Source organism: Arthrobacter sp. NPDC080031 (genome assembly GCF_040702485.1).
Taxonomy (GTDB): domain Bacteria; phylum Actinomycetota; class Actinomycetes; order Actinomycetales; family Micrococcaceae; genus Arthrobacter.
The window spans coordinates 1-56,406 of sequence record NZ_JBFBLA010000022.1 but is presented as its reverse complement, the minus strand read 5'-3'; the positions used below and the strand labels follow the sequence as shown (position 1 = coordinate 56,406).

Genomic DNA, 56,406 nt, shown 5'->3' with positions numbered 1-56,406 from the left:
AGTGGTTCAGCATCGGGGCGTGCGCCATGCGGATTTTTCCGACGATCTGGGTCCACATGTGCACGGTCTCCCGGGTCGGGGTCCAATCATCGACCCGAAGCCGTGGCCATCCAGGGTGAGCCATCTGCCAATTCTGCCACCTTAGGGCCAGAAGCGCCGGGGTCTCCGTCCCGACGTCGGAGGCGCGTAGGCTCTGCACTATGACAATCAACCCTTCATCCGACCGTGTCCGACGACTGGGCGGCTGGCTGCCCGAGCGACAAGACGACCTTGAGGAATGGATTGCCGGCCACCGGGAACGCGTGGAGGCGCGGGGCGAAGACGCTGCTCTGCATCCCGTGATCGTGGAGTTCAAGGAACTGATCGCCAGCGATCCGGTTGTCCGCCTTTACATGACGGAGATGATCGAGCAGGTTCCTAAATCGAAGCCCTACCGCAAACGGCATCTCACGAGCGTCGACCAGATGCTTCGGCTCATCAACGAGGTCCTGACGACTGCCCCCGAGTTCAGCGAAGGCGGCATGGTCACCACGCCGTTGACAGCGATCCTCGATTGGACCATGGGAACCGAGGCCGGGTTCGCGGCTCACCGCGATCCCCGAATCGTTGCCATGTTCCGCAAAATACTGAATGCTTGGTCCGAGTTCCTGAGCAGCGAGGACTCGCTTTATGTGCTTAACGACTCGCCATCCGGGTGGATGTCGGAGAAGGCGCGGCAAGTTGTCGGGATGGACGACTATGAACACGATCCCCTTGCCGAGCACTGGGGCTTCACATCGTGGAACGATTTCTTCACCCGCAGGCTCACTTCGACCTCCAGACCGGTCGCTGCACCCGATGACAACAAAATCATCGTCAGCGCCTGCGAGTCGACCCCATACAAAATAAGCTCCGATGTCCAACGCCAGAGCCGGTTCTGGGTCAAAAACCAGCCCTACTCACTCGAGGACCTGCTCGCGGGAGACGAGGCGGTGGATCACTTTGTGGGCGGAACTGTGTACCAGGCGTTCCTGAGCGCGCTCAATTATCACCGGTGGCACGCTCCCGTCGCCGGAACGATCGTGCGGGCGTACGTCAAGGACGGCACGTACTTCTCCGAGGCAGACTCCGAGGGGGCCGACGCCGTCGAAGCGACCCTCTCCCAGTCATATCTGGCCCACGTCGCTGCCCGCGCGATCATCCTGATCCAGGCCGACGACCCCGTCATCGGTCTCATGGCGGTGATCCCGGTAGGCATGGTCGAAGTCTCCTCCTGCGTCATCGATCCGGAGATCGTCCCGGGCCACCACGTGAACAAGGGAGACGAGCTGGGTTACTTCCAGTTCGGCGGCTCGACCGAGTGCCTCGTCTTCCGACCCGGTGTCATCGACCAGTTCGCTCTCACCGCTATCCCCCAACCGCAGGATCCGAACGCACCCCTCGTGCGGGTCCGGTCGAAGCTTGCTACGGCTAGAGCTGCGGAGAATGCATGATTTGGCCAGTTTATAATAAGGCTGCTTACTATTAGGCGCAGGTAAGTAATTAGTCAGGGCGATGCGGAGGAAGAAATGAGCATGCACCGCCTGGATGATTTCAAGGCAAGCAAGGCCGTGCAGTTCGGGATGGATGCACTGCCTGACGACGTCGAGCGCCTGTTGTCTCAGGCCGAAGAGCGGATAGGCGACGTCCCGGCGTTGCTGGCGCTCGCGGAGGAGACAGGCCGGACGGCGCCGGACCCCGGCGAAGGAGGGACGGTCCGGCTGTGGGAGATGCTCGCGTCGCTGGCGGCAGTCGACGTCGCTGCTGCGCGCGTGTTCGAACCGCACCTGGACGCCGGCGCAATTCTGAAGCAAGCGGGACAGCAGGCCCTTTTCGACGGCACATGGGGGGTATTCGCCGCCGAGGGGCCGGGCCACGTTCTTGAGGCCCGCGACCGCGGGCAATCCGCGCCCCCAGCGGCGGGTGTGACGCTTTCCGGCTCGAAGCCGTGGTGCTCCTTGGCGGGCCATCTCGACCATGCAATCGTCACCGCGAAGACGCAGTCGGGCAGTCGCCAGGCATTCGCCGTCGACCTGCGCTCCCCGGGAGTGCAGGTGGAAGAACCGCTCTGGATTAGCCACGGGCTACGCGAAATTCCCAGCGGGACGGTGCATTTCACTGATGTCCCTGCTGTCCCCGTCGGCGAGCCGGGCTGGTATTTTGAGCGACCTGGTTTTGCCTGGGGAGGCATCGGCGTCGCCGCTTGCTGGGTGGGCGGTGCCGTCGGCCTGGTCCGCACGTTCAAGGACGCCCTTTCGCTGCGGGAGCCGGACCAGATCGCGCTTTCCGGGCTTGGTGAAGCGGACCGTTTGCTCGCTTCCGGATTCGAGCTGCTCCGCGGCGCGGCGGCCGGGATCGACGGCGCCACACTCGGCGTTCGCGACGACTGCAACGGCTCGTGGGCGCACGCGCTGCGGGTCAGGGGAAACGTGGCTGCCATCGTGGAAAGAATTCAGGGAATTGTCGGTGAGAACCTGGGTCCGGGCCCGCTTGCCCGGGATGAGCGGCATGCCAAGCGGGTTTCCGATCTTCGCCTCTACATCCGGCAACATCACGGCCAGCGCGACGACGCCCAACTCGGTTCCCTGGTCCTGAAAGGGAAAAGCACATGGTGACCTTTGCACATGCTGACGCAGGTACGTCCGAGGACGAATGGCTCCAAGCAGGCGTGGACTTGCTGCCCGAGTTCCCCTTGGACGATGCCGAACTGGCCGGGCTGACCGTCGTCGTCCTCGCTGCCCATCCCGACGACGAGACGCTCGGCGCCGGTGGCCTCATCTCCCGGCTGGTGGACGTGGGCGCCGCTGTCCGAGTGGTGCTGTGCAGCGCAGGTGAGGCCTCGCACCCGCACTCCCCGACCACCACCCCTGGCGAGTTGGCAACGCGGAGGCTACAGGAGTTCGAGGAGGCGATGGCGGCGTTCGGCTTGGGCGCCCACTGGACGTTCCTCCGGCTCCCCGACGGTCAGCTTGGACATCACCGTCCTGCAATCAGCGACGGCCTGCGGGCTGCTGTCAGGGATGCGGCCGTCCGGGACCCTGCCGTCGGCACCCGCCCCTCGGACGTCGTGCTGGTTGCCCCACTGCGAGGGGACGGCCACAGCGATCATGATGTCGCCGGTTCGGTTGCCGCGCAGCTGGCCGAAGCAAGGGGTTACGGGCTCCTCGAATACCCCATCTGGTACTGGCTTTGGGCCAGCGTAGCCGACGGGCGATGGCGCGGTTGGGTGCGGTCGGAACTGACGGCGCGCGGCCGGGAAGCCAAGTTCGCGGCATTGCGGGCCCACCGGTCACAGACGGAACCGCTTTCAGGACAGCCTGGTGATGAGGCACTCCTGCAGGAGCGCTTCGTCGATCATTTCCGGCGGACGTGGGAAACATTTGCGTGGACTCCTCCTTCGGGCAGCAACACTGCGGCGGATGCCGAGCGGGTATTCGACGCCGTACATCTCGCATCCGGCGACCCCTGGGACTATGCAAGCAGTTGGTACGAGAAGCGGAAACGCGGGTTGACGGTGGCGGCGCTACCTAACCCGCGCTACGCCCGGGGCCTCGAACTGGGCTGTTCCACCGGAGTGCTGAGCGTCGAGCTCGCCCAGCGCTGCGAGCAACTCGTCTGCGTGGATGCCAGCAGCGAGGCCCTCGCGTCGGCAAACGCACGACTTGTAGACAGCCCCGGCGCCACGACGGCGCACATGACGGTGCCCGACCAATGGCCCGATGGCCGGTTCGACCTCATTGTCATCTCCGAGGTGGGCTATTATTTGAGCCCCGCCGAGTTGGACGCTGTGCTCGACAAATCGGAGGATTCCCTCTTGCCGGGTGGGACGTTGGTGATGTGCCATTGGCGCAGGCCGATTTCGGGCTGGTCGCTGGATGGCGACAGCGTCCATGCGGCCGCGCGGGCGCGCCTGCCGTGGCCTTCCGACGCGGTCTACCGGGAGAAGGCCTTCATTCTTGAGACGTTCGTCTCGGCCGCGCCTGGAAGCGCCGATGCCCGCGATTAGCCTTGAGGGCAGCACCCGGCACCTTGATGGAAATCTGCCCGCACACGTTGGACTACTAGTGGGCAACATCACCCATGTCGCCGTCGTGGTTCCGGCCCGTAACGAGGCCGAGCGCATCGGACCGGCGGTCCGCGCTATATGCCGCGCCGCCACCGAGTTGCGCTCGGTGCGGCCCGACGTCGACATCGGCGTAGTGGTGGTGTTGGACGCGTGCGACGACGGTACGGGAGAAGCCGCCGTCGACGCCGCCGCCCCTGCCGGGTGCCTCAGCGTCCTCGACGTTCGGCTCCACAGTGCAGGGGCCAGCAGGGCGGCCGGCATCCGCGCCGCGCTCGCCGCTACAACCGCCGCCCCTGAGCAGGTCTGGCTGGCCAATACCGACGCCGACTCCATGGTTCCACCGCATTGGCTTTGCGGCCAGGTGGAACTCGCCGAGTCCGGGGCGGACGCGGTGCTGGGCACCGTTGAACCGGACCCCGGCGAGCTGGACGGGAGCCTGCTTAGGGCGTGGGCGCGCAAGCATCGCTTCGCCGAGGACCATCCCCACGTGTTCGGGGCGAACTTCGGCGTCCGTGCTTCGCACTACCTCCGCGTCGGTGGGTTTGAGCCCGTGCGAATCCACGAAGACCGAATTCTGGCGGAGCGCCTCCGGCGTGCTGGAAGTGCCGTGGTCGCAACGGACACCCTGAGGGTCGTCACCTCCAGCCGCCTCCAAGGCCGGGCGCCCCATGGCTTTGCCGGTTACCTCCGCGGCTTGGGCGACGCTTTGGCCACGCCTCCGGACGCAGTGTTGGGGACTGGATGAGGAGTGCCCGGATTGGCTTTGGATGGACCGCCCGGGGTCGTGCGCTGGAGCAGGGCCAACGCCCGCGTTAGCGATATGTCCGCCCGGGCGACGAGTAGGGCCGTCAGCAAGGCTGCCGCCACGTGCGTGTCCAGCATCAAATCCGGTGAGTGCCCGGCAGCGACGGATGGCGTCGCGGCCAGCTGCGCAGGCTGCCATCCTGACCCTGCATGCTGATGTTGGGCTGGCGCAACAACCGAGAAGGTCCCCGAGAGCCGGTCGAAGGCCAGATGCAGGACCTGTTGGGTCACGCCACAGAGCACGAGCAATAACCAACTCGGAAGGTTTAACCGGGCGAGCAGCGAAGCGCACATACTCAGCAGAGCCGTGAGCGCGATCAGCACCGGGACCCCGGGAGACACTCCACCCGAGACGAGGTGGGCGACCAGGCCCAGTCCGACCGCCGCCGGTCCAACTTCCCACCCCGGGAATCTGGGACCTCGAAGGGACCTCTGCTCATCCACGCTGCCCTCTCCCTTCCATCGTTGGACGGGTTCTGCCCTCCTTCATGGTGCCGCCGTTTCGCATCTGAAGGAAGACTCTCCGGCCGTTCAAGGCCAGTTCAACGCCGCTCGGACCGATACCTCGGCGTACGCGTCGGCGCGCCCCTTAAAGAGCGCCCCTAAAGTAAGTAGGGTGAGCAACAGAATGAGCACGTACCAGGCATGGCAACGCCTGCTTGATGGCAACGATCGTTTTGTCACCGGTGATTCGCTGCATCCGAACCAGAACGCCTCCCGGCGCACCGAGCTGGTTCACACCCAAAACCCGTTCGCAGTCATCTTTGGGTGCGCGGATTCCCGACTCGCCGCGGAGATCATTTTCGACGTCGGCCTGGGCGACGTCTTCGTGGTGCGCACTGCGGGGCACGTGATCGACGACGCCGTCCTCGGCTCGCTCGAGTACGCGATCTCGGTGCTCCACGTCCCGCTGATCGTGGTTCTCGGGCATGACAATTGCGGCGCCGTGACCGCCGCGAAAGACGCCGTGGAAACCGGGGACGCGCCTCAGGGCCACATCCGCGACCTGGTCGAACGGATCACCCCGTCGGTCCTGAAGTCGATGCGTGAAGACAAGACGGACCTCAACGACATGGTCGTCGAACACGTCAAAGAGACCGTGCGCCGGCCAATGGACAGCTCACGGGTGATTTTCGACGCCGTGGACAACTACTCCACCGCCCTGGTGGGCCTCGCGTACCAACTCGAGGAGGGCCGGGCAGGGCTCGTCTCTACAGCCGGCGTCATCTAGATTGGGGCGGCGGAAAATGTGACACCATTTGCTCCATGGTTCGTAAAGTTGCATACCAAGGAGAGCCCGGCGCCAACTCCAACATCGCCTGCCTACAGATGTTCCCAGACATGGAGCCAGTACCGTGCCCCAGTTTCGAGGATGCGTTCGAACTGGTGAAATCCGGCGATGCGGACCTCGCCATGATTCCGATCGAAAACTCGATCGCCGGGCGGGTTGCGGACATCCATGTCCTCCTGCCTGAATCCGGATTGCAGATTGTGGGCGAACATTTTCTCAGGATCCGTTTCCACTTGCTGGGCATACCCGGAAGCACCCTCAAACAGGCGCAAGAGGTGCACAGCCATATTCATGCCCTCGGCCAGTGCAGGAAGCTGATCCGCTCACTTGGGCTGAAACCGGTAGTCGCCGGCGACACGGCCGGTTCCGCACGGGAAGTCCGCGACTGGAATGACGCTTCCAAGGTCTCGCTGGCGCCTCCGCTCGCCGCCCAGATGTACGGGCTGGATGTCTTGGCTGAAGACGTCGAGGACGACGCCACCAACACCACAAGGTTCGTCGCCCTGTCCAGGGAGCGGCCGCAGCAAACCCGCGACGAGTTGCCCGGGCCCGTGATTACCAGCTTCGTTTTCCGGGTTCGGAACGTACCCTCGGCCCTGTATAAAGCTCTGGGCGGCTTTGCAACGAACGGCGTGAACATGACGCGCCTGGAAAGCTACATGGTAGGTAACGAGTTTGCTGCGACCACGTTCATGGCGGACGTTGAAGGGCACCCATCCGACACCCCCGTGCGCCAAGCGCTCGAGGAGCTGGAATTCTTCACCGATGAGGTCAGGGTTCTCGGCGTATATGCTGCTGCTCCTTATCGAAGCCTGGGCTTCAGCGGTTCTGTCAATCCAGCCACAACGCCGGCCGGCACCCCAAAGACCACGCTAGCGCTTTAGGGGCTACCCCTGCCCGCTACACGCACTCCGGGCGATACGTCGGATCTGCTGGGCCGCTCTGGAGAAGCGCGTTGGAGACAAGGGCCCAGACATTTGGATCGTTGGGAGATTGATCGTGCTCGAACGTGTCGAGAGGGCAGTAGTCCTGGAGCACAAGGTTGGACACTTGCTTCACCGGTCCAAGAAGAGCCTGGCTCGTATAAGGGGTAACGACCTCATCGTAACGGGTCGAGATGACGGTGTAGAACGGGCCTGGTACGGCGTCGCCGATCGAGTTGAGTTCGGCCATGAACGCCGACCCGGCATGCTGGTCCGCGCAGGCCTGGCAGAGCGTGCTGGTTGCGGTCGTGTCGAGAATCATCCCCGCGGGCGACGGCGCGATGAGGCCTTGAGTGCCGTGGTTCGACGGCGCAATGCCGACGAGCTGGTGCACGTACTTGGCACCGCCGAGGAAGCCGATGTAGTACCGGGGCATCATTCCGCCTTGGCTATGCCCTACGAGATCGACCTTCTTTGCACCGGTCGCTCCGAGAACTGATTTCACGAAAGTCGCAAGCTCAGCTGCGGAGTCCCGAATTGCCCCGCTGGCGGGGACACCATTGACCACCCCGTAGTTGAGCGAAAAGACACAGTACCCCTGGTCCTTGAGCACGGGTGAAAGCAGCGCCCAGTTCTTGTACATCGTCTCGAAGGTTCCCGGGACGAGGACCACCGGGTACGGATGCACAATTGACGGCCTGCACGTCCAATCATTGGCTCCGGGCGGGTCCGGTGAGATCGAGTCGGCCTGAGCCGCGGGTGCGGCGAAGAGTCCAATCGTGAGGGCTGCGACGGCGAGCACGGCGGTGAGTCGGAATCGGCGCATGGCCTTGCCTTTCTCCTGGCCGCGAACCCCTATGTCCACGGCATCCCTAGCTACTTTGAAGTAACTTACTGGCGGGTTGCAACAGCGTGCTCAAATAATGAGAAAACGTGCAATCGCTGGCCGGACTCGGATCCCCCTTAAGGAAAGCGTCACGTTTCTACTCGCCGCGGAAAGCGGCGAGACCTACTGTGGAGCTATGGACGCCACAGCAGCCCACGCGTTTGCGAATCCGCCGGTCTCGGTCCACCGGCCCGCCACTGCCGTTGAAGACATCATCACCCTCGCGGCCGGCGTTTGGCTCCTCACCGGAACCTATGTTGACGGCTGGGCTCACAACAACCTCCGTGACCTCGAGACGTTCTTCACTCCGTGGCACGCGATCCTCTACTCGGGGTTCGCTGCCTGCGCCGTCTGGATCGCAGCCCTGACCTGGCGCCGGCACGCCCCCGGCGCGCGGTGGACGGAAGCGATCCCCGCCGGTTACGGGGCCGCGGCAGCCGGGGTCCTCCTCTTCCTCGTCTCCGGGGCGGCCGACTTCGCCTGGCATTCGGTATTCGGCATCGAGCAGGGCCTCAAGGCGCTCTTCAGCCCGTCCCACCTGGGGCTCGCGACTGGCGGCTTCCTCATCCTCAGCGCGCCCTTCTCTTCAGCATGGCACTCACCCCAGCGGTCTTGGCCGCGGCTGGTGCCCGCCGTCGTGAGCGCCATGCTCTCCGGTATGGTTGCGGCATTCATTCTGCAGGAGTTCGCGGTCTTCGCGCGCCACGGGCTCATCCAGACATACAGCGGCACCGGCGGGGCGCAGCCCGCGGTGACGATTCCGACGTCGTCGAGCATCATGGTTTCTTTGGCGTCGTTCTTCGTCTCGACGGCCGCGCTCTTCGTGCCCGTCCTCCTGCTGTCGCTGCGCTGGCGCCTGCACGCCTCGGTGCCCGCGGCCATGGCACTGCTCCCCTCCGTATCCCTGCAGATCATGGTCGCGTTGCGGGACGTCTGGCTTGTGCCGGTGGCCCTTGTCGGAGCCGTCCTCGTCGCAGTGCTGTGGGCGGTGGCGCGACCCACGCCGGACCGTCGCGCAAGGCTCATGACCGCGATAGGCCTCTCCCCCGTCGTGTTCTGGGCCCCGTACTTCGCCGGTGTGGCGCTCCACGACGGGGCACTTAGCTTCTCCCCTGAAATTTGGGGCGGGACGCTCGCATGGACCGGACTCGAAATGCTCGCCCTCGCCGCCCTCACGCTCAAGGTGCGCGCCACAGCAGGCACCAGCCCGGTTTCACCAGCCCACTGACTTGTCAGCGGCGCCGATCATATCGCAGGGCTGATGTCCCCTCACTGACGGAGTTCGAGAGCGTCGAGCAATCGTTTCACCGAGCCGCCTAGATTCCAGTCGGTAGCGAGACGCTCGAGTTCAAGGCGCGAGTCTCCGACGACGGGACGCAACAGCGCTCCCGCCTCGTCGAGAGTGGGCAGCGGGAGGTCGCGCACGACCTTCACAACAACGGGAGCAACCGCCAGGTAGTCGGCGGAGGCGGCAAGTTTCGACCTCACGGGCGCGGACAGCCCACTGTCTGGATCGATCGCGGCCGCGAGCAACGCGTCGAGGGTCCCGTACGTCGCCAGCAATGAAGCCGCGGTCTTTTCGCCGATCCCAGCGACGCCCGGCAACCCGTCGGAGGAGTCGCCGCGAAGCGTCGCGTAGTCGGCGTACTGTTCCGGCAACACGCGATACTTGCCGACGACGACCGCATCGGTCACGATCTCCAAGTTCCGCATGCCTTTCGCCGTGTAGATGACCCGGACCCCGCGGTCGTCGTCGACCACCTGGAACAGATCGCGGTCACCTGTCACGACGTCGACAGGAAGCTTCGCGCGGCTCGCGTAGGTGCCGATGACGTCGTCGGCTTCATGCAAGGCAGCCCCGACGACGGCGATACCGGCAAGGCCGAGGACCTGCCGGATCATGGGAACCTGCGCCTGCAGCGCGTCCGGCACCACTTCGACGTCGGGAGCACCCTCTACCGCCTCGGCGACCCGATGCGACTTGTACGTCGGGATGAGGTCCACCCGCCACTTCGGACGCCAGTCATCATCCCAGCACGCCACCAGATGCGTCGCCCCATAGTCGGAGGTGAGCCGCGCGATCATGTCCAGCAGGCCGCGAACGGCGTTCACCGGGGTGCCGTCGGCGCGCCGGATCGAACCGGGCAGGCCGTAGAAGGCCCGAAAGTACAGTGAGGCCGTATCCAGGAGCATCAGGCGGTGGGTCATAACCGATCCTTACATCCACGAACCCGCAAAGGGCAAGTGCTTCCCCATCTGGCGAGGACCTTCATGGCGTCCTCGGAATCCCCTCAACGGCCCACCGGGTTTCCTCTTCGATGAGATCGGCGTTGATCCGTGCGCCGGCCATGACACCCTCGGCCGCCGCGGTGATCACTTGGGCCATCAAATTCGAGACATTGCCCGCTGCATACACGCCCTGGACGGCAGTCGCACCGGTAAGGTCGGTCTCGATGAACCGCCCCACGCCCATGGGGTGCACCTGAGTACTCAGCCCGAGTGATTCCACGAGGGCGGACCTGGCCTCCATCCGTGTACTGACAGCCAAAGCCTGTATGTCGAAGGAAGAGCCCTGGCGGAGCGTGAGGCCCGTGAGGACACCGTCGACCGCGTCAACAGAGGCCACGGCGCCGTCGACGACTGTCACGGACCGGGCGCGGAGCTTGTCCCACTCTTCGTTGGTGGGGTCCACGGTGTCATTGAGGAAAAGGGTGATGTTTGGGGACCATTGCCTGAACATCAGTGCCTGATGGACCGACATCGGACCGGTGCCCAGCACGCCGATTCGCTTCCCCCGGATTTCCCAGCCATGGCAGTAGGGGCAATGCACAACACCCTTCCCCCATTGCTCCTGCAACCCGTCGATGGGAGGCAGCCCGTCAGTCAAACCCGTGGTGACGAGGAGGCGCCTGGCGGAGAAGCGGCGGGCATCTCCGAGCATCACCTCGAATCCATCGGCGGCCCGCCGTGCCGAAACGGCTTCGCCGTCAATGACCGTTCCTCCGTAGGAGAGCACTTCGCTGCGTCCGATGGACAAAAGTTCCCCGGGGCTCATACCGTCCCTCGAAAGATAACCGTGCACACCCGTTGCAGGCGCGTTGCGCGGCGCTCCGGAATCGATGACCAGCACCGGGCGCAGCGCGCGGCTCAGCGTCGTGGCCGCGCTGAGCCCCGCAGCCCCGCCCCCGATAATCACAACGTCATACCGTGTGGTCTCCATAATGGTTTGCCCTTCGTCGTGTACTGAAATTCCCCCGCCAGCATCTTTGGGCGGCTAAACCAGCTTCCATCCCATGGAAACCAACTGGCAAAACATTTTGCTGTTATGGCAAACTGCGGGGTATGGCAAATGAGCTGGACGATGTTCTCGGCGCTGTCGGACCCCGGCTCCGGGCGCTCCGCACGGCACGGGATCTCACCCTCGGAGAGGTGTCCACCGCATCGGGAGTATCGGTTAGTACCCTGTCCCGGCTGGAATCGGGCCAACGCAGGCCAAACCTCGAAATCCTGCTGCCCCTGGCAAGGTTGTACGGCGTTCCCCTCGATGATCTGGTCGGCGCTCCACCCACCGGGGATCCGAGAATTCACCTGCGGCCCATCACGCATGGCGGCATGACGGCTGTTCCCCTCACGCGCCGGCCGGGCGGTTTGCAGGCCTTCAAGATGGTGCTCACCGGTGATGCCCGCGGAGCCGAGCCCGATCCACGGGTTCACGAAGGCTACGAATGGCTTTACATCCTCAACGGACGGCTGCGCCTGGTGCTGGGCGACAAGGACTTTGAACTCCGCCCCGGCGAGGCCGCGGAATTCGACACCCACACACCGCATTGGTTCGCCAGCGCCGACGGAAGACCCGTCGAATTCATCAGCCTGTTCGGACAGCAGGGCGAGCGGATGCACGTACGCGCCCGCCCCAAGCCCTCATAACCGTCATTGCCCTCAGGCGGTGCGTGCTTGCCCGGTGGTGATGGGCGACGGACTGAAGCCCTTGACCGCCATCCACACGCCCAGCGACAACTCCCAAACGAAGATCGGCAAGGTTGCGAGTCCCGACCACAGCGAGATCCCTTGGTTGATGCCGAACATCGTTGAGATCGTCGACGAAAGCAGCAACGGTCCGCCGATGAGTCCAAGCAGGGGGATGACACGCGGCACGAGTCCCGAACGGTACATCAGGTACCCGAGCAGCAGCCCGCTAACCCCCGGAACAAGGCTCGGCCCGAGAATGAACGTCCAGCCACGCACCGCCACGAGCGCCTGGCCCACGGGAACCAAGGCCGGGTCCGCTCCGCCGTTCTGGCGTAAAGTGACCACACCCAGGAGACTGACGACGCCGATCATGATCACCGCGGCTTCAAACATCCTGGCGGTGACGAAGCCGAGCGCAATGCCCTCGTTCTGCCGTTTGACTACGGGAAACAGTGCGACGGCGGTGCCCACGGCGGAAACCGCGTTGACGAGATCGAGGAGGCATCCGAGGATGACGGTCGAGTCGGCACCGGGGCCAGTGATGTAGTGCGGATCGTTCAGGACGGGGGAAATCAGGAACAGCGCCGGGATCGAGCTGACGAAGGTGACCAGGTACAGGATCCCTGCGACCATCGCTGTCTTCCGCAGCGGGTCCATCCGGACACGCTCAGTTGCCGGGGTTTGGGTTGTGGTTTTCATGGTGTGTTCTTTCTTGGAGTTGAAGATGCGGAGGTTCGACGCCGGCTGGCTGTCCGTGGTTCCGATTTGGGTGATTGCCAAGAGCGGCAGTGCCAAGTCTTGGAGCTTTTGCAGCAGGCCGTGGAGCGCGGCTTGGTCGATGTTCCGGGTGCGGATGACGGTGGTTCCGTCGTGTTCTTTGGTGAGGCTCAGTCCTTCGAACCAAGCTGCCCAACGGGAATCAAGATGGCCTTTGACGCGGACTTCGTACTCGACCGGCGTGTCGTCCCGGCCTACCGATCTCGCGTTCATCGCCCCTCCTTCTGCCTTAGTGGATATCAGCCGCCTTCGCGGATGACTTCCTTGACGCTTTGAAGGTAGAAGGAGATGTGGTGAGCAGGGATCACCACATCTGGTGATTGATGTGGTGATCTTTTAAGAGACCCAGCTCTTCGGCCCGGCGCACGGCCGAGCGCCGGCTGTTCGCGCCAAGCTTGGCGTAGATGTTCTTTGTGTGTGTCCGGAGGGTGTTGAGGGAGATGGTCAACTCGCGCGCGATCTCCGGTCCGTCCAACTCCGAGGAAAGAAGCCGAAGCACTTGCAGCTCGCGTTCGCTCAGGGGCTCGAGTAAGCGTTGCGGCGCCGGGATACCTTGGGCCTCGGTCTCGTGCGTTTCGGTCCCGAGCGACTCCACGAGCCAGCCTACGTAGTCCGGGGCGCTTTCCTGCTTCGCGAGCGCTTCCAGCAAGCTGGCCATAGCCTGCCCCTCATCGACGAACACGGTGACGTAGCCCTCTGGTTCGGCGAGCGCTACCGCGCGTTGCAGCGCTGCCCGTGCCGCGCCGTCGTCCGCTACTTTTTGGTGGGCGAGCGCCATAAGAACCAGAAGTTCGACGACGGTTCCCGTCCTGCCACCTTCTTCCGCGGCCCGAAGGAGTCGGCCAAGCAGCGCGATCGCCCGCCCGGCAGAGTCCTCCGTCGGCTGCGCCCCGTGCCGGGCGAGGAGTGCCCTGGCCAACGTGATGTGCTCGAACTCGTTCACGTAGGAGAGTTCATCTTCGTCGGAAATGCCGCGCTCACGCGCCCAGCGGAGAGCGTCCGACGTCCTTCCCTGCGAGATCCACATCCGCGCCCGCAGGGCCGCGACCGGATGCACCTCCGGAAAGAAGTCGCCGACGTAGAGGCGCTCTGCCTCGTCGAGTTGCTCAAGCGCGCCGCCCACGTCCCCTTCCGATTGGAGGACCCGGGCCATCGCGACCCGCGAGCGATACGGGTTTTGGGGCAGCGAGGCATCCTCGCCGAGCTTCTGGCTGGCCAGCAGGTGCTGCCTTGCGGCTTCACGTTCACCACGCTCAAGGAGGAGCATGCTCATTCCTACGTGCATGTCGGCCGTTCCGCGGAGGATGGGCTCCGGGTGCCTGCCCGCGACCTCGAGACCGCGCTCGTAGATGGCCATTGCGTCGCGGAGCCGGCCCTGGGCAATCCGGATGTCGGCCAGGGCGATGGAGCAACCGAGCATGTCCGAGTGGTGCCCGGCCCGTTCAAGGTTGGAATAAGAATCGGACCACAGGCCGAACGCTACGCCCAGGTCGCCGTTCGTCCAGTGGCCGAGCGCCAACAGCCCGGATGCCGCTCCGCGCTCAAGATGATCGTCCTTCGCGAGGAGGCCGAGCGCGGTAGTCGCGTGCATCATCGCCGCGGCGGTGTCCCCGACTGCGAGCGCCTGCGCTGCACGGTAGATCGCGATCGAACCGGTGAGGTTCCGGCCGTCGCCGCCTTCCGCCGTCGTACCCACCCGCTGTTCCGCCTCCTCGAGGCGGGCGTCGACGCCGGTGAGCTCGCCGCTTGCGAGGAGCGCCCCGGCGTAGGCAACGCCCAGCCCGGGCCGTGCGTGTATCAGCTCGCCGGGGAGCGCTTGGAGCCAGCGGCTCAGCGTGGCTTCCTGGCGGTCTTTACGCATGGCAGGGATGGCGAGCTCGATCATGTCCGCTGCCCGCTCGAAGTCCCTGCCTGCCATTGTGTGGCGGATAGCTTCGGGGATGTCGCCGTTTTGTTCGTGCCAGAGGCTTGCGCGCTCGTGCAGTTCGCTAAGGCGGCCAGGCTGCTCGTCCATGAGTCGCGCCCGCAGCACGTCGGCGAAGAGGTGGTGATAGCGGTACCACCAGCGCCGGTCATCTAGCGGAACCACAAACAGGTTCCCTCGATCGATCGACTCGAGCATGGCTTTTCCGGTGTTTTGGCCGGTCACTGCGTCGCACAGTGGGCCGTTGAGCCGGTTCAGGATTGAGGTTTGCAGCAGGAAGTTCCGGACGTCGGCGGGCTGGCGCTGAAGTACCTCTTCCGCGAGGTAATCGACGATGTAGCGGTCATCACCTGCGAAGCCTGCGATGAAGCCGGAGACGTCCTCCCTTCCCTGCATCGAGAGCGCCGCCAATTGGAGCGCGGCGATCCAGCCTTCGGCCCGACCTTCGAGGGCGGCGATATCCTGCGCATTGAGACTCAATCCCATCACGCCGTTGAAGTACGTGGCAGCTTCCTCCGGGGTGAAGCGGAGATCGGCGGCACGGATCTCGAGGAGCCTGCCACGTGCTCTGAGTCGCGGGAGCGGCAAAGCCGGATCGGCACGGCTCGCGATGACCAGCTGCAGCTGCGCAGGCAGGTTCTCGACGAGAAAGGCCAGCCCCTCCTGCACATCCTCACTCTCAATGACGTGATAATCGTCGAGCACCAGGACAAACCTGTTGGGCACGGCCTGCAACTCGTTGATCAGGGTGGTCAGGAAGTCTTCCGTGCCCGATTGCTGGGATCGGAGTATTGCGAGTGCTTTGGCGCCAAGACCGTCCGATGCCTTGTCCAGCGCAGCCACAAGGTAGGTCCAGAACAGCGTGGGATCGTTGTCCCGCTGGTCGAGCGAGAGCCAGGCGAGCGAGCGGCCATTGGCGGGTCCTTCTGCCAGCCACTCGGTCAGCACCGTCGTTTTCCCGAAGCCGGCGGGGGCTGAGACGAGGATCAGCGTTTGCCCGTCGGCTTGGTTTAGACGGTCGCTGAGCCTGCGGCGCGATACGAGCGCGCGTCGTAGTCCGGGGATGTGCAGTTTGGTCTCGAGCAACGGACCCGCCATCACGGACCTCCCTCGACAGCCGGTCACCTTGCCTCGGCCCGGGTGATCCCAGTCTAGTGCCGTGGATGTTGCTGTCGATCATGGTTGCCCAAGGCATGGCCCTCAGGAACCTGTGAGCCGCTGGATGGCGGAGGCCAAGGCGCGCAGCCGGCGGTTGCGGTCGAGGTCCCCGGTGCGCGTGGCCAGGTACACGGTGTTCAGGGGAGCGACCTCCGGCGTGTGCAAAAGACGGCAGCTTCGCTTTCGCGGGCTGCCAGCTCACCGTGTTCACGGACGAGGAAGAGCTGATCGGAGGAACCGGAAAGAATACTCCATGGCTTGTTGCCACGACGCTCGCCGAGTAAGCGGCCGGGTGCGCGACTACATGGCCCTCACCGGCCGGCCAACGGGTTCCCACGGTTCTCTGGACGACCCCGTCAAACCGGTAGCCTGTCAAACTGTAAGTCCAAGCCTCGATCAAACAAGGTGGACCAAGTGCCGGGCGAATCCCAACAGACGAGCGGGCCGCTTATAACGCCCCGGACGGGTCTTGCGCGCCAGGTCTCGGTACTCCTGGGACTCCTCGCTCTCTCCTACACGGTGTCTTTGCTGGGGTCCATGGCCATCCTTGGCAATGCCTCCGGCTGGTACGCGACGGCCAACAAAGCTCCCTGGACGCCGCCGGGCTGGGTTTTCGGTTCGGTCTGGACGGTGCTGTACACGGCGATGGCCGTTGCTTCGTGGCTCGTCTGGCGCCAAAGGTCGGCCAAAACCCGCGGAGCCATGACGGTGTACGGCATCCAAATGCTGCTCAACCTAGCGTGGGCGCCCACCTTTTTCGGCATGTACCCGGTATGGGGCGACGCCGCACTATGGCTTGCCTTTCTTCTCATCGCCGCGTTGGCTCTGGCCGTAACAGTCACAGTCATCCTGTTCGGCCTCATCAACACGACAGCAGGACTGCTTTTGCTGCCCTACATTTCGTGGATCGTGTTCTCGGCCAGCCTGAACCTCTATGCCGCAGCCAACAACTAACAAACAGGAGTAACAGTGAAAGCCGTCATGTACGAAAGGACAGGTCCGTCGTCGGTGCTGGTTCTGCAGGACAGGCCACTCATATCGCCGGGACAGGGCCAGGTCAGAGTCCGGGTGGTGGTGTCGGGAGTCAATCCCACCGATTGGAAGTCCCGGGCCGGGAGCGGGACCGGAAGCAAACTGGAGGCACCGAAGGTGCCCAACCAAGACGGCGCCGGCGTTATCGACGAGCTCGGGCCCGGCGTGACGGGGCTGTCCGTCGGAGATCGCGTTTGGCTCTGGGACGTTGCCTGGGGCAGTACCGAGGGCACAGCCCAGGAGTATGTGGTGGTGCCGGCCGCGCAGGCCGTTGCACTTCCGGACACGGAATCCTTCGACACGGGCGCTTCCCTGGGGATTCCGGCGTTGACCGCGCATCGTGCGCTGACCTCCAAGCAAAATGGTCCGGCCAGGCTCTCCCCCGGATCTTTGGAAAGGCAGGTCGTGCTTGTCACCGGAGGCGCGGGGGCGGTCGGGCACGCTGCCATTCAGCTCGCCCGCTGGGCTGGGGCAACCGTCATCACGACCGTGAGCGGGGAAAGGAAGGGTGAACTTGCCCGGCAGGCCGGCGCGCACTACGTGATCAACTACCGCACCGACAATGTTCCGCAGGCAGTATCACGAGTGGCCCCCACTGGCGTTGATACGATCGTCGATGTCAACGCTCCGGCGAACATCGGCACTGACCTCGCTGTGCTGAAGGCCGGCGGAACCATTTCCATTTATGCTGCTGCACCCGGTGAATCCCTGGCCATTCCCATTCGGGAGAGTATGGCAAAAAACGTTCAATACCAGTTTGTCCTCACGTACACCGTTACGGATCAGCAAAAGAGCGCGGCCGTCGCCGCCGTCACCGAAGCACTCAAAGCAGGGGCATTGCGTGTCGGCAATGAACACGGGCTGCCTCTAACCCGTTTTCGACTCGAGGAAACCGCCGCAGCGCATGACGCCGTGGAGCAAGGCTTCGTCGGAAAGATCCTGATCGACGTGTCCGCGCCCTGAGCTCGCGATCGAACTCGAGAGCGGCGAAAATCCCTGCATCACTTGAAGTTCGCCGCGTCGAGAGCGGCCTGCAACGAGTTGAGGTAGCCCTGGCTCGTGTAGGTTGCACCTCCCACCGTGTCCACGTTCGCTGATTGGCTCGATAGCACCTCGGATTTGAGCATCGGCACGGCCTGCTGGTCGATTTCGCCGGACAAGGACCCGACGTCGGTCAGCTGCAGCGGCACGACGTCGGTGATCTTGCCGCCGGATATCACGGCTTGGACCTGCACTGTGCCGTACCGGGTCTGGATCTGGCTGCCGTCGAAGGTTCCGTCTTTGGCGCCCGCACCGGCCGGGCCCGCTGGACCGGGGCTGGTGCCGGCCGCCGTCGGGCTGCCCGGTCCGGAAGTCGTTCCGGTGCCCGACGGCGGATTGGCCGCCTTCCCCGTGGCTGCGCCCGGGGTGGAGTCTGCCTGGTTTCCAGCCTGCCATCCAATCAGGAGGACGGCGGCGGAAGCGAGGCCGGCAAGTACAGCGCTACGGGCTCTCACCAGCTGAACCTTTCGTAGTGGATCCGGAAACGGGGTACGCCCGCCCGCTTTGCGTCCTCGACCACCAGGTCGGTCCAGTCGCGCGGCCCGCACACGAACACGTCGGCGTCCCGGACATGGGGAACGATCGTGGACAGGCTCATGCAGTGACTGGCCTCACGGGCCGGCAGCCAGCTATCGGGGCCCCTCTTCGGCCGGCGCCCCAGCAAGACGTAGAGGGTTGCAGATTTCCTGGTGCACAGGTTCTGGAGCTCGCGGTAAAGGTAGAGCCCCTTCTCGTCCGGCGCCCTGACGATCACGGTCATCTCGCCGGGAGCGAAGTCACCCTGTTCGAGCAGGGAGATGATCGGGGTAATTCCGATCCCGGCTGCGACGGCGACCGCCCGGCGGGTGGTGCGGGCCCGGTCCGTAAAGAGCCCGTAGGGACCCTCGATGCTTACCCTTGTACCGATCCTGAGGGAACTCAGCTCGGCGGTCCCGCCTCCCAGCTCACGCACAGTCACTTTCAGGCGAAGGATCCCGGGAGCCGCCGAGAGCGAAAAGGGGTGGGCGTGCCACCATAGCCCCCGCGACCAGAAGCGCCAGATGAAGAATTGGCCGCCGCGGACCTTCAGATCCGCCAGGGAACGTCCGGTCATCTCGATGGAGTACACACCGGGCGCCTCAGGAACGACATTGCTGACCCGAAGGTCGTGGCGCAGCGTCCGCAACACGGGAATGATGAACCGATAGATGAGCAGTGCGGCGGCGACCCCGAAATAGAGCGCCAACCAGTAGTAGCGCGCCCACGTTCCGTCAGCCAACAATTGCCCGGTGCTGAACTGGTGCGGCAGGGCGGCGAGCACCGCGGCGTAGGCGAGGAGGTGGACCACATGCCAGGCTTCGTAGGAGAGTTTCCGCCGGACAAGAACCAGTGAGGTGATCACGACGACCGCCAGTAGCGCGTACCCCAGATAGGCAACTTTCATGTCCGGTACCGAGTTGAACATGTCCCATGCTTCTGCAATGACATTCAATCGCGCCGTCGCAGCGTAGCCGATCCACAGCAGCAGCACATGTGAGGAAATGAGGTAGAAAACGGGCTTGCCCAGCCGCTGGTGAACGAGCAAGGCGCGGTCGTGGCCGAAGGCCCGGTCAATGAGCGGGAGCCGCGCAGCCAGGAGGAGCTGGATCAGCATCAGGTCGGCCCCCACGAGTCCGGCGATGATGCCGACGGCGGTAAGAGCGCCCGGGACGGTCTTGAATTCCACCAGTCCGCTGTCCGCCAGGAACAGCGCCAGTACAAGGGCTACCGACAACCAGACAATCGTCTCCAGCAAGTCGGCCAAACGAGCCCGGCGCAGATAGCGCGCCCGTTGTGGCACCCGCCGCTGACCGGCCGCCCGGCCCGTTGTCCCGGCCCGGGCCGTCATTTGCTCTGTCCCGCGGTGGCCCAAGGTCTGTTCATGTTCGCAATGCTAGGTTCGCGTTCTTAGAACTTTCTTCGAAGCCTGGAAACCAGGTCGCGAAACAAGGAAGCGGCCACAGGAGGGTTCCCGCGCTTTCCTCGGATCATCGGCAGGCGCACAATGATGACTGCTCCCGCGGCTTGAGTCCCGATTTCCGCCCGGCCGCCGTGCTGGGCGGCCACTTCAGCCACAAGCGCGAGCCCGAGCCCATAGTGGCGCGGCCCGGTACCGTCCTCCGGTGCAACGCCGGCAGGCGCTGCAGTTGCGAACCTTTCGAAGGCCCGAGGCTTGACGTCGTCGGAAAATCCGGGGCCGTCGTCGCTGACCGTGATGAAAAGGGTCCTCGAGTCTTTGGAAACGCCCACCTCCACGCGAGACCGGGCGAAACGGACCGCGTTGTCCAGCAACGCCACAAAAAGCCGGCGCAGCGCCGTCGGCGCGCCGGTGATCCGCATTGGGCCGTCGATTCCGCTTCGTTCAACCGGGATCCCGCGGCGCGCGGCAGAAACCGAAAACGATTCGACGACGTCGTCCGCCAATGCCACGACGTCGACGTCCGTGAGCTCGACCTGCCGCGAATCCGCCGAAATGAGCAGGTCTTCGAGCAATCGAGTCAGCGAGCGCGAATCTTCGATCATGGCGTCCACTTCCGCGTCAATGTTTCCCGGCGGCTCGTGCACTGGAGAAGATGCCACGCGGCGCCGCAGCATTTGCGCTCGCATACTCAGCAGAGTCAGCGGCGTGCGCAGTTCGTGGCTTGCGTCCGCGACAAATCGCCGCTGCCGGTCGAGGGCCTCGGCCATGGGCCGCATGGTGCGCCGCGCCAACCACACCGCCAGTAGGCTCGCCACCACCACTGCTCCCCCGCAGGTCAGCAGCAGGGCAACGCCCAGCCTGTTCAGTTCCTCCAGATTCTCGTGACGATCGAATACCGCCTGGACGACACGGCCACCCGAATCAGCGGTACGAACGGTGTATGAGCGGCCCCCCATCGAAACGTCCTCCTGGGCGGCGACTCCGCTGGCGGCGACAGCCTCGATAGCCTTCAAATCCGGCAGCCCTGACGGCATCCCCGGGGAGACCGTCAAAGTGCCTTGGTTGGAGATCGCCAGCCAGGTTCCAGCTGGCGCGTCCACGATCGAATCTACGTGCTCGGTGGCGGTTGTCAGCAAGCGCTGGGCTGCGGTGGCCTGGCTCGTATTGACAATCAACAGCACCGATCCCGCGATCGCCACCAAAAGCAGCACCAGCAAAGCGCCGGTCTGCAGGGCCAGTCGCCAAGAGGACCGCTGCAGCTCGTCCTCGGCTTGACCCTTCATGCGAGCGTGCCGATCCTGTAGCCGACGCCATGAATCGTCCGCACGCTGCCCCGTCCCAGCTTCCGCCGGAGGTAATGGACATAGGTATCGACCACCCCGGCTTCTTCCGCGTTCGGAAACACATACTCGAGAATCTCGTCACGGCCGAACACCCGGTTCGGCCAACGTGCCAGTTCCTCCAGTAGGGCGCTCTCCCTTTCGGACAGCACCACGACGGAACCGTCAGGTCGGATTACGCTGCGTGATTCCAGGTCAAAGCGGCCACCAGTGATCCGCAGGGTCGTGGCGGCGGCGATATGCCGGCGTCGTAAGGCACGCAAACGCGCCAGAAGTTCATCAACGTCGAAGGGTTTAGCGAGATAGTCCTCTGCACCGGCGTCGAGTCCCTCCACCCTGTCTGCGGGATTGCCCAATGCGGAGAGAATGAGCGCTGCGGTCTCGACGCCTTCCCTGCGCAATCTCGCCAACAGGTTCAATCCGTCCATTACCGGAAGGCCCCGGTCCAGAACCAGCACGTCGAATTCCCCGGTCAGGGCAAGGTGGAGGCCCTTTTGCCCGTCCGAAGCGCTGGAAACCTCGTAACCTTCGCCAACAAACAACTCTTCCAGCATCGCGCGAAGCTGCGCGTCGTCCTCGACCAAAAGAACGCGCGGCTTCATCTCATTCATAGTCGGAGTATAGGCGTCGGAGCTGCGCCCATCCGGGCGGTCCCGTCCGGATGGGCGCAGCTACCCGGGCCGACTGGCCCGCCAGTAGTCGTCACGATCTCCTCGACCGCCGGCATCACCGGCGCGGAATTCCTGAGCTAGACACTTCGTCCACGGTTGACGAAGAACATGATCACCGCGACCACGAGCACGATCGGAGCGATCCACAACAGGAAGCCGACAGCCTTCACCGTGCCGCCTATGATGAACAAAACGATCGCTATCACAGCCAGGATCCACAGCAACGCGCTCATTACCATTACCTCCCAAATTGCGGTTCTCGAACAGCCCCGGGGTCGGCGGCTGGCCTCAATCTACTCCGCGCGAAACACGGTTTCCAGTGATACGCTGCGGTCCCGGATCCGTTGGCGTCGAATGATTCGCAGAAGGCTTAAATAGCGACCTGCCGCGCAGGTCAGACGCCTTCTTTCCGGTCGCTGTTTTCCTTGCGCAGTTCCTCGGCAAGGGATTCATCAGCGCCGTTCTTGTCTGTTTCCGAGTATCGGTGCAGCCTGGGATGTCCGGCGCTGGGATGTCCGGCGCCCTGATCAGCATCCGGGTGCGCGTTCGGTCTCCCGGGATCTCCGTCGCTGTCCCCGTCAGCGGCCTCAGTGTAGGTGCGGATCCTTTCTGGACGGTAGTGCTCATAAAGACGTGCCTCCTCGTCCGGACCGGGATGTCCGCCCGGGTCTATGAGCGGGGCGTCCTTGACCTCGTCTTTGCCATGCTGGACGACGAGGTCATCGCCCTGGACCCAGGCCCCTTCCAACGGGACGAACGATTCCCGCAGGCCGAACAAGCCTGTCTTCACGGTAATCCAGCTGGGTTCACCGGTATCGCCGTCGAGGAAGAACTGGCCAATACCCCCGATCTTCTCCCCGTCCCGGCTCAGCACGTTGCCGTTGCCCCGAAGCAGGGCGTCGATGTGTTCCTTTGCGATCATGATTGCTCCTCTGGAAGTCCCGCTTTAGTCACTCGGAGATACCTCAGTCGTGAGGCCGCGGTCATCGGCAGAAGCCCGGTTCTGCTCTTCTGCGGGGCCGGGCGGATCTTCGGAGCCGGTCTCCGATGGCTCACCGGCATCTTCCTCGGCGAGCGGCACATGACCGCCGGATGGACCCTTCTCGGCGGCCGTCGAACCAATTGGATCCCTGGAAACCGGATCTGTATCGTTTTGGACGCCATCCTGGACCGGAGGGTCGGGTTCGTTTGTTTCAGTGCTCATCTTGATCACTTCCGTGAGGGGCCATGTTCCAGCCAAGGAAATCAGCTCCCGGGTTTCTCCGGGTTCGCATCGCGCGTGTGCCGCTCTTGTGCGCGCTCTTCGCTCATGTGCCCAAAGTAGCGCCGCACGCACATGCTGTCGAGATTGCCTCGGCGGCTCCGAACGCCCGCGCGGCGTCTTCAGCCGCCAGCTCATCCTCGGCGACGCGCTGGACACCAGCGGTGTCAAGGCAAGCTACGACGCCGGGGTCCTGACCCTGCGCATCCCGGTGGCGGAGAAAACGAAGCCGCGCCGCATCGAAATCGAAACCGGCGGAAAACAGCGCCAGGAGATCAGCGCCTGAGCAGAGGCAACCGCCGAAGAGCGGTCGCCGGACCTGAAGTTCTCGCCTATGCCAACCCGGCAGCGCGCGGGCAGTTGTTCCATCAGATACCGGATGAGCATTTCGGCCCTGGGCGAGGGGACGCGCCAATGCCCGGTGTCACCCTGTGCCGGGCATTGGCGCAGCTACCGCCGAGAGCGTCTTCCAGGGAAATCGCCCTCATCCCGATCGTAGGCTGCCGAAAGGGCCGGCGCTTGAGTACCGGCTACCTGTTTTCTCCCCGCGGACGCGCACGACTCGTGTTACTGATGCCGTCGGATGTAAGATTCCGGATCCAGATCGTTGCCAGTGATCCCTCCCGCGTGGCCCGCTTCAAAGGCACAGAAGGCCAATCCGATCGCGTGCCGGAGGTCCAAACTGGCATGGCGACGAAAATCGCTCAGTCCTTCGCGCTCTTCCTCCGCCATGTGGTCACCGTTTACTTCATTCACTTTCGCGATTGCGAGCCACCACTCTGCGGAGCCGGTTTCGTAGGCGCCTACATTTGTGATCGCGTCCCGGATCCCGTTGTGGTCATGAATTGCGTCGCTTGTCTCGCCCTCCGGAGAGTCCTTGCCGCCGGCTCCCTTGCCTAGCGAAAGCAGCTCCGGGTAGAACAACAGCTCTTCAGCCTTCGCATGGACCTCGAGGAGAATACGTAACCGTGACCAGACAGCATCGAGGTCCGAAGCCGACGCATCGCGCATCTCGTCCAGGAGCGCAAACATGCGACGCTGGTCGTGATGATCGTTGAGAATCACATCGGTAATGTCCATGGCGTGCCCCTTTCACAAGGTTCATCCGCGAATCCCTGGATGCATCCTATGAATGCGCAGGAGTCCTTGGGATTGACCCATTGGAATGACGTCGAGCATTCATTTCAGTAAGTATACTTACCATATTCTGCTGTACCCCAGGGACGTTCATGGACCATCCTCGCATGGATGGGGAATCGCGTAGCGGCCGAGGTTGGAGCAGCCAAAAGGAAGGTTGCCACTCATGAAGGACCAAACGAAAAGCGCTAAAGACGTCGGAGTCCTGTTCGATGTGGATGGAACCCTGGTCGACTCCACCTATTTCCACACCACGGCGTGGTGGCAGGCCTTCCGACAACAAGGACTGGACGTGCCTATGGCCTCCATCCACCGCCACATCGGCATGGGTGGAGACAAACTGCTTGAGAGCCTGCTCCCCGCGAATTCCGATCGGGATATCCGCGATACCGTCGAGCGCGCTCACGGCGCAATTTTCTCGACCTTTTGGCCGGCTATCCGGCCCTTCGAATCGGCAAGGACCCTCCTGCAGGCGTGTGCGGAATCCGGATTGGCCGTGGCATTGGCCTCCTCGGCACACGAGCGGGATCTTCGGGTGCTCCGAAACATCCTTGATGCCGAACCCTGGATCGACTGCGCGACGAGTTCAGCCGAGGCGGCCGAGAGCAAGCCCTCCCCCGACATTCTCCTAGCCGCACTTGAAAAGCTGCACCTAAACGCGGCAGATGTCGCATTTGTCGGCGACTCCGTCTGGGATGTCAAGGCTGCGGCCCGGATCGGCATTGAAACGATCGGCCTCACGTGCGGGGGGATCAGCGCAGCCGAGCTTTTCGACGCAGGTGCCATCGAAGTCTATTCAGGACCAAAAGCACTCCTCGAGCGACTGGACGCCAGCGCCCTTGGAAAACTTGCACGTCGGAACGATGACGCGGAACCGGGTGGAACCGCCCCCGGAGCCCCCACGGACAACGCATCGCGATAGTCCCCGCAGGAAAGAAACGCCCCCTGCGGGGCGACCCGGACCTTTGCCAGGCTCAGTTCGCGCACTTCTCCGACCACATTCATCAAAGGGGTTACGCTCACATGGTAAGCATGCTTACTATCTTAACTACCAGTATTTCTGGTTCTTGATCCGCAGCCGACCTTCTTGGAAAGAGAGCGAAGATGACAGAGAACCAATGGGACGGGACCTACACGCCCCGGCCAGCCACCGAGCAACTAGAGGATTCGCAGGTTCCGCCGCCGCCCACCCGTAACAGCGGCGCGCCGACGACGGAAGCCATCAAGGACGAAGCAGGCAACGTGGCCGCACAGGCAGGAGACTCTGCGAAGAACGTCGTCGAAACCGCGAGAGCCGAAGTCGCGAACGTTGCCTCTGAAGTGAACTCGAGCGCAAGGGATCTGCTGGAGCAGGCAAGGCTGGACCTCACAGACCAGGCCGACAAGCAACAGCAAAAGGTCGCCGCAGGCCTTCGATCCATCTCGGCGGAACTGCAGTCCATGGCCGCCGCTTCCGAGCAACCCGGCGTCGCAACGGATTTGGTGCGGCAAGCCGCCGAACGGTCTTCATCGGTGGCGGCTTGGCTGGAGGACCGGGATCCGGGCTCCCTCCTGGACGAAGTGAAGACCTTCGCGCGACAGCGTCCTGGCGCGTTTCTCCTTCTGGCCGCAGGAGCAGGCGTTCTGGCCGGCCGCCTGAGCCGCGGGCTGAGCGCCGGCGATGACGGCTCCCGACGAGGAACAACTACCGGGCGTGCCCCCATCCAACCCGCCCGCGACGAAGCCCGGCCTTTTGTCCCCGGGCCAGGGATGACAGTACCCCCTCCCCCGGTCCAGCTACCCGGTCCAACCACCACGACTGCTGGATACTCGAACCCCGGCACCCTCTCGGGCGACGGGGCCGTTGCGCCCACCGGCGCACCGGGGACCATGCCTCAACCCGCACCGGTCACCGAGCCGGAAGCTGACCCATGGCCTAGCGGCGGGATAGCCAAGGATCCATTCACCCGTGAGCGTTCGCATCGTCTCGATTCTCCTGCTCCCCTGACAGGAAATGATGCAGCCGACGCCGGGCGCAGGCCAGACGTGGACCCCGCCAGCGGTGAGTCGCGATGACCGAGAGCCAAATCCCGCCGACGCCCGCCCACGCCAAGGCGGACTCGACATCCTTGGGAGACCTTCTGGGCGAGGTCACCCGGGACATTTCCACGCTGATGCGCCAGGAAGTGGAACTGGCCAAAGCTGAACTGAAGCAGTCCGCGGCGCAGGCAGGCAGGGGCGCCGGAATGCTGGCAGGGGCCGGTGTTGCCGGGCATTTCGTCCTCCTTTTCCTTTCCCTCGCCCTTTGGTACGCACTGGGCGAGCTGATCGGCTTAGGCTGGTCCGCCGTCGTCGTAGCTGTTCTCTGGGCGATCGTGGCGGCCGTCCTGGCATCGGTTGGCCGCAAGGAACTCAACGCCGTCAAAGGCATGCCCCAGACGGCCGAAACAATTCAGGAAATCCCAGAAACCCTCAAACCACGCGAGGAGCAACGATGAGTGAAAATCCGGACGATATCCGTTCCGAGATCGAGGAAACCCGACGGCGCCTCGGCACCAACGTTGACGCAGTGGCGGATAAGGTGACGCCATCGCACGTTGTCCGACGCCAAACAGAGAAGGTCAAGGATGCCGTCTTCGGCGTGAAGGAGAACATCATGGGCGCGGCTGACGACCTGGTGGACGGCGGACGGTCAGCGATCGACGATGCCGGTGCGGCGATCGGCGAGGTGCCCCATCGTCTGTCCAGCAAGACGCAAGGCAACCCGTTGGCTGCGGGGTTGATAGCCTTCGGGGCCGGACTGCTGGTGGCTTCCCTGATCCCGGCAAGTGAGAAGGAAAAGGAGGCAGCCGCGGCCCTGAAGGAAGCGGCTGAACCCCTGACCACCGAACTCGCCGCGGCGGCTCACGACGTGGCCCAGGATCTCCAGGAGCCGGCCCAGGAAGCTCTCGAGAACGTCAAAGTGGCAGCCTCGGATGCAGTCGAAAACGTCAAGGAAGAATCCCAGGCCGCCGTCTCCGACGTAACGGACAGCACCACGGCGGCCAGGGAAAGGATCCAGCCCACCTGATCCAGACGGAGGCGTGCTGTCTGCCCAATACCGCTGGACGGACGGCCCGCCTCCATCACGCCTTGGAATGAGGGACATCCATGACAGTCAAAAATCCCGCCGAAAGCAGCAGGGCCAAGGCAACAACAGCCCCGGATGCGGATGACGCGCGAAAACCGGCCAGACCCACCGACATCGCAAAGCCAACCTGGACCTACATAGTCAAGAGGACCTTCCGGGAGTTCGGCAAGGATCAGTGCCCCGACGCCGCCGCGGGGCTGACCTACTACGCGGTGCTTTCCCTTTTCCCCGCCTTGCTCGCGCTCGTCTCCCTGCTTGGTATTTTCGGGCAGGCGGGAAAGAGCACGTCCGCCCTCCTGGATCTCCTCCAAGGAATCGCCCCGGGATCCACCATCGACACCATCCGCCAGCCGATTGAAGAACTCACCACCTCGACATCGGCCGGTTTCGCGCTGATACTCGGTCTCGTCGCTGCTCTGTGGTCCGCGTCCGGATACGTGGGAGCCTTCAGCAGGGCAATGAACCGCGTATACGAAGTGGACGAAGGGCGCGGATTCATCAAACTCCGCGCAACCATGCTCGGCGTCACGGTGTTCGCGGTGGTGCTCGTGGCCCTGATCGCCGGCATGCTCGTGCTCAGCGGACCTGTGGCGGACGCCGTGGGGAGGGCAGTCAACCTTGGCGGAGACCTCCTGGCGGTGTGGAGTATCGCAAAATGGCCCGTCGTCATCCTGCTGGTGGTCTTGATCATCGCGGTTTTGTACTACGTCACACCTAACGTGAAGCAGCCGCGGTTCCGTTGGATGAGCATCGGCTCCTTCATCGCTTTGATGGCATTCGTCCTTGCATCGCTGGGCTTTGGCTTCTACGTGGCCAACTTCAGCAACTACAACAAGACCTACGGGGCAATTGGCGGCGTCATCGTGATGCTCCTGTGGTTATGGATATTGAACATGTCCCTCCTGTTCGGCGCAGAGTTCGACGCCGAAATGGAACGCGGTCGGGAACTACAGGCAGGGATCGACGCCGAAGAAGCCATCCAGCTCCCACCCCGCGGAACCAAGCGCAGCGGAAAAGTCGAGAAACGGGAAGAAGAAGTCGTCGACGGCGAAAGGCTTAGCGCGCGGCACACCCGGAACGCGGATTGACCCGGACCAGGCAGGGCGCCCCATGGGTCGACCCGGCGGGTCCTTTGCCCTTCGGAATTCAATCAGTGAGGGATCACCATGGAGATGAATATCAGGGACTGCTGGGACAGCCTCAGCCCCGAAACCCGACAATGGCTCATTGAGAATCCCGGGTGCGTGGTCCTGCCGCGCACGATCACGGAGACGATCCATCAGGAAACCGGAATCGCCCCGGACTCGGACCGGCACGCCCAGGCCAGTCTCTCCCCCGAAGACCTCGACTTCATCCGGGCCCAGGCCGAAGGAACGCCTCCTCGGCCGGGGCACCGGTTCTTCGACGCAATCCAGCCCGGAGAAGGCTGACGTTGAGCGTCAACCGAGAAAGGAATACCCAGTGAATGGAGAACCACAGCCGGCACCGGAGCCTTCCCGCGCACCCGGGCCGGCCCAGTCGGCGGGGCGCCGGCCGATGGTCACCCGTGCCGGGATGGCCTGGACGGCCACGATTGCCGCCCTCGTGCTCCTGATACTGCTCATCGCATTCATCGTGCAGAACCAGGACTCCGCCAGGGTCAGGTTCTTCGGTCTGGACGGGACCATCTCCCTTGGCATTGCCTTGCTCATCGCCGCGGTCGGCGGCGGTGTCCTGGTTGCAGTAGCCGGTGCAGTGCGCATCATCCAGCTCCGTGCCCGCACCCGCCGCGCACCAGCCACACCACGGCCCTGACACCAGCTCTCAAACCACAGATCCGGTGCGCAACCACAGATCCGGTGCACAAAAACAGAGGGAAAGCAGCTTTTCAATCGAAGTCGAAGACGTGCAATCGAAAAAAGCAGATTTTGTTCTGATAAATCTTGTAGTCTCTTCAGATTTCACGTAACGTGGATCACATGGAACAGGCCACCAAAACACGAGGACGTTACGCCAAGACCGCAGAGAGGCGCGCGACTGTCGCTCGGGCTGCCCTGGACATCATCCGGGAGAAGGGGCACAGGGCCCTGACCACCGCAGAGGTGGCATCCACGGCGGGCATGAGCGAGACCGCGCTCATGTACCACTTCCCGACCCGCGATCACGTCCTCGTTGCAGCCATGGAGCTCGCCGACGAGGAAATCGGCTCACGCATGACAGCCGAGTCCGTGGCGGCCGAGCTCGTCTCCGGCGACTGGGATCCGGCAGGAACGGCTCGCCTGGTGCTCAAGGAAGAGAGCACTGTCCGCCTCCTCCTCGCCCTCGAGGCCGAAGCCCCGAACCCCGAGCATCCCGCACACCAGTACATGAAGAAGCACAACCAGAACGCCATCCTGGCCTTCGCTGCAGCCGTCAAGCGACGCCAGAGCGAAGGTCGCGCCCTCGCCAGCCTCGACCCGATGGGAACGGGGCGGCAGATGATGGCGCTGTGGAGCGGCCTGCGGGCACAGTGGCTCGTGGACCCGTCGTTCGACTTCGCCAGCGAAGTGGCGCAGGCCTTCCGCGCCATCACCGGTGAAGCCGCCGTGGGCGTGAAGAAGAAGATCGAAGATCTCATCGCGACGATCTGAGAAAGTCACCACCCGCACCCGTTCCCCGTTGCCGCGGGGAAGGGCGAACCAGCAACCAACTGCAACGACGCGAAGGAATCACTATGTCCACTGAAGGCCGGTTCGCCGGAAAGACCATCATCGTCACAGGTGCCGGCTCGGGCATCGGACGAGCAACCGCCGTCCGGCTCGCTGAAGAGGGCGCCCGCCTTGTCGTCTCTGATGTGGTCGCCGGGCGGCTTGACGAGCTCAAGGCGGCACTCCCCGGAGCGGACGTCAGGACCGTCGCCGGGGACGTGTCCAACCCGCGAACGGTCGAAGGAATCGCCGATGCCTGCGGGGGTGAGCTCCACGGGCTGGCGAACATCGCCGGAATCATGGATGGCTTCCTCCCGGTTGGTGAGCTCGACGACGAAACTTGGGAACGGGTGATGGGGGTCAACGTCACCGCCCCGATGCGCCTGACGCGCGCCGCCCTGCCTTTTCTCATCGAGGCAGGCGGCGGCTCGATTGTGAATGTCGCCTCCGAAGCCGCCCTCCGCGGCTCCTCAGCGGGCGCCGCCTACACGGCGTCGAAGCACGCGGTCATCGGACTGACCAAGAACACGGCGTTCATGTACGGTCCCCAAGGTGTGCGGGTCAACGCCGTGGCCCCGGGCGCCGTTGCGACAAACATCGAAGCGGGCATCCGCAGCGAATTCGCCGCGGGCCGGATCTTCCCTTTGATGAAGGCAATAGGCTCCCCCGTCGCGGATCCGCAAAGGCTCGCAGCCGCGATTACGTGGCTGTTGAGCGATGACTCGCTCAACGTCAATGGGGCCATCCTCCCGAGCGACGGCGGCTGGTCAGCCGCCTAAGCAGGCAATCAGCTTGGGCAAACTTTGAAAGGATTCAATCCTCTTCGCCTGGAGGCACTCCTCCATGCGCCGCTCCAACCCGCCCGAAATCGCCGGCGGACCAAAGGTCCCGCCAGCCGTTTCTGATCCACATCTTCCCGAACGACGAATCCGGAACCACGAATCCGCGGCCTCGCCGCAGAGAGAGACACGACCATGGACAACTTCCCACCCGGCTTCCTCTGGGGCGCCTCCACGGCGCCGCACCAGATCGAGGGCAACAACATCAACAGCGACTGGTGGCTCCAGGAACAGACCGTCCCCGGGATGGAACCCAGCGGCGACGCCATTGACAGCTACCACCGGTACGCCGAGGACATGACGTTGCTCGCCGACGCAGGCCTCAACGCCTACCGCTTCGGCATCGAATGGGCCCGGATCGAGCCTCTGCCTGGCCGGTTCTCCCGTGCTGAGCTCGCCCACTACCGCCGGATGATCGACTCCGCCCTCGGACTCGGGCTCACACCGGTCGTGACCTTGAATCACTTCACAACACCGCAGTGGTTTGCCGACGAGGGAGGGTGGCTCGGTGAGAGGGCGGTCGAACGGTTCACCTCCTACGTCACCGAGGCAGCCACGATCCTGGACGGAGTGCCCTGGGTGGTCACGATAAACGAGCCCAACATGCTCGCCATGATGGCGACCATGCGCCGGATGATGACGTCCGCACCTGATACGGAGCAGGACTGGCAGAGCCCCACCGTCGAGCAAGACCCGCGGCCCCAGCTGCCGCCGCCGGACCAGCAGATTGGAACCCGCCTGGTCGAGGCGCACCGGGCCGCCCGCGACATTGTCCGCGACCGGACGGACGCCAAGGTTGGCTGGACGATCGCGAACCGGGCATTCGTCGCACGCCCCGGAGCCGAGGAGAAGAAACGGGAACTCGAATACATCTGGGAGGATCTCTACCTCCACGGATCAGCGGGCGATGACTTCGTGGGCGTCCAGTCCTACTCAAGCCAGTGGGTCAACGAAAAGGGTATCGAACCACACCCTGCCAGCCCGGAGAACACGCTTGTCGGTACCGCGTACCGTCCGGACGCGATCGGCATCGCGATCCGGCACACTGCCGAAGTCACCGGAGGCCTCCCCATACTCATCACCGAGAACGGCATCGCCACTGCCGAAGACGAACGCCGCATCGCATACACCGCCGAGGCCCTTCACCATGTTTCCGGGGCCATCGCGGACGGCATCGACGTGCGGGGCTATCTGCACTGGACCCTTCTGGACAACTACGAATGGGGCCACTGGGAGCCCACCTTCGGACTCGTGAGTGTCGACCGGCAGACGTTCGTCCGCACCCCCAAGCCGAGCCTCGCCTGGCTCGGCTCCGTCGCCCGCGCCGGCGCGCACACCGCCGTCGCCCACTGATCCCCAAGGAGCTCTTCGATGTTGAAGCCCCTCGCAACTGCCACCCGCGAACTCGTCAACCTGGACGGCCTGTGGCTGTTCGCGCTCGACGGCACGGTCTGCCCGGAGCCGTGGAAGGCACGGCTTGAAACCCGTTTGGAAGCGGCCGTCCCGGCCAGCTACAACGATCTGTTCGCCGAGCAGAGGATCCGTGACCATGTCGGCCTGGTCTGGTACCAACGCACCGTCCGTGTACCGCGCGGCTGGGAGGATCAGCGCGTTGCGCTCCGTTTCGACGCCGCAACCCATGCGGCCGCGGTCTACGTCGACGAGACCCTGGTTGCCGAGCACGTCGGCGGATACACGCCCTTCGAGGCGGACCTCACCGATATGGTTGCCTCCGGGACGGAATTCCGTCTCACGGTAGCCGTCGACAACCGGCTCACCAACGTCACCATCCCACCGGGAAAGCTGACCGTCGGCGCCGACGGTCAGGAACGGCAGACGTATTTCCACGACTTCTACAATTACGCCGGCCTTGCCCGCTCCGTCTGGCTCTACAGCACGCACCGATCCCACCTCACCGATGTAACCGTGACCACGGACGTCGCCGACGGCGGCACCGGGCTGGTGAGCTACCGCCTCGCTACCAGCGCCCCGGCTCCCGCAAGTGTGCGGCTCATCGACGAGACAGGAGTCACGGTCGCCACCGGCGAAGGACACTCCGGCACGCTTCGGGTCAATGACGCCGTGCTGTGGAGGCCAGGCGCAGCCTACCTCTACCGGCTGGAGGTCGAGATCCATGACGGGTGGCACGTAGTCGACGCCTACGAACTCCCGGTCGGGATCCGCACCGTTGCAGTCCAGGGCGAGCAGTTCCTCATCAACGGCGATCCGTTCTACTTCACCGGCTTCGGCAAGCACGAGGACTCCGCGATCCGGGGCAAGGGACACGACAACGCCTACCTCGTCCACGACTTCCGCCTCCTTGACTGGACGGGAGCGAATTCCTTCCGAACCTCCCACTACCCCTACGCCGAAGAAGTCATCGAGTTCGCAGACCGGCACGGGATCGTCGTCATCGACGAGACCGCCGCCGTCGGACTCAACCTCGCCGTGGAGGCAGGCCTCACCGGGGCGCCTCCGCGCCCCACCTTCTCCCCGGAGACGATCAACGACCAGACACAGGCTGCACACGCCCAGCACCTGCGGGAGCTGATCGACCGGGACAAGAACCATCCGAGCGTCGTCATGTGGTGCGTCGCCAACGAGCCCGCCTCCAACGAGGACGGGGCACGGGAGTACTTCGAGCCGCTTATCGAGCTCACCCGCGAGCTCGACCCCACCCGTCCCGTGACGACGACGGCGGTCATCTTCGCGACGTGCGAGAACGACCGCCTCGCGGACCTCGTCGATGTCATTTCACTCAACCGCTACTACGGCTGGTACGTCGCGACCGGTGACCTTGAGACCGCAGAACAGCTCCTCGAGGCCGATCTGCGCGGCTGGGCCGCCAAGTACGGCAAGCCCATCATGATGAGCGAGTACGGTGCCGACACCATAGTCGGCCTCCACTCCGTCCTCGACACCCCGTGGACGGAGGAATTCCAAGCAGGCTTCCTCGCCATGAACCACCGCGTCTTCGACCGGATCCCGTCATTTGTGGGAGAACACGTCTGGAACTTCGCCGACTTCGGCACCGGCCCCGCGATCCACCGAGTGGACGGCAACAAGAAGGGCGTCTTCACCCGCGACCGCAGGCCGAAGACCGCCGCGTTCGCACTCCGCCAGCGATGGCAGGGACTCCACGGCCGCAAGCCAGGGTCAACCACGGCACTGGACGGGCAGCCCGAGACCGCAGCACCCGGTTTCACCCAGCAACCGGCACTGTCCACGCCCGCAGGCGCCCAGCGCCCCTAGCAGCCGCAACGCACCGTTGGGGGCGGTGGGTTGCCCTGCCGCCCCACCCCGCCAAGTCACCAATCCCCGCCGCACCAAAAAGTCGAGCACATCGTACCCGGACAAAGGAGTCATCATGGTCAAGCCCACCTACGGAGACCTACCACCGAAAGAGGCAGAATCCGCGGTCCTCACGGCCGCAGGTTCCCTGGAAGGGCCCCCGGCCCGAGTCGTCCCCGACCTAGAAGCGCCACCGCTGAAGAGGGCAAGCGTCAGCTACCTCGCACTCATGTCGCTGGCCAATTTCGGGGTCTCGATGGCGTTCATCGTCCCGATGTCCTATTCACTCGCGCTCCGCATCTCCCAGCTCGCCCCGGGCCACGAAGAGGTTCTCGGCTACGTCGCCGGCACCGCACAGTTCATCTCCATCGCCGCCAGCCCCCTGGTCGGGGTCTGGAGCGACCGTTTTCGTTCGCGGTTCGGCCGCCGTTCCCCGTTCATGTTCGGAGGCGCGCTCCTTGGAATCCTCGGACTCATCGGGGTCGCCCTGGCCCCCACGGTCCTTCTCGTGGGCGCCGGGTGGGTCTTCGCCCTCTTTGGCTGGGCAGCGGCAGGACAGGCCATCGTGAACCTGCAGGCGGACCGCATTCCGGAGGAGCAGCGAGGCAAGATTTCCGCACTCAGCGGCCTCTCCGCCCAGATCGCGCCCGTGCTGGGCATCGGCATCGCCTACTCGGTCTCATCCAGCACGTTCCTCGTCTTCCTGGTTCCCGGCCTGGTGGGCCTCGCGCTGGTCCTGCTCTTTCCCCTCGTCAAGCGCGAAGGCAGCTCCGTGGGTCTCGTCCACAACAGCACCGTCACCGTCAAGGCCCTCCTGGCCAGCTACACGTTCAGCCCCCGCAAGTACCCGGACTTCGGCTGGAACTGGCTGGGCCGCTTCATCTTCTTCATGGGCCTGTATTTCAACACCACGTTCGGCAGCTTCTTCTATGCCCAGCGCCTGGGGCTTCCCATCAAGGAAGTAGCAGGAACCGTCGCCCTCATCGGCATGCTCGGCATCGTGGCAGCCAGCGCAGGCGCCCTCACCGGCGGCTTCCTCTCGGACCGACTCCGGCGGCGCAAGCTTTTCACCTTCCTCGGCGGCCTGCTCTTCCTCGCCGGCGGCATCACCGAGGCCTACGCCCACTCCTTTATCAGCCTGCTCATCGGGGCACTCATCATGCAGTGCGCGATCGCCCTCTTCAGCGCGGTGGACGGAGCCATCATCTTCGCCGTCCTGCCCGACCGGGCACAGGCCGGACGCTACATGGCCGTGGTCGGATTCGCCCAAAGGATCCCCAGCGCAATCGCACCCCTCCTGGCACCCTTCATCATCGTCCTGGGGGCGGCCGGGGCCGATAAGAACTACACCGCCCTCTACCTCACCGGTGCCGCCCTGGCCATCCTCGGCAGCCTCATCATCCTCCTGAAGGTCAAGTCCGTGCGCTGACCGGCACCCAACCAGCCAACCAACCAACCAACCAACCAGAGAGTTCACACATTCATGGGCAACATGCTCAAATCCCTGCCCGACCGGGCCCCGACCCCGGCTGTCACAGAAGCCGTCAAATGGACGGCCACCTGGATTTCACCGACAGAGTCCGAGGAAGCATCCGCCCAGGACGAGCGCGGGGCCTACGTCCTCCGCAGGTCATTTAACCTCCCCTCCCGTCCCGTCGCAGCGACGCTCTACGCCACCGCACTTGGCGTCTACGAAGTCTTCCTCAACGGAATCCGGGTGGGGGACATCGAGCTGGCGCCCGGTTCGAGCAGCTACGACGAAACCCTGTACGCCCAGCAGTATGACGTCGCGGACCTTCTCACGCCCGGTAGCAACCGGATCGATATCGTCCTCTCCGACGGGTGGTTCCGCGGCAGGAACAGCGGGACCCAGCGCCGGAACGTCTGGGGCAACACCACCGCCGCCCTCGCCCAGCTCGAAATCGACCTCGGCTCCGGCGCGTCAATGACCCTGACGACGGACGGCGACTGGACCACCCTGCCCAGCCCGATCGTCCGGGCAGACCTCATGAGCGGACAGACGACGGACTTCCGCGTCGACCCGGACCGCGCAGAACCCGCCCCGGTCCGGGTCGGCGTCGTTACGCCACCTATCCCTTCCCGGTCGCCGGCCCCGCCCGTGGGACGCATCGAGGAACGCACGCCGGCGGCCCTGACCCGGCTCCGGGACGGGGTCTCGATCCTCGACACCGGCCAAAACCTCTCCGGCTGGGTCAGGCTCACCAACTTAGGTCCTGCGGGGACGGAGACGGTGCTCGAGTTCGGCGAGCACCTCGACGCCGGCGGTGACGTCACGACCGCCCACCTGGACATGAAAACACCGCAAGGCGGCATTCTCGGATTCCACCAGACCGACCGCGTCATCGCCGGGAACAGCCACGGCACCTTCGAACCAAGGCACACTGTGCACGGCTTCCGATACGTTCGGATCTCGCACCCCGGCCGCGAGCTTTCCATCGATGACTTCACGGTCGTCGTCGTCCATTCGGACCTCGACCGCCGCGGGTGGTTCACCTGCAGCGACCCGGACCTTGAGCGTTTGCACGAAGCCTCGCTCTGGAGTTTCCGCGGCAACATCGTGGACGTCCCGACCGACTGCCCCACCCGCGAACGCTCAGGATGGACCGGCGACTACCAGGTCTTCGCCCCTACCGCCGCCATGCTCTACGACGTCCACGGCTTCTCCCGCAAATGGCTCCAGTCCGTGCGCGACGACCAGTGCGAGGACGGTCTCCCCGCAGCCTTCTCCCCCGATTCCGCTCGGATCAGGCACCATCCCGAGAACCCCTCGCGGGTCATGGGCGGGTCCGCCGGCTGGGGCGATGCCACCGTCCTCGTCCCCTGGGCCATCTACGAAGCGTACGGAGACGCCGAGCTTCTGGCGGAAAGCTGGGACTCCATGACCCGATGGGTCGACTACGCGCTCCACCTCGCCATGACGACCCGCCACCCGTCCCGTATCGTCCGCTCGGAAACACCGCTCCCCCACGAGGAGTACATCTGGGATGCCCCCTTCCACTACGGCGAATGGCTCGAACCCAAACGCCGCCGGGCAGACGGGTCCCTCATCGATCCCATGGCCGAAAACCCCTACGCCTACATGAGCACCGACAGGGGCGAAGTCGGAACCGCGTTCCTGCACCGCACCACCGATACCCTCGGCCGCATCGCCCGAATCCTCGACCGTCCAGAGGCGGCCGAGCGGTACGGAAGGATCGCAGAACGCGTCAGGTCGGCATGGCAGACCGAGTTCCTCACCGACGCGGGGCACACCCGCGAGGATACGCAGGGCGCGTACGTCCGGGCCCTCGCCTTCGGCCTCGTCCCCGGATCCCTCAGGCAAGCGGCCACCGAACGCCTGGTCCAGCTCATCCGCAACGCCGACGACAGGCTCGGCACCGGATTCCTCTCCAGCGGACTGCTTCTCCCCGTCCTCGCAGAAAACGGGCACACCGACCTCGCCTACCGCCTCCTGCTCCGCCGCGGGACACCCTCCTGGCTCGGCATGCTCGAACGCGGCGCCACCACAGTCTGGGAAGACTGGGAAGGCGTCGACGAGAATGGTGTCGCGCACGAATCGCTCAACCACTACAGCAAGGGAGCCGTCATCCGCTTCCTTCACGAATACCTCGTGGGCCTCCGGCAAGCCCCCGGCTCAGCCGGATGGGAACGCTTCGACATCGAACCCCGACCCGGAGGAGGCATCACCTCAGCCGGCTTCCACTTCCTCTCCCCCAAGGGCCGCATCGAAGTCGCCTGGGAGATCGCGAACGGGCAGTTCCGCATCGGCTTCACCGTGCCCGAAGGAGCCTCTGCCCGCCTCACCCTTCCGGACGGCACAAGCACCGCTTACCAGTCCGGAACCCACATCGCATCCTGCCCCGCCCCGTTTGTCGCTAACGACCGACACGCGGCGCACACGATGTGAACCGCAGCTCTCGCCAGAGCTAGGCGGGGCCTTCGCTAAGCCGCCGTGGAGGTGGAGGCAAGAAGGTCCCGGACTGCAGCCGCGCCTGCGTCGGAGGAGAAGTCTGAGCTTAAGCCCACGACGCTGAGGCCGGCGGAGAGGTAGTCGCGGGCCGTAACGGCTTTCATCCCGCCGGTGCCTACAAACTGAACCTCCGGGAAGGGCCCTTTCATGGCCCTGATCCATTCAGGTCCGAGCAGGGAGGCGGGGAAGGCCTTGAGCCAGGTCAGTCCAAGGGCCTTGGCCCGGAGTATTTCGCTCGGGGTGGCCACGCCGGGGAGGTGCGGGAGACCACGCCGGATACTTTCCAGGATGACGGCTTCATCCAGGCCCGGGGACACTGTGAACGATGCGTTGGCCGCTGCTGCTGCGTCCAGTTGTTCGATGCGGAGGATGGTTCCGGCGCCGACGGCGACTCCCCTTTCGGCTGCTGCGCTGGCGACGGCGGCAAGGGTCGGCAAGGCTTCGGGCGTTTCGATGGTGACTTCGACGTGCTCGACGCCGGCGTCCCAGGCCCGTGTGGCGGACCTGACGGCTTCGGCGGGGGTCATTCCGCGGAGCACCGCGATGACCGGAACCCTGAAGAAGTCATCGGCGAACCAATTGTCGGGGTGAGTGTGCATCAAGGTGTTCTCTCTCGGAAGTTGTGCGGGCGGTTGCTCGTGACCCGGCGGGACGTTATGAAGTAGCTGCGTGAACCGCGTCAGGCGCGTACATGCGGGGTTTGGTTCCATGGCCGGCCCTGAAGTCCGCGCGGGTACCCAGGGTCCATGCGGCAAGGGAATGGCCGAGGGCGAGCCTGTCCACCGGCGCGTCGCCACGCAGCAGCCCTGCGAGGAAGCCGGCGGCGAACGCGTCACCGGCACCGACCGGTTCGACGACGTCGACCCGGTATGCGGGGACCCGGAAGACCTGTTCTTCCTGGCCTGCTTCGCGCATGAATTCCACGGCTTCCGTGGCCGAGTCCTTGATGACCAGGTGCCGCGGCCCGGGAAGGAGCGCCGAGACGTCGTCCGCGGTGCCGCAACCCCACAGGGTTTCGGCTTCGTCGAGACCGACGAACACGACGGCAGCCAGGGAGGCCAATTCCAGCAGTCGCGGACCTGCCACGTCAACGCTCCACAGCGCCGGCCGGTAGTTGACGTCAAAGGACACCTTGTAGCCCGTGGTGCCGGCCTCGGTGAGCAGCTGCTCGGTGAGTTCCGAGCAGCTGCGTGAGAGGGCGGCGTTGATTCCACTCGTGTGGATCCACCCCGTTTGTTCAAGGAACCATACGCGGGCATCCTCGGGAGACATCCTGGACGCGGCAGACCCTGCCCGGTAGTAGAGTACGCGTGCTCCGCGGCCCAGGTCCGGGTCCTTGAAATACACCCCCGTGGGGCACGTCTTGTCCCGGATCACCCTGCTGACATCCACTCCGCGGGCGGCCAGGCCCTCGGCGATGCGATCCCCGAACGGATCCCCTCCGAGGCGGCTGGCCCAGCCGGCGCGGTAGCCGAATTCAGCCAGGTGCGCGGCAACATTGGACTCCGCTCCCCCGAAGCCCAGCAGGCACTCTTGGGCTTCCCTGAGTGGTTCGGCCTTCGCCGGAGTGATGACAGCCATTGTCTCGCCCACACAGAGGACATCAAGTACCGTCATTTCACGGCTCCCGCGGTGAGGCCACTGACAAAGAACCTGCCCAGGACGAGGTAGAGCAGCACGGTGGGAGCGGCAACCAGCACGGCGCCAGCCATCAGTTCGGAATAGTTGACGGTTGTGGTGCCGATGAGGTTGTTCAGGGTCACGGTGGCGGGCCACGCAGCCGGTGAGGCCAGGATGAAGCCGAAGAGGAAGTCGTTCCAGATGTTGGTGCATTGGAAGATTCCTGCGACAACGAACCCCGGAACGGAGAGCGGGAGCATCACTCTGAAATAGGTTTTCCAGATCCCGGCACCGTCGATGGCTGCCGCCTCGATGATGGCACTGGGAATGCCTTCGTAGTAGTTCCGGAAGATCAGCGTGGTGATCGGGATGCCGTAGATGATGTGGACCACGATCAGGCCAAGGATGCTGCCTTGCAGGTGCAGCATGTTAAGGAATTGGAAAACCGGAATGATGACGGCCTGGAACGGGATGAACATGCCCACCAACAAGACCGTGAAGAGGGCGTTGGAGCCCTTGAACGGGAACTTGGAGAGGACGTATCCGTTGATTGAACCCAGCAGGCACGAAATCAGTGCCGCGGGGATGGTGATCTGGAGTGAATTGATCAGGGATCCGTGGAGCTTCGTCCAGGCCCCTTTGAAGGCGTCCAGGCTGGGGGCATCGGGGAAGGCGAGGAAGAAGTTGGGTGCCCCGCTGCTTCCTGACAATGCCGTGGAGATGATGACATACACGGGCATGAACATCGCCAGGGTGGCGATGACGCAGATCGCAAGGACGATCCAGCCGCCGGGGGTCTTGGGGATCTTCCAGGAGCGGGGTTTGCGGTCGCCCGCAGCCAGGCGCCGGCGAACGGAGTCGGTGGGACCGGGCGGGGTCGGTTGAAGGGTTTCGACGGCCATTTCTATGCCTTCCGCTCTTTCCGGTAGCCGCGGATGAGGTAGGGGACGATGACTACGAGCGTCAGCAGGAGCAGGATGATCGCCATCGCTGATGCTTTGTCGTAGCGGCTGGTGAGGTAGTTGTAGATGTAGATGCCGGGAACGTCGGTGACAAATCCCGGGCCGGAGCCTGACATTGCTATGACGAGGTCGAAGATCTTCAACGCCACGTGAAGCAGGAGCACGAAGCAGGTGATGGTGGAGGGCCACAGCTGGGGCAGGACGATGTGGCGCAGGCGCTGCCAGGTGTTGGCCCCGTCGACGCTCGCTGCCTCAAGGTGTTCCTCCGGGATAGAGGCAAGCCCGGCCAAGTACATGGCCATGGCGAAGCCGACGAGCTGCCAGGCGGCGGCGAAGATGATGGGCAGCAGGGCGACAGGGATGCCGAACTGGACCTTCATGAAATCGGTGCCCGTGGGGTTGTTCAGCGCGCCGAGGATGGTGGTGTCCGTCGTCCAGCCGGGGGGATTCTGGATTCCCATGTTCCGCAGGATTTCGTTGACCCCCGTGGAGGGCGAAAAGATCCAGCGCCAGGCAACACCGGTGACGATGAAGGACAGTGCGTAGGGCAGGAGGAAGACCGTCCGGAACAGGCCTTTGCCGACGGCGACGTGGTGGATGAACAGGGCTGCCACGAGTCCGCCGAGGATGGCCAGTACGAGGAAGACGATTGTGAAGATCACGACGTTGCGGATATCGGCCTGGAAACGCTGTTCCTGGACGATCTCGCCGTAGGTGCCTCCGAACGGCTGGCGGATGCTCAGATCCGGGCTCGTTCCGATCTTCCAATTCGAAAGCGAAATGTAAACGGTGATAGCGATGAAGACGTAGACGAACACGAAGCTGACCAGCAGGCTGGGCGCGAAGATCCACGCGGCCCGCCGGGACGTCTTGACGTTGTGGGGTACTTGTTTCCTGGACCGGAGCATGGTGCGTGCCGGCGCTGGAGGTGCTGTTGAGGTTCTCATGAGTGAACGATCCTGTCCGGGGGTGTGGCTGCGGGAGCGCAGCCACACCCGTTGCGACCTGGTTGGAGTGCCGGTTACTTCAGCTGGCTCTTCTGCGCCTGGGACATGCTGGCCGTGAAGGCGGCGACGTTGCCGCTGCCATTGAAGGTGGAGACGGCGTCGGCATAGGTCTGCGCGAATTCAGCCGAGGCTGCTTGCGCGTGCGCCAAGGAGGAGACCACTGCCGCGGACTTGAAGCTCTTGGCAGCGGACTGCTGGTAAGGCGACATGCCGGAGATGTCGGCGGTGCTCAGGGCCGGGATGGATCCCTTCTTCGCCGCAAACGCGGCCTGGGTCTTTGGATCCATCAACGTCTTCAGCCACGCCTTGGCCGCATCGGCGTGCGGGATGTTGCTGGCCGGAATGGAGAAGCCGTCACCGACGTAGTCAAAGATGTCTTCCTTGCCGGGGAAGGCAACCCAGGCGAAGTCCGTCCCCGGTTTCTTCCCGGCGTTGAGTAGTTCACCATAGGCCCAGTCCCCCATGAGGTTGACGGCGCATGCGCCGTTGGTCATGTTCTTTGCGGCCTCGTCCCAGGTGATGGCCGAGTGGTCCTTGTTGGCCAGGGAGAGGATCGTCTTGTAGTCCTCCAGCGCCTGCTTCACTTCGGGGGCGTCGAAGGAGTACTGGTTGGTGAAGAACTTCTTCCAGTTATCCGCGCCCGCCCTGGACATGATGAGCGACTCCAGGAGTTCGGCGGAGGCGAAAATGTCCTTGTCGCCCAGGCACACGGGAGTGACGCCCGCTGCTTGGACCTGCTTGAGGCTGCTGATCAGCCCATCGACGCCGGCGGCCGGATCAATCGCGACGTTGGCCTTGGCGAGCACCGAGGGGTTGGTCCACAGGACATTGCCGCGGTGGACGCCGATGGGGACCGTGTAGTACTTGCCGTTCACCTGCTGGGCTTCGGCAACGTCCTTGGGCATCTGGGCAGCCCAGTTCCCCTCGGTCCACAACGCTGTGAGATCGGCAGCCTGGCCGCCGTCGACATAGCTCTTCAGCTGCCCTGCAGGGTGCACCTGCCATGTGTCGGGCGGGCTGCCGGCCTGGAGTCGTGCAGCCAAGGCCTGCCTGGCATTGGATCCCCCGCCACCGGAAACCGCTGCGTTGTCGACCGAAAGGCCAGGCGAAGCCTTCTTCACCCCGTCGATCAGCACGTTGAGCGCATCCGCCTCCGAACCGGAGGTCCACCACGACGTGATTTCCAGCTTGTTGTTGCCGCCCCCGCCCGAGCTGCCGGCGGGAGCGTTGGCGGCACATCCGGTGACGGCGATGAGGCTTGCGGCCGCCGTTGCGGCCAGTGAGACCTTGAGTTTGTTGGAAGAACGCATGACTACTCTCCTTTGGGTTGTCAGACGCCGGACAAGGCCGGCTTCAGCCTGCGTTGTGGTCCAGATTACATACTTCAGTAGATCGATGCAACAGTTAGTCGTGGAATACCCGGGATCTCGAAGCGGTAGCCTCGGCGATCGCGAACAGGCTCGTAAAAGTCGCCACTTCTAGGCGCAAATTCGGCAGTAAGTTTCTATTAGATCGGTCTACCAAAGTGGGAATAAACGTGATAGAAATGTTAGACAGCGCACGAAAGGAGGTGGAAGAGCAGATGAAAAAGGTCACACTTGCCGACGTCAGTAAGGTCGCAGGAGTATCTCGATCTACTGCGTCCTTGGTGCTGCGGGGAAGCGACCGGATACCGGAGGCGACCTCGGACAGGGTTCGGCTTGCCATGGCCGAGCTCGGGTACGTCTATAACCGGCATGCCGCCAACATGCGCCGCAGCGAATCGATGACCCTCGGTTTGATCGTGACGGACATCCGTAACCCGTATTTCGCGGGGTTGACGATGACCATCGAGGAGGCCGCCCGCGAAGCCGGTTACACGCTCCTCGTCGGCTACAGCCGCGACGATGTGGAGCGGCAATATCGTCAGCTTGAAACCATGGTCCAACAACAGGTGGACGGCATCTTCCTCTTGCCGGCCATTGGCTCGGAATTGGGCCCGATGTGTGGAATCATCGACCGTTCTTCCGTCCCTGTCCTGCAGCTTGCCCGGTATTTCTCTGAAGAGCTTGACTATGTCGGCCCGGACAACATCGCAGCCGGACAGCAACTGGCCCGGCACTTATCGTCGCTGGGAGTGTCCTCGGCCTTGCTGATTGGCGGCCCGGAGCAATCCTCGGCCCGGACCGAGAGGGTCAAGGGCCTGGAAACAGGATTCGCCGGAGGCGGAGTTGCATTCGATCCCTCCTTGTCCGCAGCAACCACGAACATTGCCATGGGCGGGGCGGAAGGTGTTGCATCGGTGCTGGACCGGGGAAGCTGGCCCGACTGCATCATCGCTTACAGCGACGCCGTGGCCCTTGGAATTTATGCCGAACTGCGGCGCCGGAACCTTGAACCCGGACGGGACGTCAGCGTGGCGAGCTTCGACGACATCGCGATGGCCGAGCTGTTGCTGCCACCGCTGACCTCCGTATCCACGCACCCGGAGCTCATCGCCCGCAAAGCAGCGCAGATGCTGCTCAACCGCATACGCGACTGCTCGCTGGAACCCCAGCGATCCCTCATCGAACCGGCGCTGAAGATCCGCGCTTCCACCGCCCAGTGGCGACCTCGAACCTAGGAGAACCAATGCCAGCACTGAAATGGGGCCTTATCGGCGCCAGCGACATCGCCGCGACGCGCGTGATCGGGGCCATCCGCGTGAGCGGAGGCGACGCCGTCGGCGTTTACAGCGGATCAGCGGACCGGGCGCGGGACTTCGCGGCCAGCCACGGGCTGCCCAACTTCACCACTGATCTGGACGAGCTTCTCGGCTGGGACATTGACGCGGTCTACGTTTCCTCCGCCAACGACAAACATTTCGATCAGGCCAGCAAGGCCCTTCAGGCCGGCAAGCACGTCCTGTGCGAAAAGCCGCTGGCCATGACGGTCGAAGAAGCAACGGCCATGGTGGACCTTGCAGAGCAGCGGGGCCTGGTCCTGGCGGCCAACCACCACCTTCCGGGCAGCCCGCTGCACGCGAAAGTCCGCGAACTCGTGCTGGCCGGAACCATCGGCACGGTCCTCTCCGCCAAGGTGGCCCACGCGGTCCTCCTGCCGGAACGGCTGCGCGGCTGGCGGCTCGGGAAGACCACTCCCGGAAGCGGGGTGATCCTGGACATCACCTGCCACGACGCCTCGGTCCTCAACCCGCTGCTCGGCACACCGGTGGCAGTCACCGCCGTCGCCGTCCAGCAAGCCGCCTGGAACAGCGGGGGCCAGGCAGACGCCGCCATGACCGTCATCCGCTACGAGCGGGACGGTGCACCCGCAGTCCTGGCACAGACCCACGATTCATTCACGGTCGGATATGCCGGGACCTCCCTCGAAGTCCACGGCACTGAGGGCACCCTGCTTGTCATTGACGCGATGACGCAGGACACCAAAGGACAGGTAGAACTCACCAACGCGGCCGGTGTCCAAAGGGTCGACGTCGACTGCTCCGAGGATCTTTATGTCATCGGCCTGCGCGCCTTCACCGCAGCCGTCGAGGGAACCGGCACCCCGGCCGCGACCGGCCGGGACGGGCTGCTGGCCCTCAAAGTCGCCCTCGCAGCCCAGGAATCCGCACACTCCGGGCACACAGTCCGCATCAACTAGCACCCAGAAAGAACACCATGCAGAAGGTACAGATCCTCACCGCGCGCGAAGCTGCGGAGCTCATCAACGACGACGACGTCATCACCGTCAGTTCCTCAAGCGCCCTCGGATGCCCGGACAGCGTCCTGGCCGGGATCGGTCAACGGTTCGAGGAAACGTCCCACCCGGTCAACCTGACGTCCGTGCACCCCATCGCTGCGGGCGACATGTACGGCGTCAAAGGCATCGACCACATCGCCCGCCCCGGCCTGCTGCGCAAGGTCATTGCCGGGTCCTACCCCTCGGGCCCCTCCAGCGCGGAGCCACCCCTGATCTGGCAGATGATCGAGCGCGAGGAAGTGGAGGCCTACAACTTCCCCTCTGGCGTCATCTACCAGATGCACCGCACCGCGGCAGCGAAGCAACCGGGCGTCTTCACCCAGGTCGGGCTGGACACCTTCATCGACCCGCGCCTCCAGGGTGGCCGCATGAACAACACCACCCCGGCCGCGCACGTCGAAACCGCCACACTGACCGGTCAGGAATGGCTGTTCTTCCCCTCCGTCATCCCCAACGTCGCCATCATCCGCGCCACCACCGCCGATGAATACGGCAACCTGACCTTCGAGGACGAAGGATCCCCGCTCGGCGCCCTCGACCTCGCCTACGCCGCACACAACAACGGAGGCGTCGTCATCGCCCAGGTCAAGCGCCTTGCGGAGGCCGGGAGCCTGCACCCGCAGCATGTTAAAGTTCCAGGCATCCTCGTTGACGCGATCGTGATCGCCGAAGACCAGCTCCAGACCACCCTGACCGCGAACGACCCCGCGATCTCCGGCCAACTGCGCAGGCCCCTGGGCTCGCTCCCCCACGTCGCCTTCTCCATCGAGAAGATCACCGCGCGCCGCGCCGCCCAGGAACTCAAGGCCGGCGAGATCGTCAACCTCGGATTCGGCGTCTCGGCACTGGTTCCCCACGTCCTCGTCGAAGAAGAACAAGGACGGGAAGTCAGCTGGGTCATCGAACAAGGCGCCGTGGGCGGCATCCCCCTGCTCGACTTCGCGTTCGGATGCGCCCAGAACCCGGACGCGATCATGCCCAGCATCGACCAGTTCACCCTCCTCCAGGGCGGCGGCTTCCACCGTTCCCTGCTCTCCTTCCTGGAGATCGACCGGCACGGCAATGTCAACGTCCACCACCTGCCCACAAAACGCCACGTCACCGCGGGCGTGGGCGGCTTCGCCGACATCACCTCCTCAGCTCCGGAGATCATCTTCATGGGCGCCTTCACCGCCGGACGCCGCGACATAGTGGCCGGCGGGAACGGCTTGGACATCCGCGCAGACGGCCCGTTCACCAAGCTGGTCAACGACGTTTCGGCAGTCACGTTCTCGGGACCCCGGGCCCTGGCCCGCGGCCGGAAGGTCAAATACATCACCGAACGCGCGGTCCTGGAACTGACCACTGAGGGACTCGTCGTCACGGAAATCGCCCCCGGCGTCGACCTCCAAAAGGACGTCCTGGACCGCAGCGAGTTCCCGCTGATCGTCTCGGACGAACTGCGGACCATGGACCTCGCCCTCTTCGCCGACGCCCCGGTAGGCCTCCGCCTCCCCCCGCTGCCGCTGCACGAGCGGATCGAACAGCGTACCCCTTCACTGGCCGCGCACTGACGCACGGCCGGTACGCCCGAAAGGACCTTGACATGAGAAGCCACCGAATCCTGACGCCCTACGAAGCCGAACTCGCCGACGCATTGTTCGAGACGATGTTCCCCTCCGACGGCGACAGCCCCGACGTCCGCGAAGCAGGTGTCACCGACTACCTCGACCTGACCCTTGAAGGCTACGGACGGAAGGATTTGCCCCGGTACCAATGGCTCTTCGGTGCCTTGGACCGCTACGCGGAGGACAAGCACGGCCGGAACTTCGCGGCGCTCACCCTGGACGAACGCACCGACGTACTGGTCTTGCTCGAACAGGGCGAATTGAGTGACCAGCTTCCTGCGAAGGAACAGCAGGATCTCTTCGGCCTGGCCGTCGCACACCTGCAGGAGGGCCTTTTCGCCGATCCTGCCCACGGCGGGAACAAGGACGGCGTCGGCTGGAAATTCCTGAAGCATCCCGGCGTCTGGCTGGAAAACTCCGCCGAGGAAAACCTCAGCACGGAGCACGTCACCAAGGGCGGCGTCATCAAAACCCTCGCGGACGCGATGCAGGAAATCCCCCGCGACACTGAAGGACACCGGCTCAAGCAGCTTGGCTACGAGAATACCGTCAATCCGCAGATGACCGGGGAAGTGGACGTCCTCCTCATCGGCGTCGGCGCCATGGGCGGCCTCAGCGCCCAGGTCTTCGCGGAGTCCGGCCTGAGCGTTGTGGGCCTCGAGGCCGGCCCGTTCCGTCCCCTCGACGAGTTCCTCCCCGACGAGCTGGAGCACGCTTACTACACACGCGGCGGCCTGGGCCCCAAGTTCCAGCAGGAAACGCCCCGCTGGCGGGAAACCACGGATGAAGAGGACAGCCGCGAGGCCACCTTCTCCCTGGGCCGGATGGTCAACGGCGTCGGCGGATCTGCAGGACATTATGGTTCCTGGCTGCGCCGCTTCCACCCCTGGCAATTCGCCCCCAAGAGTCACTACGACGGCCTCTACGGACCGGACGCGCTGCCCGAGGACTGCACCCTGGCCGACTGGCCCGTCAGCTACGAAGACCTGGAGCCCTTCTACACGAAGCTCGAACACCTGATCGGCATCGCCGGCGACGAATCCAACCCGTTCGTCAAGCGCAGCAAGCCCCTCCCGCTGCCGCCGACCCGCCCCTTTATCCTGGGCAACAAGTTCAGCGAAACCACCAAGGCTGCCGGTCTGCACCCGCACCCTGTCCCCGTCGGGTTCACCACAGAGGCTTACGGCGGCCGGGCTGCCACCGGCTACAGCGCCTGGAACAACGGCCTCGGCTCCTTCCGCGGCGACCGTTGGCACCCGGGGCTGGGTCCCGTGCCTGCCGCCATCGCCACGGGCAACTTCGAACTGCGCACCCACGCCCGGGTCACCCGCATCATCATGGACGAGTCCGGGGCTGCCCGCGGCGTCGAGTGGGTTGATCCGCTCGGCCGGGTCCGCCGCCAGCACGCCCGGGCCGTCATCCTCTCTGCCTACACCTACGAGAACCTGCGCCTGATGTACCTCTCGGCAGACTCCCGGCACGAAAACGGCCTGGGCAACAACACCGGCCAACTGGGATTGCACTACATGACCAAGATGTTCGGCCACGTGGACGCGCTCTTCCCCGGGACCGAATTCAACCGGCACACCGGCCCCGCCGCGCAGGGTGTCGTCCTGGACGACTACCTTTCCCCGGAATTCAGGTCCCTGGACCACGGCTTCATCGGGGGTGCCACACTCGGCGCCGAACAGCAGGCCCTGCCCCTGCAGATCGCCCGCGAGACCCTTCCCGAGGACGTCCGCCGCTGGGGTGCCTCCTACCGTGACCATTTGAAACTGTGGTCCCAGCAGGGGGTCATCCGCATCCAACCCGATGCGCTGCCCTATGCGTCCCACAAACTGGAAATCGACCCGCGGCACCGGGACTCCTCCGGACTGGGCATGCCGCTGGTCCGTGTGACCTATAGGCTGCGCGAAAACGAACGCCGGCTGGCCTCCTGGATGGCAGACCGTGCCACCGGGCTGTTGAAAGACATGGGTGCCACCAAGACGTGGCAGGGCCCATACTTCACCGGGGTCGGATCCAGCCACGACCTCGGCGGTGCCCGCTTCGGCCACGACCCCAAGGCAACCGTCCTCGACCAGCACCTTGCGGTCCATGACACCCCCAACCTTTACATGTACTCCGGTGCGGCGTTCCCCAGCTGCCCGGGCATCAACCCCACCCTGACCATCTGGGCCATCGTCATGCGTGCAGCAGAACACCTGGCCGGCGAGCTCGGCGGCCAGCGAAAGGAAAAGCCATGAGCACGGAAACGGCGCCCGTCACCAAGGAAGCGACCGAACAGGTCACCGTGGAGTACTCCGCCGACGGGCACACCGCCACGATCCTGATCGACCGTACGGCGAAACTCAACGCCCTCACCTTGGGGCTGCTGGAAGATCTGGCCGCGGCAACCCGGGAAGTCGCCGCCTCCGCAGCCCGGCTCGTCGTCGTGCGCACCGGCGGGGCGAAGGTCTTCTGCGTCGGTGCGGACATCAACCACTTCGCCGATCTCTCCGCCGCCGGCATGTGGCGGGACTGGATCGCTACCGGCCACCGCGCCTTCGATGCCCTCGCCGGACTCCGGCAGCCCAGCATCGCAGTCGTCGACGGCCTCGCCTTCGGCGGTGGGCTGGAGCTAGCCCTGGCCTGCGACTTCCGCGTCATCGCCGCCGAGGCACGTATCGCCCTGCCAGAGACCGGCCTCGGCACCGTCCCCGGTTGGGGCGGCACTGAACGCGCCACGGAACTCGTGGGCCGGGCACGGGCCAAGGAACTCGTCCTCAGCCGCAGGCAACTCTCGGGCGAGGAAGCTGTAGTCTGGGGCCTGGCCACCGCCGTCGCGCCCCAATCGGAGCTTGAAGAGGCCGTCTCGAAGCTCAGCGATGACCTGCTGGCCGGTGCCCCTCTGGCCGTGCAGCTGGGCAAGCAACTCATCGACGCCGCCGCCGACGGTGCTCCGTCCCGCGTACTCGAAGCCCTGGCCGGCGGCCTCGCCGCCGCTACCGACGACCTGGCCGAGGGCGTTGCAGCCTTCCGGGAAAAGCGCGCCGCGCACTTCACCGACAACTGACACGCCATCAGCCGGACCCACACAACATTTTCTAAGGACACCCGACATGGAAACCAGGAACTACACGCTCGACGACGTCGAGCCCACCTACCGGCCGATGATCATCGACGGCGAAGACGTCCAAGCCCGCAGCGGCGAGACCTTCACCCGGCTAAGCCCGGCACACGAGATCGAGGTGACATCCTTCCCCCAAGGCGGGAAGGACGACGTCGACCGTGCCGTTGCCGCTGCACGCAGGGCCCTGGAGGGCGGCTGGCGGAAGTCCAGCGGATCCGAGCGCTCCAAACTGCTGCTGAAAGTCGCCGAACTTGTCCGCCGGGATGACGAAGAGCTGGCCTTGGCCGAAACCCTCGAAACCGGCAAGCCGATCACCCAGTCCCGCAACGAAGTCGCCGGCACCGCAGAGTTGTGGGAATACGCCGCCAGCCTGGCCCGCAATACCCAGGGCGACGCCCACAACGCCCTCGGGCCCGACACCCTGGCGCTCGTGGTCCACGAACCGATCGGCGTCGTTGGCATGATCACGCCGTGGAACTTCCCGCTGTTGATCATCAGCCAGAAGCTCCCGTTCGCCCTCGCCGCCGGAAACACCGCCGTCATCAAGCCGAGCGAAAGCACCTCCGCCACCACCGTCCTGCTGGGCCGCCTCATCCGCGAAGCCGGCTTCCCCGCAGGCGTCGTGAACATCGTCACCGGCGACCGTGTAGTGGGTTCTGCGATTGCCGAGCACCCCGGCATCGACATGGTCAGCTTCACTGGCTCAACGGGTGTCGGGAAGAGCATCGCCGCCACGGCCGGCCGGGACCTGAAGAAGGTCGAACTCGAGCTCGGCGGCAAGAACCCGCAGATCATCACGCCCAACGCCGACTTCACCGCCGCGGTGGACGCTGGCGTGTTCGGCGGCTACTTCAACGTGGGACAGTGCTGCAACTCCGGCAGCCGCCTGATCGTGCACCGTTCCCTCGCCGACGAGTTCGCCGCCGCCGTCGTCGAACGCGCACAACACATGCGGGTCGGCGATCCGCTCAAGTCCGACACCCTGGTGGGTTCCCTCGTCAACGACGCGCAGCTCGCCGTCGTCGAACGCTACGTGGCCGAAGGCCGCGAAGCCGGCGCCCACCTGCTTACCGGCGGCGGCCGGCTCGACACCGGCCTGGACGGCCGCTTCTACCAGCCCACCGTCTTCACGGACGTCACGGCGCAAATGTCCATTGCCACCGATGAGATCTTCGGGCCCGTCCTCTCCGTGCTGCCGTACGACACTCTCGAGGAGGCGATCAGCATCGCGAACTCCACCTCGTTCGGGCTGTCCGCCGGGATCTGGAGCAACGACATCAACGAGGCCCTCACGGCCGCCCGCGACTTGCGGGCCGGCACCGTCTGGGTCAACCGCTGGATGGACGGCTACCCCGAAGTACCGTTCGGCGGCTACGGCCAGAGCGGGATCGGGCGCGAACTCGGCCGCCAGGCGCTGGCCGAATTCAGCGAACTCAAGACCATCCAGCTGCAGGTCGGCACCCGCGAAACCCGCTGGGTCGACGCACCCGACGCCCCCCGCCCCTGAACCGCCCACCCGAAGGAAACCACCATGACTGCCACTGCCATTTCCGCCCCCGCCGCGGCCGCCACAGTGCTGCCCGCGATGCTGCCGCTCATGCTCCCCGTCGATTACAACGTTCCCGACGCGTTCGGGACAGCCGCGTCCAAAGCCTGGAAAACCGCTTCAGCAAAACTGGCCGGACTCATCACCGCTCACCCGGACCGTTTCCCCCTCTACACCGAAGAAGGCAGATGGGTCGTGGATGGTGAAGCCTGGACCAACTGGTGCGAAGGCTTCCTTGGCGGCCAGCTCTGGATGCTCTCCCGCCGCGCCGACGAAGCAGACCAGCTACGCTTCCGCGCCGCCGCCGAGCACTACTCGGAACTCATCGAGCACCGGAAGAGCGACGACACGGTCCACGACCTGGGCTTCCTCTTCTGGTCCACCTACCGTCGCTGGTTCGAAGCCACAGGAGACACCGCCAAGCGCGACGTCGTGGTCGAGGCGGGCCGCACCACCGCGAGCCGCTACCGGGAAGCCGGAAAGTACATGCCCAGCTTCCGGCAGCCGGACAGCCTGTTCATCGACATCATGATGAACATCCACATGGCCCTCTACGCGGCGCAGCAGACCGGCGACCAGGACATGGCCCGCAAAGCAATTGACCACTGCCTCACCACCCGCCGCTTCCTCATGCGCGGCGACGGTTCCGCTTCCCACGAAGGAATGTTCGACCTCGAGACCGGCGCCTTCCTGAAGCAGACCACCCAGCAGGGCTATTCCGACGACGGCTCCTGGGCACGCGGTCAGGCGTGGGCCCTCTACGGCTTCGGCACCGTCTACCGCTTCACCGGAGACCGCCGCTTCCTGGAAACCGCCATCGCCGCCGCCGACTTCTACATCGAAAAGACCGGCGACCGACTCGTCCCGCCCAACGATTGGGAAGAACCCCACCCCGTCCGCCCCTACGAAACCTCCGCCGCCGCCGCGGCGGCAGGCGGTTTCTGGCAGCTCGCCGGCCTGGTGCAGGACCGCACCAAGGCCCGGATCTACGCAGACTACGCGGTGAACATCCTCACCCGGTTGACCGAGGATGACTTCATGGCCACCCCGGAGGAGGACTGGGAAGGCGTGCTCAAGCACGGCAGCTACCACGAGGGCAAGGACCTGGGCGTCGACGAATCCGTCATGTGGGGCGACTACTGGTTCCTGGACACCGTCGACCAGATCCAGCAGTTCCACGAGGCACAAGGGAACCGGTGACCACGATGTCCTGGGAAACCATCGACGAGGCACCTCGTCCAGGGACGCCGTTGGAACCGGCGTCCCCGGACGAGGTGGTCCGTACCGACATCGCCATCATCGGATCCGGCATGGGCGGCGGCACCATGGCCTACGCCCTGAAGGACTCCGGTGCCAAGGTCCTGCTGATCGAACGCGGCCACCGCCTGCCGGCCGAACCGGAAAACTCCGACCTGGACGAGGTCTATCTCAAGGGCCGCTACAAGAACGCCGACACCTGGTTCAACGGCCGCACCGGCGAATCCTTCAAACCCGGCGTCTACTACTGGGTAGGAGGCAACACGAAGGTCTACGGCGCCTGCCTGCCCAGGTTCCGGGCCAGCGACTTCGAAGAAACCCAGCATGCAGAGGGGGTGTCCCCGGCCTGGCCTTTCAGCTACGCGGACCTCGAACCGTATTACACCCAGGCCGAAAAGCTTTTCCAGGTCCGGGGCCAGATCGGCGAGGACCCCACTGAGCCCCCGCACTCCGAGGCCTACCCATATCCCGCGCTGGACCACGAACCCGCGATCCAGGACCTGGCGGAATCGTTGCGGAGCCAGGGGCTCCACCCCTTCAGGATGGCCAACGGGCTCGACGCCGACACCCCGGAGAAGCGGGCTTTGTGCGCCACGAGCGACGGTGCGCCCAATGAAGCGGGACTGAAGTCCGACGCCGAGAAGATCGCCATCAACCCCGCACTCGAGGCCGGCAACACCACGCTGATGACCGACACCGAAGTCATCCGCCTCATCCCGGGACCGGACGGCCGGACCATCGTCGCCGCTTTGGCGAGGTGCGATGACCGGATCATCCGTATCGAAGCCGATAAGTTCATCCTCGCCGCCGGTGCAGTGAACTCCGCTGCCCTGCTGCTGCGCTCAGCCACCAAGGAACACCCCCACGGCCTGGCCAACTCCTCAGGGCTGGTCGGACGGAACTACATGGTGCACAACAGCACGTTCTTCATCGGCATCAACCCGTTCAAAATCAATCGGACCCGCTGGCAGAAAACCCTCGGGCTCAACGACTGGTACGAAGCCGGCCCCACCAACCCGTACCCACTGGGAAACCTGCAGATGCTCGGGAAACTGCGGGCAAGCATGCTCAAGATGGCCCGGGCGTGGGCGCCCACCCCGATCTTGAAGGCGATCTCGGACCGCAGCATCGACATCTACCTCACCACCGAAGACCTGCCCCGTCGAAGCAACGGCGTCAGCATCGTCAACGGCAAAATCCACATCTGGTGGGTACCAAACAACCTCGAGCCGCATGCAGAATTGGTGCGGCGTGTCAGGAGGGCCGTCCGCAAAGCCGGCTACCCGGTGATCTTCACCCAACGCATGGGCATCGAGACCAACTCCCACCAATGCGGCACAGCCGTCGCCGGCCATGACCCGGACAGCAGCGTCCTCAACCCGGGCTGCCGGACCCACGACCTGGACAACCTCTGGATCGTCGACAGCTCCTTCTTCCCGTCCTCGGCTGCGTTGAACCCGGCCCTGACCATCGCCGCCAACGCCCTCCGTGTCGCGGCCGGCATCTTAGGCGAGAACACACAGCGAACCGTGCACGTTCGGCAGCAAAGAAAAAGCTCGACTCGTCGCTGAGCTGTTCCGAGGTCGCGGGTTGGTACAGTCGATAGGCGGGCAGCACCGCTCCCGCCTATCGACCCACCGGCAGGAATACGGCATGGCCCCGCGCATCACCCTCGAAGAAGTCAGCAAAGCCGCCGGCGTCTCGAAATCAACCGCGTCCCTGGTTGTCCGGGGCAGCTCCCGTATTCCTGAAAGCACGGCGGTCAAAGTACGCGATGCCATGGCCCAACTCGGATACGTCTACAACCGACAAGCGGCCAACCTCCGGGAAAGCCGTTCCATGACGATCGGCCTCGTGGTCACCGAGATCGTCAACCCCTACTTCGCCGAAGTAGCGATGGCGGTCGACGAGATCACGCACGAAGCCGGCTACACCATCTTCATTGGGTACAGCCGCGACCTAGCCGAACGCCAGCACGAAATCATCGCATCCATGATCGAGCGCCAGGTCGACGGACTGCTCCTGCTCCCGGCCCCCGACACCGACCCCGAAAAACTCGCGAAGCAAGTCAACGCGGCCAACGTGCCGGTGGTGCTGCTCGCGCGCCGCTTCCCAGGTTTCGACTACGTAGGCAGCGAGAACGTCAAGGGAGCCGGAATGCTGGCAGACCACCTCACCGCCTTGGGCTGCAAAACCGTCGCGTTGCTCGGCGGCCGTCCGGCACCATCGCTTCTCGAAAGGGAGGAAGGCCTCCGGGTTTCCCTAGAAAAGGCCGGGCGCGAACTATGGAGTGTCGACGAGTTCCGAAGCGCCATCACCCCCGAAGGCGGCGCATCCGCCGTCGGGCATCTTTTTGACCTGGGCAGGCTTCCCGATGCGGTGGTGGCGTACAACGACATCGTCGCCCAAGGCGTGTACGACGAAATGCGCCGCCGCGGCCTCGAACCCGGCCGCGACATCGCCGTGGCATCGTTTGACGATACACGCATCGCCGCCAGCCAGGTCCCGCCCATGACGTCAGTGGCAGGATTCCCGCAAGAGATCGGCACCAAAGGCACCGAAATGCTGATGAATCGACTCGCCGACGGCAACGATGACATCCCGACCCAATTGAGCCTCATCCAGCCGCAACTCAGGATCCGGTCATCCACTGCGACCTGGCGCCCCCGTACCTAGGCACACCGGACCCGCGTCGCTGCGAGGACGCAAGCCACTCCAATAGAGAGGAAACACGCAATCATGATCCACGACGCGACCCTTACATCCGAGCCGGAATTCGACCCGGATTCCCGTGACGAACAGCCCGAAGCGGCGCTTCGGGCCATGATCGAACGGCTCGAAAACGAAATCAGCGCCCTACACCTGAAGAGCTTCAACCAGGCCGACGCCCTGGCCCTGGGTCTATTGCTGGTGGACCTCGCTACACGGCGGAACCTCCCCGTTGCCATCGACATCCGTCGAAACGAGCACGTACTCTTCCACGCGTCCCTCCCCGGAGCGACGCCGGACAACGAGATTTGGGTCCAGAGAAAGAGCAGAACTACCGAGCGGTACGCCGAACCATCACTCCTGGTTGCACTCAAGGGCAGGCTCGGCGGAGGAACCTTGGAAGACAAGGGATGGTTCGATCAGGAACGATATGCCTCCGCCGGCGGATCCGTCCCGATATTCGTCGAAGGCACCGGCCACGTAGCCACCGCCACAGTCTCCGGGCTCCCACAAAAAGCCGACCACGACCTTGTCGTCGAGGCACTGACCACATTCCGCAACCGCAGCACAGACTGAGAGGGCACCATCGGATTCGCAAGCCTCTGGCGTTTCCCATGCTGAGCTGCGGGCTGAACTCCTAGTCCTGGTTGAAGGCGGCGTCGAAGCTGGTTTGCGACGGCGGGAAGTCGAACTTTTTGAGGTTGGCGAGGGCTTCGGGGGCGCCGTGGAGGCG

General features: G+C 64.5%; 54 protein-coding genes and 1 pseudogene (1 of these 55 only partly in view). 35 read left to right on the top strand and 20 right to left on the bottom strand.

Translation table 11 applies throughout. From position 1 onward, the window contains the following. On the bottom strand, window positions 1-124 hold the 5' end (the start) of the coding sequence (locus AB0323_RS17705; RefSeq protein WP_366178488.1) for a DUF5996 family protein. It extends 878 nt beyond the left edge of the window; 124 of the gene's 1,002 nt are visible here — the first part of the coding sequence; the start codon lies at window positions 122-124; the stop codon falls past the left edge of the window. Between the two features lie 76 nt (window positions 125-200). Here AB0323_RS17705 and AB0323_RS17700 point away from each other — a divergent pair, with 76 nt between their 5' ends. From AB0323_RS17700 to AB0323_RS17675, 6 genes are all read left to right on the top strand, one after another. After that, window positions 201-1,472, top strand: a complete 1,272-nt coding sequence (locus AB0323_RS17700; protein ID WP_366178487.1) for a phosphatidylserine decarboxylase family protein — start codon at window positions 201-203, stop codon at window positions 1,470-1,472. Window positions 1,473-1,601: 129 nt separating this feature from the next. Continuing rightward, window positions 1,602-2,633, top strand: coding sequence for an acyl-CoA dehydrogenase family protein (locus tag AB0323_RS17695; RefSeq protein ID WP_366178523.1), 1,032 nt, complete (start codon window positions 1,602-1,604; stop codon window positions 2,631-2,633). Next, the gene (locus AB0323_RS17690) at window positions 2,627-4,024 is read left to right on the top strand and encodes a bifunctional PIG-L family deacetylase/class I SAM-dependent methyltransferase (RefSeq protein WP_366178486.1); all 1,398 of its coding nucleotides are present in this window, start codon (window positions 2,627-2,629) and stop codon (window positions 4,022-4,024) included. The genes AB0323_RS17695 and AB0323_RS17690 overlap by 7 nt, the downstream gene beginning before the upstream one ends. Further along, window positions 4,011-4,829 (top strand): glycosyltransferase, encoded by an 819-nt coding sequence (locus AB0323_RS17685; protein WP_366178485.1) that lies wholly within the window; start codon window positions 4,011-4,013, stop codon window positions 4,827-4,829. Before AB0323_RS17690 ends, AB0323_RS17685 begins: the two co-directional genes overlap by 14 nt. 687 nt (window positions 4,830-5,516) lie before the next feature. Next, a complete protein-coding gene (locus AB0323_RS17680) occupies window positions 5,517-6,119 on the top strand; it encodes a carbonic anhydrase (protein WP_366178484.1) in 603 nt (200 codons plus the stop codon). 35 nt (window positions 6,120-6,154) lie between these two features. Then, window positions 6,155-7,063: a prephenate dehydratase gene (locus AB0323_RS17675; RefSeq protein ID WP_366178483.1), complete on the top strand. Its 909-nt coding sequence runs from the start codon at window positions 6,155-6,157 to the stop codon at window positions 7,061-7,063. 16 nt (window positions 7,064-7,079) lie between these two features. Here AB0323_RS17675 and AB0323_RS17670 read toward each other — a convergent pair whose 3' ends face one another. After that, window positions 7,080-7,928: an alpha/beta fold hydrolase gene (locus tag AB0323_RS17670; RefSeq protein ID WP_366178482.1), complete on the bottom strand. Its 849-nt coding sequence runs from the start codon at window positions 7,926-7,928 to the stop codon at window positions 7,080-7,082. A gap of 196 nt (window positions 7,929-8,124) precedes the next feature. Between AB0323_RS17670 and AB0323_RS17665 the strand changes: the two genes are divergently transcribed. Beyond that, window positions 8,125-9,216 carry a hypothetical protein gene (locus AB0323_RS17665; RefSeq protein ID WP_366178481.1) on the top strand — a complete coding sequence of 364 codons (1,092 nt, stop codon included), beginning with the start codon at window positions 8,125-8,127 and terminating at the stop codon, window positions 9,214-9,216. A 41-nt stretch (window positions 9,217-9,257) separates the two neighbouring features. Here AB0323_RS17665 and AB0323_RS17660 read toward each other — a convergent pair whose 3' ends face one another. Together AB0323_RS17660 and AB0323_RS17655 are read right to left on the bottom strand one after the other, a co-directional pair. Beyond that, window positions 9,258-10,196: a 5'-3' exonuclease gene (locus AB0323_RS17660; RefSeq protein ID WP_366178480.1), complete on the bottom strand. Its 939-nt coding sequence runs from the start codon at window positions 10,194-10,196 to the stop codon at window positions 9,258-9,260. Window positions 10,197-10,257: 61 nt separating this feature from the next. Beyond that, a complete protein-coding gene (locus AB0323_RS17655) occupies window positions 10,258-11,208 on the bottom strand; it encodes an NAD(P)/FAD-dependent oxidoreductase (protein ID WP_366178479.1) in 951 nt (316 codons plus the stop codon). Window positions 11,209-11,330: 122 nt separating this feature from the next. On the opposite strand from AB0323_RS17655, the gene AB0323_RS17650 reads away from it, so the two are divergent. After that, window positions 11,331-11,915, top strand: coding sequence for an XRE family transcriptional regulator (locus AB0323_RS17650; protein WP_366178478.1), 585 nt, complete (start codon window positions 11,331-11,333; stop codon window positions 11,913-11,915). A 12-nt stretch (window positions 11,916-11,927) separates the two neighbouring features. On the opposite strand, the gene AB0323_RS17645 is transcribed toward AB0323_RS17650, so the two are convergent. The 3 genes from AB0323_RS17645 to AB0323_RS17635 form a co-directional block, all read right to left on the bottom strand. Beyond that, the gene (locus AB0323_RS17645; RefSeq protein WP_366178477.1) at window positions 11,928-12,947 is read right to left on the bottom strand and encodes a DUF4386 domain-containing protein; all 1,020 of its coding nucleotides are present in this window, start codon (window positions 12,945-12,947) and stop codon (window positions 11,928-11,930) included. Window positions 12,948-13,038: 91 nt separating this feature from the next. After that, a complete protein-coding gene (locus tag AB0323_RS17640; protein ID WP_366178476.1) occupies window positions 13,039-15,756 on the bottom strand; it encodes a LuxR C-terminal-related transcriptional regulator in 2,718 nt (905 codons plus the stop codon). Window positions 15,757-15,858: 102 nt separating this feature from the next. Then, on the bottom strand, window positions 15,859-15,981 hold the full coding sequence (locus tag AB0323_RS17635; RefSeq protein WP_366178475.1) for a hypothetical protein: 123 nt from the start codon (window positions 15,979-15,981) through the stop codon (window positions 15,859-15,861). A 2-nt stretch (window positions 15,982-15,983) separates the two neighbouring features. Here AB0323_RS17635 and AB0323_RS17630 point away from each other — a divergent pair. The 3 genes and pseudogenes from AB0323_RS17630 to AB0323_RS17620 form a co-directional block, all read left to right on the top strand. Continuing rightward, a pseudogene (locus AB0323_RS17630) lies at window positions 15,984-16,097 on the top strand (type 1 glutamine amidotransferase domain-containing protein); the annotation flags it as partial. A 133-nt stretch (window positions 16,098-16,230) separates the two neighbouring features. Then, a complete protein-coding gene (locus tag AB0323_RS17625; RefSeq protein WP_366178474.1) occupies window positions 16,231-16,770 on the top strand; it encodes a TspO/MBR family protein in 540 nt (179 codons plus the stop codon). A 15-nt stretch (window positions 16,771-16,785) separates the two neighbouring features. Further along, window positions 16,786-17,811 carry an NADPH:quinone reductase gene (locus AB0323_RS17620; RefSeq protein ID WP_366178473.1) on the top strand — a complete coding sequence of 342 codons (1,026 nt, stop codon included), beginning with the start codon at window positions 16,786-16,788 and terminating at the stop codon, window positions 17,809-17,811. Window positions 17,812-17,849: 38 nt separating this feature from the next. On the opposite strand, the gene AB0323_RS17615 is transcribed toward AB0323_RS17620, so the two are convergent. The 7 genes from AB0323_RS17615 to AB0323_RS17585 form a co-directional block, all read right to left on the bottom strand. Continuing rightward, complete coding sequence (locus AB0323_RS17615) at window positions 17,850-18,344, bottom strand: FMN-binding protein (protein WP_366178472.1); 495 nt, start codon at window positions 18,342-18,344, stop codon at window positions 17,850-17,852. Further along, the gene (locus AB0323_RS17610; RefSeq protein ID WP_366178471.1) at window positions 18,341-19,663 is read right to left on the bottom strand and encodes a ferredoxin reductase family protein; all 1,323 of its coding nucleotides are present in this window, start codon (window positions 19,661-19,663) and stop codon (window positions 18,341-18,343) included. Before AB0323_RS17610 ends, AB0323_RS17615 begins: the two co-directional genes overlap by 4 nt. Before the next feature lie 152 nt (window positions 19,664-19,815). Continuing rightward, complete coding sequence (locus tag AB0323_RS17605; protein ID WP_366178470.1) at window positions 19,816-21,111, bottom strand: HAMP domain-containing sensor histidine kinase; 1,296 nt, start codon at window positions 21,109-21,111, stop codon at window positions 19,816-19,818. Continuing rightward, the gene (locus AB0323_RS17600) at window positions 21,108-21,779 is read right to left on the bottom strand and encodes a response regulator transcription factor (protein ID WP_366178469.1); all 672 of its coding nucleotides are present in this window, start codon (window positions 21,777-21,779) and stop codon (window positions 21,108-21,110) included. Before AB0323_RS17600 ends, AB0323_RS17605 begins: the two co-directional genes overlap by 4 nt. Window positions 21,780-21,916: 137 nt before the next feature. Next, window positions 21,917-22,072, bottom strand: coding sequence for a hypothetical protein (locus AB0323_RS17595; protein WP_171983377.1), 156 nt, complete (start codon window positions 22,070-22,072; stop codon window positions 21,917-21,919). A gap of 161 nt (window positions 22,073-22,233) precedes the next feature. Further along, on the bottom strand, window positions 22,234-22,761 hold the full coding sequence (locus AB0323_RS17590; protein ID WP_366178468.1) for a PRC-barrel domain-containing protein: 528 nt from the start codon (window positions 22,759-22,761) through the stop codon (window positions 22,234-22,236). A gap of 24 nt (window positions 22,762-22,785) precedes the next feature. Next, complete coding sequence (locus AB0323_RS17585) at window positions 22,786-23,043, bottom strand: hypothetical protein (RefSeq protein ID WP_366178467.1); 258 nt, start codon at window positions 23,041-23,043, stop codon at window positions 22,786-22,788. Window position 23,044: 1 nt separating this feature from the next. Between AB0323_RS17585 and AB0323_RS17580 the strand changes: the two genes are divergently transcribed. Next, window positions 23,045-23,386: an Hsp20 family protein gene (locus AB0323_RS17580; protein ID WP_366178466.1), complete on the top strand. Its 342-nt coding sequence runs from the start codon at window positions 23,045-23,047 to the stop codon at window positions 23,384-23,386. A gap of 281 nt (window positions 23,387-23,667) precedes the next feature. Here AB0323_RS17580 and AB0323_RS17575 read toward each other — a convergent pair whose 3' ends face one another. After that, window positions 23,668-24,180 (bottom strand): hemerythrin domain-containing protein, encoded by a 513-nt coding sequence (locus AB0323_RS17575; protein ID WP_366178465.1) that lies wholly within the window; start codon window positions 24,178-24,180, stop codon window positions 23,668-23,670. A gap of 223 nt (window positions 24,181-24,403) precedes the next feature. On the opposite strand from AB0323_RS17575, the gene AB0323_RS17570 reads away from it, so the two are divergent. The 13 genes from AB0323_RS17570 (at window position 24,404) to AB0323_RS17510 (ending at window position 38,070) form a co-directional block, all read left to right on the top strand. Then, the gene (locus AB0323_RS17570; protein WP_366178464.1) at window positions 24,404-25,159 is read left to right on the top strand and encodes an HAD family hydrolase; all 756 of its coding nucleotides are present in this window, start codon (window positions 24,404-24,406) and stop codon (window positions 25,157-25,159) included. 182 nt (window positions 25,160-25,341) lie between these two features. Beyond that, entirely contained in the window at window positions 25,342-26,292 is a 951-nt protein-coding gene (locus AB0323_RS17565; protein WP_366178463.1) for a hypothetical protein, read from the top strand. Then, window positions 26,289-26,714: a phage holin family protein gene (locus tag AB0323_RS17560; RefSeq protein ID WP_364535985.1), complete on the top strand. Its 426-nt coding sequence runs from the start codon at window positions 26,289-26,291 to the stop codon at window positions 26,712-26,714. Before AB0323_RS17565 ends, AB0323_RS17560 begins: the two co-directional genes overlap by 4 nt. Continuing rightward, window positions 26,711-27,286 carry a DUF3618 domain-containing protein gene (locus AB0323_RS17555; RefSeq protein WP_366178462.1) on the top strand — a complete coding sequence of 192 codons (576 nt, stop codon included), beginning with the start codon at window positions 26,711-26,713 and terminating at the stop codon, window positions 27,284-27,286. The genes AB0323_RS17560 and AB0323_RS17555 overlap by 4 nt, the downstream gene beginning before the upstream one ends. Before the next feature lie 80 nt (window positions 27,287-27,366). Further along, window positions 27,367-28,434 carry a YihY/virulence factor BrkB family protein gene (locus AB0323_RS17550; protein WP_366178461.1) on the top strand — a complete coding sequence of 356 codons (1,068 nt, stop codon included), beginning with the start codon at window positions 27,367-27,369 and terminating at the stop codon, window positions 28,432-28,434. Window positions 28,435-28,512: 78 nt separating this feature from the next. Next, on the top strand, window positions 28,513-28,776 hold the full coding sequence (locus tag AB0323_RS17545; protein ID WP_366178460.1) for a hypothetical protein: 264 nt from the start codon (window positions 28,513-28,515) through the stop codon (window positions 28,774-28,776). 31 nt (window positions 28,777-28,807) lie between these two features. Then, the gene (locus tag AB0323_RS17540; RefSeq protein ID WP_366178459.1) at window positions 28,808-29,140 is read left to right on the top strand and encodes a lipopolysaccharide assembly protein LapA domain-containing protein; all 333 of its coding nucleotides are present in this window, start codon (window positions 28,808-28,810) and stop codon (window positions 29,138-29,140) included. Window positions 29,141-29,304: 164 nt separating this feature from the next. Then, window positions 29,305-29,955 (top strand): TetR/AcrR family transcriptional regulator, encoded by a 651-nt coding sequence (locus AB0323_RS17535; RefSeq protein ID WP_366178458.1) that lies wholly within the window; start codon window positions 29,305-29,307, stop codon window positions 29,953-29,955. Window positions 29,956-30,038: 83 nt separating this feature from the next. After that, entirely contained in the window at window positions 30,039-30,791 is a 753-nt protein-coding gene (locus AB0323_RS17530; protein WP_366178457.1) for an SDR family NAD(P)-dependent oxidoreductase, read from the top strand. A 195-nt stretch (window positions 30,792-30,986) separates the two neighbouring features. Beyond that, window positions 30,987-32,204 carry a family 1 glycosylhydrolase gene (locus AB0323_RS17525; RefSeq protein ID WP_366178456.1) on the top strand — a complete coding sequence of 406 codons (1,218 nt, stop codon included), beginning with the start codon at window positions 30,987-30,989 and terminating at the stop codon, window positions 32,202-32,204. An 18-nt stretch (window positions 32,205-32,222) separates the two neighbouring features. After that, window positions 32,223-34,103 (top strand): beta-glucuronidase, encoded by a 1,881-nt coding sequence (uidA, locus tag AB0323_RS17520; protein WP_366178455.1) that lies wholly within the window; start codon window positions 32,223-32,225, stop codon window positions 34,101-34,103. A 115-nt stretch (window positions 34,104-34,218) separates the two neighbouring features. Then, the gene (locus AB0323_RS17515) at window positions 34,219-35,571 is read left to right on the top strand and encodes an MFS transporter (RefSeq protein ID WP_366178454.1); all 1,353 of its coding nucleotides are present in this window, start codon (window positions 34,219-34,221) and stop codon (window positions 35,569-35,571) included. Between the two features lie 54 nt (window positions 35,572-35,625). Further along, on the top strand, window positions 35,626-38,070 hold the full coding sequence (locus AB0323_RS17510) for a family 78 glycoside hydrolase catalytic domain (RefSeq protein WP_366178453.1): 2,445 nt from the start codon (window positions 35,626-35,628) through the stop codon (window positions 38,068-38,070). 35 nt (window positions 38,071-38,105) lie between these two features. On the opposite strand, the gene AB0323_RS17505 is transcribed toward AB0323_RS17510, so the two are convergent. The 5 genes from AB0323_RS17505 to AB0323_RS17485 all read right to left on the bottom strand — a co-directional run bounded on the left by AB0323_RS17505 (window position 38,106) and on the right by AB0323_RS17485 (window position 43,032). Further along, window positions 38,106-38,732: a bifunctional 4-hydroxy-2-oxoglutarate aldolase/2-dehydro-3-deoxy-phosphogluconate aldolase gene (locus tag AB0323_RS17505; RefSeq protein ID WP_366178452.1), complete on the bottom strand. Its 627-nt coding sequence runs from the start codon at window positions 38,730-38,732 to the stop codon at window positions 38,106-38,108. Between the two features lie 55 nt (window positions 38,733-38,787). Further along, entirely contained in the window at window positions 38,788-39,750 is a 963-nt protein-coding gene (locus AB0323_RS17500) for a sugar kinase (RefSeq protein WP_366178451.1), read from the bottom strand. Next, window positions 39,747-40,655: a carbohydrate ABC transporter permease gene (locus tag AB0323_RS17495; RefSeq protein ID WP_366178450.1), complete on the bottom strand. Its 909-nt coding sequence runs from the start codon at window positions 40,653-40,655 to the stop codon at window positions 39,747-39,749. The genes AB0323_RS17500 and AB0323_RS17495 overlap by 4 nt, the downstream gene beginning before the upstream one ends. 2 nt (window positions 40,656-40,657) lie before the next feature. Continuing rightward, window positions 40,658-41,662, bottom strand: a complete 1,005-nt coding sequence (locus AB0323_RS17490; protein ID WP_366178449.1) for a sugar ABC transporter permease — start codon at window positions 41,660-41,662, stop codon at window positions 40,658-40,660. A 74-nt stretch (window positions 41,663-41,736) separates the two neighbouring features. Then, the gene (locus AB0323_RS17485) at window positions 41,737-43,032 is read right to left on the bottom strand and encodes an ABC transporter substrate-binding protein (RefSeq protein ID WP_366178448.1); all 1,296 of its coding nucleotides are present in this window, start codon (window positions 43,030-43,032) and stop codon (window positions 41,737-41,739) included. Between the two features lie 272 nt (window positions 43,033-43,304). Here AB0323_RS17485 and AB0323_RS17480 point away from each other — a divergent pair, with 272 nt between their 5' ends. From AB0323_RS17480 to AB0323_RS17435, 10 genes are all read left to right on the top strand, one after another. Further along, window positions 43,305-44,324, top strand: a complete 1,020-nt coding sequence (locus tag AB0323_RS17480; protein ID WP_366178447.1) for a LacI family DNA-binding transcriptional regulator — start codon at window positions 43,305-43,307, stop codon at window positions 44,322-44,324. Window positions 44,325-44,332: 8 nt separating this feature from the next. After that, complete coding sequence (locus tag AB0323_RS17475; protein WP_366178446.1) at window positions 44,333-45,343, top strand: Gfo/Idh/MocA family oxidoreductase; 1,011 nt, start codon at window positions 44,333-44,335, stop codon at window positions 45,341-45,343. Between the two features lie 17 nt (window positions 45,344-45,360). Further along, on the top strand, window positions 45,361-46,995 hold the full coding sequence (locus AB0323_RS17470; RefSeq protein ID WP_366178445.1) for a CoA-transferase: 1,635 nt from the start codon (window positions 45,361-45,363) through the stop codon (window positions 46,993-46,995). Between the two features lie 32 nt (window positions 46,996-47,027). Next, entirely contained in the window at window positions 47,028-49,295 is a 2,268-nt protein-coding gene (locus AB0323_RS17465) for a GMC family oxidoreductase (protein WP_366178444.1), read from the top strand. Next, window positions 49,292-50,104, top strand: a complete 813-nt coding sequence (locus AB0323_RS17460) for an enoyl-CoA hydratase/isomerase family protein (protein ID WP_366178443.1) — start codon at window positions 49,292-49,294, stop codon at window positions 50,102-50,104. Before AB0323_RS17465 ends, AB0323_RS17460 begins: the two co-directional genes overlap by 4 nt. A gap of 46 nt (window positions 50,105-50,150) precedes the next feature. Beyond that, a complete protein-coding gene (locus AB0323_RS17455; RefSeq protein ID WP_366178442.1) occupies window positions 50,151-51,668 on the top strand; it encodes an aldehyde dehydrogenase family protein in 1,518 nt (505 codons plus the stop codon). 24 nt (window positions 51,669-51,692) lie between these two features. Beyond that, on the top strand, window positions 51,693-52,907 hold the full coding sequence (locus tag AB0323_RS17450; RefSeq protein WP_366178441.1) for a glycoside hydrolase family 88 protein: 1,215 nt from the start codon (window positions 51,693-51,695) through the stop codon (window positions 52,905-52,907). Between the two features lie 5 nt (window positions 52,908-52,912). Continuing rightward, the gene (locus AB0323_RS17445; protein WP_366178522.1) at window positions 52,913-54,535 is read left to right on the top strand and encodes a GMC family oxidoreductase; all 1,623 of its coding nucleotides are present in this window, start codon (window positions 52,913-52,915) and stop codon (window positions 54,533-54,535) included. Window positions 54,536-54,617: 82 nt separating this feature from the next. Then, window positions 54,618-55,640, top strand: a complete 1,023-nt coding sequence (locus tag AB0323_RS17440; RefSeq protein WP_366178440.1) for a LacI family DNA-binding transcriptional regulator — start codon at window positions 54,618-54,620, stop codon at window positions 55,638-55,640. 63 nt (window positions 55,641-55,703) lie between these two features. Further along, window positions 55,704-56,249: a heme-degrading domain-containing protein gene (locus tag AB0323_RS17435; protein ID WP_366178439.1), complete on the top strand. Its 546-nt coding sequence runs from the start codon at window positions 55,704-55,706 to the stop codon at window positions 56,247-56,249. The last annotated feature ends 157 nt before the right edge of the window (window positions 56,250-56,406 follow it).

What these genes read in the sequence shown, in the direction of transcription:
- AB0323_RS17700 (WP_366178487.1), top strand. Translation starts at nt 201, where the DNA reads ATGACAATCAACCCTTCATCCGACCGTGTCCGACGACTGGGCGGCTGG.
- AB0323_RS17695 (WP_366178523.1), top strand. Translation starts at nt 1,602, where the DNA reads ATGGATGCACTGCCTGACGACGTCGAGCGCCTGTTGTCTCAGGCCGAA.
- AB0323_RS17690 (WP_366178486.1), top strand. Translation starts at nt 2,627, where the DNA reads ATGGTGACCTTTGCACATGCTGACGCAGGTACGTCCGAGGACGAATGG.
- AB0323_RS17685 (WP_366178485.1), top strand. Translation starts at nt 4,011, where the DNA reads ATGCCCGCGATTAGCCTTGAGGGCAGCACCCGGCACCTTGATGGAAAT.
- AB0323_RS17680 (WP_366178484.1), top strand. Translation starts at nt 5,517, where the DNA reads ATGAGCACGTACCAGGCATGGCAACGCCTGCTTGATGGCAACGATCGT.
- AB0323_RS17675 (WP_366178483.1), top strand. Translation starts at nt 6,155, where the DNA reads ATGGTTCGTAAAGTTGCATACCAAGGAGAGCCCGGCGCCAACTCCAAC.
- AB0323_RS17670 (WP_366178482.1), bottom strand. Translation starts at nt 7,928, where the DNA reads ATGCGCCGATTCCGACTCACCGCCGTGCTCGCCGTCGCAGCCCTCACG.
- AB0323_RS17665 (WP_366178481.1), top strand. Translation starts at nt 8,125, where the DNA reads ATGGACGCCACAGCAGCCCACGCGTTTGCGAATCCGCCGGTCTCGGTC.
- AB0323_RS17660 (WP_366178480.1), bottom strand. Translation starts at nt 10,196, where the DNA reads ATGACCCACCGCCTGATGCTCCTGGATACGGCCTCACTGTACTTTCGG.
- AB0323_RS17655 (WP_366178479.1), bottom strand. Translation starts at nt 11,208, where the DNA reads ATGGAGACCACACGGTATGACGTTGTGATTATCGGGGGCGGGGCTGCG.
- AB0323_RS17650 (WP_366178478.1), top strand. Translation starts at nt 11,331, where the DNA reads ATGGCAAATGAGCTGGACGATGTTCTCGGCGCTGTCGGACCCCGGCTC.
- AB0323_RS17645 (WP_366178477.1), bottom strand. Translation starts at nt 12,947, where the DNA reads ATGAACGCGAGATCGGTAGGCCGGGACGACACGCCGGTCGAGTACGAA.
- AB0323_RS17640 (WP_366178476.1), bottom strand. Translation starts at nt 15,756, where the DNA reads ATGGCGGGTCCGTTGCTCGAGACCAAACTGCACATCCCCGGACTACGA.
- AB0323_RS17605 (WP_366178470.1), bottom strand. Translation starts at nt 21,111, where the DNA reads ATGAAGGGTCAAGCCGAGGACGAGCTGCAGCGGTCCTCTTGGCGACTG.
- AB0323_RS17600 (WP_366178469.1), bottom strand. Translation starts at nt 21,779, where the DNA reads ATGAATGAGATGAAGCCGCGCGTTCTTTTGGTCGAGGACGACGCGCAG.
- AB0323_RS17595 (WP_171983377.1), bottom strand. Translation starts at nt 22,072, where the DNA reads ATGAGCGCGTTGCTGTGGATCCTGGCTGTGATAGCGATCGTTTTGTTC.
- AB0323_RS17590 (WP_366178468.1), bottom strand. Translation starts at nt 22,761, where the DNA reads ATGATCGCAAAGGAACACATCGACGCCCTGCTTCGGGGCAACGGCAAC.
- AB0323_RS17585 (WP_366178467.1), bottom strand. Translation starts at nt 23,043, where the DNA reads ATGAGCACTGAAACAAACGAACCCGACCCTCCGGTCCAGGATGGCGTC.
- AB0323_RS17575 (WP_366178465.1), bottom strand. Translation starts at nt 24,180, where the DNA reads ATGGACATTACCGATGTGATTCTCAACGATCATCACGACCAGCGTCGC.
- AB0323_RS17570 (WP_366178464.1), top strand. Translation starts at nt 24,404, where the DNA reads ATGAAGGACCAAACGAAAAGCGCTAAAGACGTCGGAGTCCTGTTCGAT.
- AB0323_RS17565 (WP_366178463.1), top strand. Translation starts at nt 25,342, where the DNA reads ATGACAGAGAACCAATGGGACGGGACCTACACGCCCCGGCCAGCCACC.
- AB0323_RS17560 (WP_364535985.1), top strand. Translation starts at nt 26,289, where the DNA reads ATGACCGAGAGCCAAATCCCGCCGACGCCCGCCCACGCCAAGGCGGAC.
- AB0323_RS17555 (WP_366178462.1), top strand. Translation starts at nt 26,711, where the DNA reads ATGAGTGAAAATCCGGACGATATCCGTTCCGAGATCGAGGAAACCCGA.
- AB0323_RS17550 (WP_366178461.1), top strand. Translation starts at nt 27,367, where the DNA reads ATGACAGTCAAAAATCCCGCCGAAAGCAGCAGGGCCAAGGCAACAACA.
- AB0323_RS17545 (WP_366178460.1), top strand. Translation starts at nt 28,513, where the DNA reads ATGGAGATGAATATCAGGGACTGCTGGGACAGCCTCAGCCCCGAAACC.
- AB0323_RS17535 (WP_366178458.1), top strand. Translation starts at nt 29,305, where the DNA reads ATGGAACAGGCCACCAAAACACGAGGACGTTACGCCAAGACCGCAGAG.
- AB0323_RS17530 (WP_366178457.1), top strand. Translation starts at nt 30,039, where the DNA reads ATGTCCACTGAAGGCCGGTTCGCCGGAAAGACCATCATCGTCACAGGT.
- AB0323_RS17525 (WP_366178456.1), top strand. Translation starts at nt 30,987, where the DNA reads ATGGACAACTTCCCACCCGGCTTCCTCTGGGGCGCCTCCACGGCGCCG.
- uidA (WP_366178455.1), top strand. Translation starts at nt 32,223, where the DNA reads ATGTTGAAGCCCCTCGCAACTGCCACCCGCGAACTCGTCAACCTGGAC.
- AB0323_RS17515 (WP_366178454.1), top strand. Translation starts at nt 34,219, where the DNA reads ATGGTCAAGCCCACCTACGGAGACCTACCACCGAAAGAGGCAGAATCC.
- AB0323_RS17510 (WP_366178453.1), top strand. Translation starts at nt 35,626, where the DNA reads ATGGGCAACATGCTCAAATCCCTGCCCGACCGGGCCCCGACCCCGGCT.
- AB0323_RS17505 (WP_366178452.1), bottom strand. Translation starts at nt 38,732, where the DNA reads ATGCACACTCACCCCGACAATTGGTTCGCCGATGACTTCTTCAGGGTT.
- AB0323_RS17500 (WP_366178451.1), bottom strand. Translation starts at nt 39,750, where the DNA reads ATGACGGTACTTGATGTCCTCTGTGTGGGCGAGACAATGGCTGTCATC.
- AB0323_RS17495 (WP_366178450.1), bottom strand. Translation starts at nt 40,655, where the DNA reads ATGGCCGTCGAAACCCTTCAACCGACCCCGCCCGGTCCCACCGACTCC.
- AB0323_RS17490 (WP_366178449.1), bottom strand. Translation starts at nt 41,662, where the DNA reads ATGAGAACCTCAACAGCACCTCCAGCGCCGGCACGCACCATGCTCCGG.
- AB0323_RS17485 (WP_366178448.1), bottom strand. Translation starts at nt 43,032, where the DNA reads ATGCGTTCTTCCAACAAACTCAAGGTCTCACTGGCCGCAACGGCGGCC.
- AB0323_RS17480 (WP_366178447.1), top strand. Translation starts at nt 43,305, where the DNA reads ATGAAAAAGGTCACACTTGCCGACGTCAGTAAGGTCGCAGGAGTATCT.
- AB0323_RS17475 (WP_366178446.1), top strand. Translation starts at nt 44,333, where the DNA reads ATGCCAGCACTGAAATGGGGCCTTATCGGCGCCAGCGACATCGCCGCG.
- AB0323_RS17470 (WP_366178445.1), top strand. Translation starts at nt 45,361, where the DNA reads ATGCAGAAGGTACAGATCCTCACCGCGCGCGAAGCTGCGGAGCTCATC.
- AB0323_RS17465 (WP_366178444.1), top strand. Translation starts at nt 47,028, where the DNA reads ATGAGAAGCCACCGAATCCTGACGCCCTACGAAGCCGAACTCGCCGAC.
- AB0323_RS17460 (WP_366178443.1), top strand. Translation starts at nt 49,292, where the DNA reads ATGAGCACGGAAACGGCGCCCGTCACCAAGGAAGCGACCGAACAGGTC.
- AB0323_RS17455 (WP_366178442.1), top strand. Translation starts at nt 50,151, where the DNA reads ATGGAAACCAGGAACTACACGCTCGACGACGTCGAGCCCACCTACCGG.
- AB0323_RS17450 (WP_366178441.1), top strand. Translation starts at nt 51,693, where the DNA reads ATGACTGCCACTGCCATTTCCGCCCCCGCCGCGGCCGCCACAGTGCTG.
- AB0323_RS17445 (WP_366178522.1), top strand. Translation starts at nt 52,913, where the DNA reads ATGTCCTGGGAAACCATCGACGAGGCACCTCGTCCAGGGACGCCGTTG.
- AB0323_RS17440 (WP_366178440.1), top strand. Translation starts at nt 54,618, where the DNA reads ATGGCCCCGCGCATCACCCTCGAAGAAGTCAGCAAAGCCGCCGGCGTC.
- AB0323_RS17435 (WP_366178439.1), top strand. Translation starts at nt 55,704, where the DNA reads ATGATCCACGACGCGACCCTTACATCCGAGCCGGAATTCGACCCGGAT.